Origin of the sequence: Pseudomonas sp. 382 (assembly GCF_002759075.1) — a bacterium.
Taxonomy (GTDB): Bacteria; Pseudomonadota; Gammaproteobacteria; order Pseudomonadales; family Pseudomonadaceae; genus Aquipseudomonas; species Aquipseudomonas vlassakiae.
Genome location: NZ_PEMX01000030.1, coordinates 1 through 57,671, shown reverse-complemented (window position 1 = coordinate 57,671; position 57,671 = coordinate 1). Strand labels below are relative to the sequence as shown.

The 57,671-nt window shown below is 63.1% G+C and carries 47 protein-coding genes and 1 pseudogene (1 of these 48 running past the window's edge); 28 read left to right on the top strand and 20 right to left on the bottom strand.

All coding sequences use genetic code 11. The features are described 5' to 3' along the window. On the top strand, positions 1–754 hold the 3' portion of the coding sequence (locus tag CQW31_RS24555; protein ID WP_099815602.1) for an EamA family transporter. It extends 80 nt beyond the left edge of the window; only the last 754 of its 834 coding nucleotides appear in the window; its start codon lies beyond the left edge, outside the window; its stop codon occupies positions 752–754. Between the two features lie 28 nt (positions 755–782). Further along, a complete protein-coding gene (locus CQW31_RS24550; protein WP_054887935.1) occupies positions 783–1,169 on the top strand; it encodes an MAPEG family protein in 387 nt (128 codons plus the stop codon). A 111-nt stretch (positions 1,170–1,280) separates the two neighbouring features. Here the strand turns inward: CQW31_RS24550 and CQW31_RS24545 are convergent, their stop codons facing one another. Then, positions 1,281–2,432, bottom strand: a complete 1,152-nt coding sequence (locus tag CQW31_RS24545; RefSeq protein ID WP_099815601.1) for a murein transglycosylase A — start codon at positions 2,430–2,432, stop codon at positions 1,281–1,283. 119 nt (positions 2,433–2,551) lie between these two features. On the opposite strand from CQW31_RS24545, the gene CQW31_RS24540 reads away from it, so the two are divergent. After that, the gene (locus CQW31_RS24540; protein WP_054887933.1) at positions 2,552–2,998 is read left to right on the top strand and encodes a cytochrome c; all 447 of its coding nucleotides are present in this window, start codon (positions 2,552–2,554) and stop codon (positions 2,996–2,998) included. Between the two features lie 29 nt (positions 2,999–3,027). Here the strand turns inward: CQW31_RS24540 and CQW31_RS24535 are convergent, their stop codons facing one another. From CQW31_RS24535 to CQW31_RS24520, 4 genes are all read right to left on the bottom strand, one after another. Then, complete coding sequence (locus CQW31_RS24535) at positions 3,028–3,420, bottom strand: DUF1090 domain-containing protein (RefSeq protein ID WP_054887932.1); 393 nt, start codon at positions 3,418–3,420, stop codon at positions 3,028–3,030. Between the two features lie 131 nt (positions 3,421–3,551). Then, positions 3,552–5,243 carry an NAD-dependent DNA ligase LigB gene (gene ligB, locus CQW31_RS24530; protein ID WP_099815600.1) on the bottom strand — a complete coding sequence of 564 codons (1,692 nt, stop codon included), beginning with the start codon at positions 5,241–5,243 and terminating at the stop codon, positions 3,552–3,554. A 144-nt stretch (positions 5,244–5,387) separates the two neighbouring features. Further along, the gene (gene metK, locus CQW31_RS24525; RefSeq protein WP_054887930.1) at positions 5,388–6,578 is read right to left on the bottom strand and encodes a methionine adenosyltransferase; all 1,191 of its coding nucleotides are present in this window, start codon (positions 6,576–6,578) and stop codon (positions 5,388–5,390) included. A 19-nt stretch (positions 6,579–6,597) separates the two neighbouring features. After that, positions 6,598–7,590, bottom strand: coding sequence for a metalloregulator ArsR/SmtB family transcription factor (locus tag CQW31_RS24520; RefSeq protein ID WP_054887929.1), 993 nt, complete (start codon positions 7,588–7,590; stop codon positions 6,598–6,600). Between the two features lie 226 nt (positions 7,591–7,816). Between CQW31_RS24520 and tkt the strand changes: the two genes are divergently transcribed. From tkt to CQW31_RS24475, 9 genes are all read left to right on the top strand, one after another. Continuing rightward, positions 7,817–9,814 carry a transketolase gene (tkt, locus tag CQW31_RS24515; RefSeq protein WP_099815599.1) on the top strand — a complete coding sequence of 666 codons (1,998 nt, stop codon included), beginning with the start codon at positions 7,817–7,819 and terminating at the stop codon, positions 9,812–9,814. A gap of 151 nt (positions 9,815–9,965) precedes the next feature. Further along, positions 9,966–11,027, top strand: a complete 1,062-nt coding sequence (gene epd / locus CQW31_RS24510; protein WP_054887927.1) for an erythrose-4-phosphate dehydrogenase — start codon at positions 9,966–9,968, stop codon at positions 11,025–11,027. 12 nt (positions 11,028–11,039) lie between these two features. Next, complete coding sequence (locus CQW31_RS24505; protein ID WP_054887926.1) at positions 11,040–12,203, top strand: phosphoglycerate kinase; 1,164 nt, start codon at positions 11,040–11,042, stop codon at positions 12,201–12,203. A 32-nt stretch (positions 12,204–12,235) separates the two neighbouring features. Next, positions 12,236–12,415 (top strand): hypothetical protein, encoded by a 180-nt coding sequence (locus CQW31_RS24500; RefSeq protein WP_099815612.1) that lies wholly within the window; start codon positions 12,236–12,238, stop codon positions 12,413–12,415. 103 nt (positions 12,416–12,518) lie between these two features. Next, complete coding sequence (locus CQW31_RS24495; protein ID WP_054887925.1) at positions 12,519–12,848, top strand: MliC family protein; 330 nt, start codon at positions 12,519–12,521, stop codon at positions 12,846–12,848. A gap of 100 nt (positions 12,849–12,948) precedes the next feature. After that, positions 12,949–14,013, top strand: coding sequence for a class II fructose-bisphosphate aldolase (fba, locus tag CQW31_RS24490; RefSeq protein WP_008093958.1), 1,065 nt, complete (start codon positions 12,949–12,951; stop codon positions 14,011–14,013). Between the two features lie 196 nt (positions 14,014–14,209). Further along, on the top strand, positions 14,210–16,330 hold the full coding sequence (locus CQW31_RS24485; RefSeq protein ID WP_099815598.1) for a bifunctional diguanylate cyclase/phosphodiesterase: 2,121 nt from the start codon (positions 14,210–14,212) through the stop codon (positions 16,328–16,330). 39 nt (positions 16,331–16,369) lie between these two features. Next, on the top strand, positions 16,370–16,870 hold the full coding sequence (locus tag CQW31_RS24480; RefSeq protein ID WP_027920691.1) for a M48 family metallopeptidase: 501 nt from the start codon (positions 16,370–16,372) through the stop codon (positions 16,868–16,870). A gap of 12 nt (positions 16,871–16,882) precedes the next feature. Beyond that, on the top strand, positions 16,883–17,179 hold the full coding sequence (locus CQW31_RS24475) for a helix-turn-helix domain-containing protein (RefSeq protein ID WP_054887923.1): 297 nt from the start codon (positions 16,883–16,885) through the stop codon (positions 17,177–17,179). Here CQW31_RS24475 and CQW31_RS24470 read toward each other — a convergent pair. Then, a complete protein-coding gene (locus CQW31_RS24470; protein WP_099815597.1) occupies positions 17,154–17,627 on the bottom strand; it encodes a GNAT family N-acetyltransferase in 474 nt (157 codons plus the stop codon). The two genes, CQW31_RS24475 and CQW31_RS24470, sit on opposite strands and share 26 nt — an antisense overlap. Positions 17,628–17,796: 169 nt before the next feature. Between CQW31_RS24470 and CQW31_RS24465 the strand changes: the two genes are divergently transcribed. Continuing rightward, positions 17,797–18,534, top strand: a complete 738-nt coding sequence (locus CQW31_RS24465; protein ID WP_054887921.1) for an ABC transporter substrate-binding protein — start codon at positions 17,797–17,799, stop codon at positions 18,532–18,534. Between the two features lie 11 nt (positions 18,535–18,545). Here the strand turns inward: CQW31_RS24465 and yccS are convergent, their stop codons facing one another. From yccS to CQW31_RS24430, 7 genes are all read right to left on the bottom strand, one after another. Continuing rightward, positions 18,546–20,729 (bottom strand): YccS family putative transporter, encoded by a 2,184-nt coding sequence (gene yccS / locus CQW31_RS24460; RefSeq protein ID WP_099815596.1) that lies wholly within the window; start codon positions 20,727–20,729, stop codon positions 18,546–18,548. 83 nt (positions 20,730–20,812) lie between these two features. Beyond that, positions 20,813–21,994, bottom strand: coding sequence for an NAD(P)/FAD-dependent oxidoreductase (locus CQW31_RS24455; protein ID WP_099815595.1), 1,182 nt, complete (start codon positions 21,992–21,994; stop codon positions 20,813–20,815). A gap of 136 nt (positions 21,995–22,130) precedes the next feature. Beyond that, positions 22,131–23,468 carry an ATP-dependent RNA helicase DbpA gene (gene dbpA, locus CQW31_RS24450; RefSeq protein ID WP_249342290.1) on the bottom strand — a complete coding sequence of 446 codons (1,338 nt, stop codon included), beginning with the start codon at positions 23,466–23,468 and terminating at the stop codon, positions 22,131–22,133. A 112-nt stretch (positions 23,469–23,580) separates the two neighbouring features. Then, a complete protein-coding gene (gene mdtD / locus CQW31_RS24445) occupies positions 23,581–25,008 on the bottom strand; it encodes a multidrug transporter subunit MdtD (RefSeq protein ID WP_099815611.1) in 1,428 nt (475 codons plus the stop codon). Positions 25,009–25,117: 109 nt separating this feature from the next. Beyond that, complete coding sequence (locus CQW31_RS24440) at positions 25,118–26,437, bottom strand: TldD/PmbA family protein (protein ID WP_099815593.1); 1,320 nt, start codon at positions 26,435–26,437, stop codon at positions 25,118–25,120. Next, positions 26,437–27,879 (bottom strand): TldD/PmbA family protein, encoded by a 1,443-nt coding sequence (locus CQW31_RS24435; RefSeq protein ID WP_099815592.1) that lies wholly within the window; start codon positions 27,877–27,879, stop codon positions 26,437–26,439. The genes CQW31_RS24440 and CQW31_RS24435 overlap by 1 nt, the downstream gene beginning before the upstream one ends. A 31-nt stretch (positions 27,880–27,910) precedes the next feature. Then, complete coding sequence (locus CQW31_RS24430) at positions 27,911–29,713, bottom strand: acyl-CoA dehydrogenase (RefSeq protein WP_099815591.1); 1,803 nt, start codon at positions 29,711–29,713, stop codon at positions 27,911–27,913. Between the two features lie 898 nt (positions 29,714–30,611). Here CQW31_RS24430 and CQW31_RS24425 point away from each other — a divergent pair. After that, positions 30,612–31,070, top strand: a complete 459-nt coding sequence (locus CQW31_RS24425; RefSeq protein WP_249342234.1) for a hypothetical protein — start codon at positions 30,612–30,614, stop codon at positions 31,068–31,070. A 378-nt stretch (positions 31,071–31,448) separates the two neighbouring features. Here the strand turns inward: CQW31_RS24425 and putA are convergent, their stop codons facing one another. Further along, complete coding sequence (gene putA, locus CQW31_RS24415; RefSeq protein WP_099815590.1) at positions 31,449–35,402, bottom strand: trifunctional transcriptional regulator/proline dehydrogenase/L-glutamate gamma-semialdehyde dehydrogenase; 3,954 nt, start codon at positions 35,400–35,402, stop codon at positions 31,449–31,451. Positions 35,403–35,470: 68 nt separating this feature from the next. Between putA and CQW31_RS31010 the strand changes: the two genes are divergently transcribed. The 9 genes from CQW31_RS31010 to CQW31_RS24375 all read left to right on the top strand — a co-directional run bounded on the left by CQW31_RS31010 (position 35,471) and on the right by CQW31_RS24375 (position 45,924). Continuing rightward, entirely contained in the window at positions 35,471–35,653 is a 183-nt protein-coding gene (locus CQW31_RS31010; RefSeq protein WP_143524253.1) for a hypothetical protein, read from the top strand. A 106-nt stretch (positions 35,654–35,759) separates the two neighbouring features. Next, complete coding sequence (putP, locus tag CQW31_RS24410) at positions 35,760–37,238, top strand: sodium/proline symporter PutP (protein ID WP_099815589.1); 1,479 nt, start codon at positions 35,760–35,762, stop codon at positions 37,236–37,238. Positions 37,239–37,344: 106 nt separating this feature from the next. Then, on the top strand, positions 37,345–38,181 hold the full coding sequence (locus tag CQW31_RS24405) for a 23S rRNA (adenine(2030)-N(6))-methyltransferase RlmJ (protein ID WP_099815588.1): 837 nt from the start codon (positions 37,345–37,347) through the stop codon (positions 38,179–38,181). A 226-nt stretch (positions 38,182–38,407) separates the two neighbouring features. Next, positions 38,408–40,165, top strand: a complete 1,758-nt coding sequence (locus tag CQW31_RS24400) for a carbamoyltransferase (RefSeq protein ID WP_054887908.1) — start codon at positions 38,408–38,410, stop codon at positions 40,163–40,165. After that, on the top strand, positions 40,149–41,279 hold the full coding sequence (locus tag CQW31_RS24395; RefSeq protein ID WP_099815587.1) for a glycosyltransferase: 1,131 nt from the start codon (positions 40,149–40,151) through the stop codon (positions 41,277–41,279). The genes CQW31_RS24400 and CQW31_RS24395 overlap by 17 nt, the downstream gene beginning before the upstream one ends. Beyond that, a complete protein-coding gene (locus CQW31_RS24390) occupies positions 41,279–42,175 on the top strand; it encodes an antimicrobial resistance protein Mig-14 (RefSeq protein ID WP_099815586.1) in 897 nt (298 codons plus the stop codon). Before CQW31_RS24395 ends, CQW31_RS24390 begins: the two co-directional genes overlap by 1 nt. Next, positions 42,172–43,575 (top strand): PIG-L deacetylase family protein, encoded by a 1,404-nt coding sequence (locus CQW31_RS24385; protein WP_099815585.1) that lies wholly within the window; start codon positions 42,172–42,174, stop codon positions 43,573–43,575. Before CQW31_RS24390 ends, CQW31_RS24385 begins: the two co-directional genes overlap by 4 nt. A gap of 37 nt (positions 43,576–43,612) precedes the next feature. Continuing rightward, complete coding sequence (locus CQW31_RS24380) at positions 43,613–44,569, top strand: glycosyltransferase (protein ID WP_099815584.1); 957 nt, start codon at positions 43,613–43,615, stop codon at positions 44,567–44,569. Between the two features lie 263 nt (positions 44,570–44,832). Next, positions 44,833–45,924 carry a glycosyltransferase gene (locus CQW31_RS24375; RefSeq protein ID WP_054887903.1) on the top strand — a complete coding sequence of 364 codons (1,092 nt, stop codon included), beginning with the start codon at positions 44,833–44,835 and terminating at the stop codon, positions 45,922–45,924. A gap of 2 nt (positions 45,925–45,926) precedes the next feature. Here CQW31_RS24375 and CQW31_RS24370 read toward each other — a convergent pair whose 3' ends face one another. Further along, on the bottom strand, positions 45,927–46,532 hold the full coding sequence (locus tag CQW31_RS24370) for a toluene tolerance protein (protein ID WP_099815583.1): 606 nt from the start codon (positions 46,530–46,532) through the stop codon (positions 45,927–45,929). A 103-nt stretch (positions 46,533–46,635) separates the two neighbouring features. Between CQW31_RS24370 and CQW31_RS24365 the strand changes: the two genes are divergently transcribed. The 3 genes from CQW31_RS24365 to hldE all read left to right on the top strand — a co-directional run bounded on the left by CQW31_RS24365 (position 46,636) and on the right by hldE (position 51,186). After that, positions 46,636–47,811: an O-antigen ligase gene (locus tag CQW31_RS24365; RefSeq protein WP_099815582.1), complete on the top strand. Its 1,176-nt coding sequence runs from the start codon at positions 46,636–46,638 to the stop codon at positions 47,809–47,811. A 15-nt stretch (positions 47,812–47,826) separates the two neighbouring features. Further along, complete coding sequence (msbA, locus tag CQW31_RS24360) at positions 47,827–49,635, top strand: lipid A export permease/ATP-binding protein MsbA (protein WP_099815609.1); 1,809 nt, start codon at positions 47,827–47,829, stop codon at positions 49,633–49,635. 129 nt (positions 49,636–49,764) lie between these two features. After that, complete coding sequence (hldE, locus tag CQW31_RS24355) at positions 49,765–51,186, top strand: bifunctional D-glycero-beta-D-manno-heptose-7-phosphate kinase/D-glycero-beta-D-manno-heptose 1-phosphate adenylyltransferase HldE (RefSeq protein WP_054887899.1); 1,422 nt, start codon at positions 49,765–49,767, stop codon at positions 51,184–51,186. A gap of 34 nt (positions 51,187–51,220) precedes the next feature. Here hldE and CQW31_RS24350 read toward each other — a convergent pair whose 3' ends face one another. The 4 genes from CQW31_RS24350 to CQW31_RS24335 are packed head-to-tail and all read right to left on the bottom strand — an operon-like array spanning position 51,221 to position 54,608. Then, entirely contained in the window at positions 51,221–52,189 is a 969-nt protein-coding gene (locus CQW31_RS24350; protein ID WP_054887898.1) for a hypothetical protein, read from the bottom strand. Positions 52,190–52,244: 55 nt separating this feature from the next. Next, complete coding sequence (locus CQW31_RS24345; protein ID WP_054887897.1) at positions 52,245–53,057, bottom strand: aldo/keto reductase; 813 nt, start codon at positions 53,055–53,057, stop codon at positions 52,245–52,247. Beyond that, a complete protein-coding gene (locus CQW31_RS24340) occupies positions 53,054–54,229 on the bottom strand; it encodes an FAD-binding oxidoreductase (protein ID WP_054887896.1) in 1,176 nt (391 codons plus the stop codon). Before CQW31_RS24340 ends, CQW31_RS24345 begins: the two co-directional genes overlap by 4 nt. Before the next feature lie 46 nt (positions 54,230–54,275). Further along, entirely contained in the window at positions 54,276–54,608 is a 333-nt protein-coding gene (locus tag CQW31_RS24335) for a multidrug efflux SMR transporter (RefSeq protein WP_054887895.1), read from the bottom strand. Positions 54,609–54,695: 87 nt separating this feature from the next. Here CQW31_RS24335 and CQW31_RS24330 point away from each other — a divergent pair, with 87 nt between their 5' ends. Both CQW31_RS24330 and waaA read left to right on the top strand, forming a co-directional pair. Further along, a complete protein-coding gene (locus CQW31_RS24330; protein ID WP_054887894.1) occupies positions 54,696–55,586 on the top strand; it encodes a LysR family transcriptional regulator in 891 nt (296 codons plus the stop codon). 11 nt (positions 55,587–55,597) lie between these two features. Continuing rightward, entirely contained in the window at positions 55,598–56,869 is a 1,272-nt protein-coding gene (gene waaA / locus CQW31_RS24325; RefSeq protein ID WP_054887893.1) for a lipid IV(A) 3-deoxy-D-manno-octulosonic acid transferase, read from the top strand. 168 nt (positions 56,870–57,037) lie between these two features. Here the strand turns inward: waaA and CQW31_RS24320 are convergent. Then, positions 57,038–57,671, bottom strand: a pseudogene (locus CQW31_RS24320) (IS3 family transposase); the annotation flags it as partial.

The window sequence follows — 57,671 nt, the reverse complement described above, 5'->3', positions numbered from 1 at the left end:
CCTGCTGGTGATCGCCAGCATGGACGTCGTGGCGTTGCTGTTCGCCGTGTGCGCCGTGGCCTTCACCGAGTTTCCGCCCGCCGAGATCTGGCCTTGGCTGCTGGCTTCGGCGCTGGCCGAGCAGTTGTACCGGTTCCTGCTGATCCAGGCCTATCGGGTCGGTGACCTGGGGCTGGTCTATCCTCTGATGCGCGGCCTGTCGCCGCTGGTGGTACTGGGGCTGACCCTGGCGTTTGCCGGTGAGTCGCTCAGCTCGCAGCAGATCATCGGCATCCTGCTGATCCCGTGTGGCATGGCTTGCCTGTTGTGGCAAGGAGGAGGGGGTGATCGGTTGCCCTGGTCGATGTTGCCGGTGGTGGCGCTGATCGGCCTGTGTATCGGTTGCTACACCTGGTTCGATGGCCAGGCGGTGCGTTTGTGGGGCAAGCCTTGGGACTACCTGGTGTGGTTGACGCTGCTCAGCGCCTGGCCATTCCCGTTGCTGGCCGGGGTGGCGCGGCGGGCGCCATTCATGCTGTTCTGGCGCACCCAGTGGCGTTTGGGGTTGGCAGTGGGCTTTTGCGTACTGTTCAGTTACGCACTGGTGTTGTGGGCCATGCACCTGGGGTCGGTGGCCGAAGCGGCGGCCCTGCGCGAACTGAGTGTGATCCTGGTGGTGCTGATGGGCATGCGCTACCTCAAAGAACCTTTTGGCGGGCCGAGACTCCTAGCTTGCGGGCTGGTCCTGGCAGGCATGCTGGTGATGAAGCTCTGACCTCTCGATCGAACAAGGAATCCAGTCCATGACCGTTGCCCTGTGGTGCATTCTCATCGCGTTGTTTCTGGCGCCACTGTGCGCATTGATCGCCAAGGTGTCGAGCGGCCGCTTTGGCCTCAAGGACAATCACGACCCGCGCGCCTTCCTCGACACGCTGTCGGGCTTGCCGCGCCGCGCACATGCTGCCCAGCAAAATAGCTACGAGGCTTTTCCGGCGTTTGCGGCGGCGGTGCTGGTGGCCGATATCGTCGGTAATGCCGAACAGGTGACCCAGGATGTACTGGGTGTGATGTATATCACCAGTCGCCTGCTCTACATCATCTGCTATCTGGCGGACTGGGCGGCGCTGCGTTCGCTGGTTTGGGTTGCCGGGTTGGCGTTGATCGTTTCGTTCTTCGTGGTTTCAGTCTGAGACCGAGTCGCCTGCTTCGCGGGCTTGCTCGCTCCCACAGGTACAGCGCAGCAGTCGAGGGCCGTGGCGTACCTGTGGGAGCGGGCGAGCCCGCGAAGAACCCACCGCCGATCAAAGCACTTTAGGCACCTCAGGCAGTGGCTGGCCTTTGGGCCACAGCATCCAGATCTGCCCCTGCTGCTTCATGTTCCCGGCCAGTTCCCCGGCCTCCGGGCCGGTCCCCCAGAACAGGTCGGCACGCACTTCCCCGGCAATCGCTCCACCCGTGTCCTGGGCCGCCACCGGGCGTACCACCGGCGACCCATCCGGGCGCGTGGTAGACAGCCACAGCAGGCTACCCAGCGGAATCACCTTGCGGTCGATGGCCACGCTATATCCAGCGGTGAGCGGCACGTTCAGCGAGCCGCGAGGCCCTTCGTTGCTGTCCGGGCGAGTACTGAAGAACACATAACTCGGGTTGCTGGCCAACAGTTCCGGCACGCGCTGCGGGTTGGCCATGGCCCAGGCGTGGATGCTGCCCATGGTCACGTCTTCTTTTTTCAACTGGCCTTGCTCCACCAGCCAGCGGCCGATTGGCCGGTAGGGGTGGCCGTTCTGGTCGGCGTAGCCCAGCCGCAGCTGGCGGCCATCCTCCAGCTGGATCCGGCCCGAACCTTGGATCTGCAGGAATTGCAGGTCCATCGGATCGGTCAGCCAGGCCAGCACAGGCGCCTTGACCCCATCGCGGCTGATCACCTCGGCGGTGTCGTAGGGTTTGAGCACGCGACCGTCCAGGCGGCCACGCAGGCGCTTGCCCTTGAGTTCGGGGTATACGCTGGCCAGATCGACCACGATCATGTCTTCGGGTACGCCATAGACTGCCACGTGGGCCGCTTCGGTGCGCTTCAGGCTGCCGGGGTAGACCGGCTCGTAGTAGCCGGTGATCAGGCCGTTGGCGTTGTTGTCGGCGGCACGCAGGCCATACACCTGCAGGTTCTGCTCAAGGAACGTACGTACCTGGGTGGCACTCGCCGTGTCGCTGCCGGCCGCTTCACAGGTGGCGGCCCACACCGTGTCGCGCTTGAGTTTCTCGCAGCCGGCGCGCCAGGCGTAGAAGCCGGCCAGCAGGTCTTCATCGCTGACCGCAGGCAGGTCTTTCCAGGTAGCAGGGGCATAGGTAGCAATGGCGTGAGGCTCGGGCTTGGCGTTTTCGCCGCCGTTGCAGCCGGCCAGCAGGGCGAGTGCCGGGAGTGTCCAGGCCAGATGGCGCAGGGCAGATTTCATCAATGATTACCTGTGGCTGGCGAACATGAAGATTCGCCCTTGTGTTTTATGTGGCTATTGGTCTTTGCCTGGCAGGCAGCGATACTGACCGCCCCTTTGTGTAGGCTCAAGTGACCGTGATGTTCAAGCGATTGACCGTTGTACTGCTCGCTGCCCTTGCCCTGACGGCCTGTGACCGGGTCGACCCTAATTCGCCGCTGGGCAAACGCAAGGCAATATTCAAGGACATGCTCAAGACCAGCGAAGACATGGGCGGCATGTTGCGCGGCCGCTTGCCCTTCGACGGGGTGAAGTTCGCCGCGGGTGCGTTGAAGCTCGATGGCTTGGCCCATGCGCCGTGGCAGCATTTTCCGCAAGCGCGGGACGAGGGTGACAGTAGTGCCCGACCGGAAGTGTGGGAACGTCAGGCGCGCTTCCATGACCTCGCCCGGCAACTGGAGAGCGTGACCGGTGAGTTGGTTGACGTGACCCGGACCCAGCCGTTGGACGCGGCGCAACTGAAGGCGCCGATGGACAAGGTCGAGGCGGCGTGCAAGGCGTGTCATAGCGAATTCCGCAACCATTGATCGCCTGCGTCAACAGGCGATCAGGCAGATCAGCGATCCAGGTCGTCCACCGCTTCCTGCAGTTCTTTACGAGACTCGGCAAGCTTGTCCTTGCGCTTGTTGATCTTTTCCGCGTCGCCTTTTTTCTCGGCCTTCTTCAGGTCCTTCTCGCGCTGCGCCACCTCGTGACGGGCATCGAGCACTTTCTGCTCGCGCTCTTTGCGCAGGCCGGCGTCGGTGCAATGCTCAACGCCGCGCAATGCTTCCTCGAGCCCAGCAACCTGATCGCTGTTACCGTGGTCGCGGGCGATTTTCAGCTGGTTCTCGATGGCACTGCGCTTGGCGGCGCAACCGGTCAGGCCCTCGTCGGGCTGGGCGGCTTGGGCAGCGCCAGCAGCCAGGCCAAGCGTGGTCAGCAGTGCCAGGGTGGAAAACATGTTCATCAAAGCCTCCTTGAGGGGGCGGGGCAGCAAAAGATGGAGCAAATCCTGCCTTGGTTTTGCCTATATAGGAACCCTTGGTGGATATTTCTGAAGTAATCCAGACAATTTCCTACAACGGATTTTGTTAAAACTCATTGCCTCACACCGGTGGCAGCCGCAGGGAACCCCTGGATGCCGCTTTCGCTCAGCTGCTCCGCCAGGGCCTGCACCTGCTCGGCCGCAAAAAATGCGTGCAGGTGGCTGGCGCGGGATGCGCCAATACCGGGCAAGGCTTGCCATTGCGTGGCTGAACGCTGGGTTAGGGTTGCCCAGTCCTCCTCGAGTGGAAGATTGCGCGGTACTGGCACGCCAAGACCGCTGACCCACTGGGCGAAAGGCCTGCTGCGGCCAGCCTCGAAGCTTTGTTGCAGGCGCCTGGCGCGGGTATCGCTGATGCCAGGTAGCTGGGCCAGTCGCTCGGCGTCCAGCGCCAGCCAGTCTGCCAGCGTTGCCACCTGCCCGCCTCGTACCAGTCGTCGCCATGTGCCGGGCCCGGTGCCCCGCATGGCCAGGCCCTGTTTGCCGCTGAGCCAGGTGAGCCGAGCAATGAACTGGTCTTCACAGCCTTCACTAGCCTGCCAGCATGTCAAAGCGTTGTATTGATCTGGCGCAGGTGCCGTAACCGCATCGCGCTCGGTGGCGCGCAGCACTACCTGCTCGAAGCGCGGGATGGTCAGCCCCGCCAGGCTGATGGCTACCTGGTCTCCCGGGCGAATGTCGAGTGCCTGCCAGCGAGCCAGGGAGCCCAGGCTTACCTGGGTAACCAGGCGGTCGTCGAGCCGTACTGGCTGCAGCTTCAGCACCGGTGTGATTCGCCCCGTGCGGCCTATGCGAAAGCGCACGTCACGTACTTCGGCCAACGCCCGGGCAAAGGGGTGCTTCCAGGCGGCAATCCAGTACGGCGCATTGGTTTGCCAGCGTTCGGCGGATGGCCGTGCGTTCTGACGCAGGATCACCCCATCCGTGGCGAAGGGCAGGGCAGAGCGATACCAATGCTCGCGCCAGTGTGCCGCCTCGCCAGCGCTGCGGATGGCCACGCTGTAGCGCTGGCTATCGGGAAAACCCAGCGCAGCCAGCTGAGCCACTCGCTCGCCCTGATCGCTTGGCCCTTGCGGCCAGTCCCAGACAAACAGCGCAATGCCCGCGCCTTGTTCACGAGCGAGCTGCTTGCGCGCCAGCAAGCCCGCGACGGTGCCGCGCGCGTTGACGCTACCTTGCTGCGCTTGCACATGATCAACCAGCCGCAGGTACAGCTCACCTTGCAGAATCAGATCAACGGGGTTGGGCAACTGCTGGTTGATACCTTGCAGAACTTCGATATGTCGGCTCCAGTCATGTCCCTGGTTGCCATCACCACGGCTGAGCAACTGCACCAGCCTGCCTTGGCGATAGACCAGGGTCACGGCGACGCCATCGACCTTCGGCTGCAGCCAGACGCCTGTCTTGCCGACCATCCATTGGCTCACGGCCTGTTCATCCGAGAGCTTGTCGACACCGGTGTGGCGGATCGGGTGGGCAATTGGCCCGCGTGCGCTGGCCAAGGAGTCCAGCTCGCTCTCCAGGGCGAAACACCCTTGCAGGTGCAGCAGGCGTTGCCGGCTCTGGTCATAAACTTCATCGGCCACCAGGGATTCGCCCAGACGATGGTAGTGATCATCCCACTGGCTGACCGCCTCGCGCAGGCGTGTGACTTCGGCGCGTGCCCGCTCGGCAGGCCAGGCCGGGCAGCCAGCGGCGTGCGCGTTGAACGAAAAAGCGAGCAGAAACAGGAACAGCAACGGCATGGCCAGCATCCTTGCTTGGCGGAGGGGAAGCCTCAGCCTAGGCAACGGCAGCGCGTGTTGCGCCGCCCAGTTGTCAGCCGATATGTCACAAAAAAGCCCCTGCCGATCACTCGGCAGGGGCTTTCAGTTACCGCAGCAGGAAAATTACAGGCCGGCAGCGTCACGCAGCGCCTGGGCGCGGTCGGTGCGTTCCCAGGTGAAGGTGGTGAAGGTGTCGTCGCCGACGGTCTTCTGCTGCGGCTCGCGGCCGAAGTGGCCGTAGGCCGCGGTTTCCTGGTACATCGGGTGCAGCAGGTCGAGCATCTTGGTGATGGCGTAAGGGCGCAGGTCGAAGCACTCGCGTACGATCTGGATGATCTTGTCGTCGGACACCTTGCCGGTGCCGAAGGTGTTGATCGAGATGGAGGTCGGCTGGGCCACGCCGATGGCGTAGGACACCTGGATCTCGCAACGTTCGGCCAGGCCGGCGGCAACGATGTTCTTGGCCACGTAGCGGCCGGCGTAGGCGGCGGAGCGGTCGACCTTGGAAGGGTCCTTGCCGGAGAACGCGCCACCACCGTGACGGGCCATGCCGCCGTAGGAGTCGACGATGATCTTGCGGCCGGTCAGGCCGCAGTCGCCCACCGGGCCACCGATGATGAAGTTGCCGGTCGGGTTGATGTGGAACTGGGTGCCCTTGTGCAGCAGTTCGGCCGGCAGGGTGTGCTTGACGATCAGCTCCATCACGGCTTCCTGCAGGTCTTTCTGCGAGACCTCAGGGTTATGCTGGGTCGACAGGACCACGGCGTCGATACCGACCACTTTGCCGTTTTCGTAGCGGCAGGTGACCTGGGACTTGGCGTCCGGGCGCAGCCACGGCAGCAGGCCGGACTTGCGTGCTTCGGCCTGGCGCTCGACCAGGCGGTGCGAGAAGCAGATCGGTGCTGGCATCAGCACGTCGGTTTCGTTGCTGGCATAGCCGAACATCAGGCCCTGGTCGCCTGCGCCCTGGTCTTCCGGCTTGGAGCGGTCGACGCCCTGGGCGATGTCCACCGACTGCTTGCCGATGATGTTCATCACCGCGCAGGTGGCGCCGTCGAAGCCGACGTCGGAGCTGTTGTAGCCGATGTCGATGATGACCTTGCGCACCAGCTCTTCCAGGTCGACCCAGGCGGAAGTGGTGACTTCGCCGGCGATGATGGCGACACCGGTCTTGACCAGGGTTTCGCAGGCAACGCGGGCGTACTTGTCCTGGGCAATGATGGCATCAAGGACCGCGTCCGAAATCTGGTCGGCGATCTTGTCCGGATGCCCTTCGGACACGGACTCGGAGGTGAAAAGGGAGTATTCGCTCATCTCGACGGGTTCCTAAAATTTACCGATGGTGAGTGTCGCCAGCCGTCCGCTGAAAATGGCGGACCTGGATCTGGAAACCGTTACGCAAGCCCACATAGAGGCTGTCCCCGGGGGCAAGCCCGGCTGCTGTGGCCCAACGGGCCAGGTCGTCCTGTTCGAAGCCGAGCCAGAGGTCGCCGCAGGCTTCCCGCGCCCAACCCTGGTCATGGCTGCACAGTTCGGTGACCAGCAGGCTGCCGCCTGCCTTCACCCGTTTGGCCAGCTGGCGCAGGGCCAGGGCCGGGTCGCTGAAATGGTGCAGGACCATGTTCAGCACAACGCAGTCGGCTTCCACATCCGTTGCACCCAGTGCATCGGCCAACTGCAGGTTTACATTACCCAGGCGTTCGCGTTCGCAGACCTGGCGCGCCAGCTCGAGCATGGTCGGGCTGTTGTCCAGGGCCGTGACCTGGGCGAAACGCCGTGCCAGGTCTGGCAGGAAACCGCCATCGCCGGGGCCGACCTCCAGCGCGCTGGCGGTCGGCGCGAAGTTCAGTTTGTCGAGCAGCGCCAGCAGGCTCTCGCGGTATTGCGGCAAGCCGGCGATGAGGTCTTGCTGGGCGCGGAATTTTTCTTCCACGCGCAAGAAGAAGTCCTGGCTGGTGGCGGCGCGGCGCTGCTGTACCTGGGCGATACGGGCCTGGACATCCTCCGGCAAGGTCAGGTCGTCCACCTCATCTAGCAGGGCCATGTGCAGGCGCCCGCCGAAGCGCTGGCCGTCGGGCAGGGCACGACGGTAGAAGATCGCATTGCCTTCGCGCCGCGTGGCCACCAGCTCGGCCTGGGCCAGTACCTTGAGGTGATGGCTCATGCCCGACTGGCCGATGTCGAAGATCTGCGCCAGTTCCAGCACGCCGAACGAATCACTGGCCAGGGCGCGCAATACATTCAGGCGCAGCGCATCGCCACTGGCCTTGCACAGGGCGGCCAGTGTGTCGCTTTGCTGAGGGATCGGTTGCGCACGGAGGTTCATGGGACGGCAGTCTAGACAGGCAGGGCTGCCCCCGCAAGGCCAATATCAAAAAGTTTTGATATTGGCTGATGGGCGGGTGCGTCTGGCGGTTTTTTCGCCGTTATGCAGGCCAATCACAGGAAAATCCCCCAACTGCGACCATCCGTCATTGCCCCCAGCCCCCGCACTGGGCGAAAATGGCCGCCTTTTTCGTGACACCACCTATTCAAGCCCCAGGAGATCAGCGATGCCCAGCCGTCGTGAACGTGCCAACGCCATTCGTGCCCTCAGCATGGATGCCGTGCAAAAGGCCAACAGCGGCCACCCAGGTGCCCCCATGGGCATGGCGGATATCGCCGAAGTGCTTTGGCGCGACTACATGAAGCACAACCCGAGCAACCCGGATTTCGCCGACCGTGACCGCTTCGTGCTGTCCAACGGCCACGGCTCGATGCTCATCTATTCGCTGCTGCACCTGACCGGCTACGATCTGTCGATCGACGACCTCAAGGCCTTCCGCCAGCTGCACAGCCGCACCCCGGGCCACCCGGAATACGGCTACACCCCTGGCGTCGAGACCACCACCGGGCCGCTCGGCCAAGGCATTGCCAACGCCGTGGGCTTCGCCCTGGCCGAGAAAGTGCTGGCCGCCCAGTTCAACCGTGACGGCCACACCATCGTCGACCACCACACCTATGTGTTCCTCGGCGACGGCTGCATGATGGAAGGTATCTCCCACGAAGTCGCCTCGCTGGCCGGCACCCTGGGCCTGAACAAGCTGATCGCCTTCTACGACGACAACGGCATCTCCATCGACGGCGAAGTGCACGGCTGGTTCACCGACAATACCCCGGCGCGTTTCGAAGCCTACAACTGGCAGGTGATCCGTAACGTCAACGGTCATGATGCCGATGAAATCAAGATGGCCATCGAGACCGCGCGCAAGAGCGACCGTCCGACCCTGATCTGCTGCAAGACCATCATCGGTTTCGGTTCGCCGAACAAGCAGGGCAAGGAAGACTGCCACGGCGCGCCGCTGGGCAACGACGAAATCGCCCTGGCCCGCAAGGAACTGAACTGGAACCACGGTCCGTTCGAAATTCCGGCCGACATCTACGCCGAATGGGATGCCAAGGCTGCCGGCGCCAAGGCCGAAGCCGACTGGAACCAGCGTTTCGACGCCTACGCCAAGGCCTACCCGGAGCTGGCTGCCGAGTTCAAGCGCCGTGCCAGCGGCGAGCTGCCGGCCGACTTCAGCGAGAAGGCCCAGGCGTACATCAACGAAGTGGCCGCCAAAGGCGAAACCATTGCCAGCCGCAAGGCCAGCCAGAACGCGCTGAACGCCTTCGGCCCGTTGCTGCCTGAGTTCCTCGGCGGTTCGGCTGACCTGGCCGGCTCCAACCTGACCCTGTGGAAGGGCTGCAAGGGCGTCGAAGCCAATGATGCCAGCGGCAATTACGTGTTCTACGGCGTGCGCGAGTTCGGCATGACCGCCATCATGAACGGCGTCGCCCTGCACGGTGGCCTGGTGCCTTACGGCGCGACCTTCCTGATGTTCATGGAATACGCCCGCAATGCCGTGCGCATGTCGGCCCTGATGAAGCAGCGTGTGATCCACGTCTATACCCACGACTCCATCGGCCTGGGCGAAGACGGCCCGACTCACCAGCCGATCGAGCAGCTGACCAGCCTGCGCAGCACACCGAACCTGGACACCTGGCGCCCAGCCGACGCGGTCGAATCGGCCGTATCGTGGAAAAACGCCCTGGAGCGCAAGGACGGCCCATCGGCACTGATCTTCTCGCGTCAGAACCTGCAGCACCAGGATCGCGACGCCCAGCAGATCGCCAACATCAGCCGCGGCGGCTACGTGCTCAAGGATTGCGCTGGCGAGCCTGAGCTGATCCTGATCGCCACCGGTTCGGAAGTGGGCCTGGCCGTTCAGGCGCACGCCAAACTGACCGAGCAGGGCCGCAAGGTGCGCGTGGTTTCCATGCCTTGCACCAGCGTGTTCGATGCCCAGGACGCCGCCTACAAGCAATCGGTGCTGCCGGTCGAAGTCGCGGCACGTATCGCCATCGAAGCCGCCCACGCGGACTTCTGGTACAAGTACGTCGGCCTGGAAGGCCGCATCATCGGCATGACCACCTACGGTGAGTCGGCGCCGGCCGCTGCACTGTTCGAGGAATTCGGCTTCACCCTGGAGAACATCCTGGGTACCGCCGAAGAGCTGCTGGAAGACTGATACAGGCGTAAGGCGAGGGCTTCGCCCTCGTTTCGCGACACAAGGCCGCTCCTACAGGGTACTGCGTACGCCGTTCCTTGTGGGAGCGGCCTTGCGTCGCGATGGGCCGCGAGGCGGCCCCAACAGCCATCATGCGTTAGCGAGCCACCCAATGCCCCACCCGCGTCCCTACAAAGTTGCACTCAACGGTTACGGCCGCATCGGCCGCTGTGTCCTGCGCGCACTGTTTGAGCGGGGGGCAAAGGCCGGTTTCGAGATCGTAGCGCTGAACGACCTGGCCGATCAGGCCAGCATCGAATACCTGACACGCTTCGACTCCACCCACGGGCGATTCCCCGGCGAGGTGAAGGTCGACGGCGACTGTCTGCATATCAATGGCGACTGCGTGAAGGTCATGCGCAGCGCCACCCCTGAAGGCATCGACTGGGCCGCCCTGGGTATCGACCTGGTGCTGGAGTGCTCCGGTGTCTATCACACCCGCGCCGATGGCCAGCGTTTCCTCGACGCTGGCGCGCCGCGCGTATTGTTCTCGCAGCCGATGGCCAGCGAGGCCGATGTCGATGCCACCGTGGTCTATGGCATCAACCAGGATTGCCTGACGGGCCACGAACGCCTGGTCTCCAACGCCTCTTGCACCACCAATTGCGGCGTCCCGCTGTTGCGCGTGCTGGACCAGGCATTCGGCATCGAGTATGTGCAGATCACCACCATCCACTCGGCGATGAACGATCAGCCGGTGATCGATGCCTATCACCACGAGGACCTGCGCCGCACGCGCTCGGCCTTCCAGTCGGTGATTCCGGTGTCCACGGGGCTGGCGCGCGGTATCGAGCGCTTGCTTCCGGAACTTGCCGGGCGAATCCAGGCCAAAGCGGTACGCGTGCCGACTGTCAACGTCTCCTGCCTGGACATCACCCTGCAGACCGCCCGCGACACCAGTGCGGCCGAGGTCAACCGGGTGTTGCGCGAGGCCGCGCAGAGCGGCCCGCTGAAAGGCTTGCTGGCCTATACCGAGTTGCCTCACGCCAGCTGTGATTTCAACCATGACCCGCATTCGGCGATCGTCGATGCCAGCCAGACCCGCGTTTCAGGCCCACGCCTGGTGAACTTGCTGGCTTGGTTCGACAATGAATGGGGTTTTGCCAACCGTATGCTCGACGTTGCCGAACACTATCTGCACGTCGTCCACCCAACCCGCAGCAAACAGCCCTGAAGGACTGCATTCATGACCGTGTTGAAGATGACCGACCTCGACCTGCAAGGTAAACGCGTACTGATCCGCGAAGACCTCAACGTACCTGTGAAGGACGGTGTGGTAACCAGCGATGCGCGTATCCTGGCAGCGCTGCCGACCATCAAGCTGGCCCTGGAAAAGGGTGCGGCGGTAATGGTCTGCTCGCACCTGGGCCGCCCGACCGAAGGCGAGTTCTCTGCCGAGAACAGCCTCAAGCCGGTCGCCGACTACCTGAGCAAGGCCTTGGGCCGGGAAGTGCCGCTGGTTGCCGATTACCTGAACGGTGTTCAAGTCAGCGCCGGTGACCTGGTGCTGTTCGAGAACGTACGTTTCAACAAGGGCGAGAAGAAGAACGCCGACGAGCTGGCCCAGCAATACGCCGCCCTGTGCGACGTGTTCGTCATGGACGCTTTCGGCACCGCTCACCGTGCCGAAGGCTCCACCCATGGCGTTGCCAAGTTCGCCAAGGTGGCTGCCGCTGGCCCGCTGCTGGCTGCAGAGCTGGACGCGCTGGGCAAGGCCCTGAAAGCCCCGGCCAAGCCAATGGCGGCCATCGTTGCCGGCTCCAAGGTATCGACCAAGCTGGATGTGCTGAACAGTCTGAGCAGCGTTTGCGACCAGCTGATCGTCGGTGGCGGCATCGCCAACACGTTCCTGGCTGCTGCCGGTCACCCGGTGGGCAAGTCGCTGTACGAGCCTGACCTGATCGAAACCGCCAAGGCCATCGCCGCCAAGGTCAGCGTGCCACTGCCGGTCGACGTCGTGGTTGCCAAAGCGTTCGCCGAGGACGCCGAAGCCACCGTCAAGGCCATCGCCGACGTTGCCGCCGACGACATGATCCTGGACATCGGCCCGCAGACCGCTGCCCATTTCGCCGAGCTGCTGAAGTCGTCGAAGACCATCCTGTGGAACGGCCCGGTCGGCGTGTTCGAGTTCGACCAGTTCGGCAACGGCACCAAGGTGCTGGCCAAGGCCATCGCTGAAAGTGCAGCGTTTTCCATTGCCGGTGGTGGCGATACCCTGGCAGCCATCGACAAATATGGCGTCAGCAAGGATATCTCCTACATTTCTACCGGTGGCGGCGCCTTCCTCGAATTCGTCGAGGGCAAGGTGCTGCCAGCCGTGGCGATCCTGGAAGAGCGGGCAAAAGCCTGACAATGGCGGCGCCTGGCAAAGGGAGCGACCTGATGGTCAAGCAATTGCCTGTGATGATTCTGGCCGGCATGCTGGGCGCCTGCTCCAGCAGCCCGTCCTCGGAGGCCGACCCGGCGCAGCCGCCCAAGGGCGGTTGCTACCAGTCCGCGTGGCAGGCCGAGACCGTGCCGGTCATCAGCAAGCGCGTTGGCCCGGACGGGCTGGAAAAGTAAGACGAAGAACACCAGCGCCAGGCGCCGGGTTGCCCCTGATGCCGTGCGTTTCGTCGGAGCAGGCAACCAAGTGACCGCTATGTGGTCCTCTAGAGGATATGTAATGAAAGCGCTACTGGCCTCGATGGCTCTGGCGACACTGGCAGGATGCTCGCTGATTCAGCCTGCACCTCCCGCCCCGGCGGACAACTGGACCCGCTGGGTCTGTGACACTCAGGCCGAAGTGCTGTGGCGCTTCGCTGATGCACAGCGGGATCAGGTTGACGTACGCCTCGGCGGCGGTGACCAGGTCTATCGGCTCAAGGCCGAGCCGGGCGCCTCTGGCGCGCTGTACAGCGATGGCGTGCTGGCCTTCCACACCAAGGGCGACGAAGGCCTGGTGTACTGGGTGGCAACCAACGATCTGATTGGGCGGGGCTGCAAGGCACCGTGACTGGCCGGGCCGCACAGGCGGCCCACACTACTTGAACAGCAACCGCCCCTGCGGCAGGCTTGCACGAAACAAACGACGCTTGTCGGGAGAGAGATACACAATGGCACTCATTAGCATGCGCCAGATGCTGGACCACGCCGCCGAGTTCGGTTACGGCGTTCCAGCTTTCAACGTCAACAACCTCGAGCAGATGCGCGCCATCATGGAAGCGGCCGACAAGACCGACTCCCCGGTGATCGTCCAGGCTTCGGCCGGCGCCCGCAAATACGCCGGTGCCCCATTCCTGCGCCACCTGATCCTGGCTGCCATCGAAGAATTCCCGCACATCCCGGTGTGCATGCACCAGGACCACGGCACCAGCCCAGACGTGTGCCAACGTTCCATCCAGCTGGGTTTCAGCTCGGTAATGATGGACGGCTCGCTGGGTGAAGACGGCAAGACGCCGACCGACTACGAGTACAACGTCCGCGTCACCCAGCAGACCGTCGCCATGGCCCACGCCTGCGGCGTTTCGGTAGAAGGCGAGCTGGGCTGCCTGGGCTCCCTGGAAACCGGCATGGCCGGTGAAGAAGACGGCATCGGCGCCGAGGGTGTACTGGACCACAGCCAGATGCTGACCGATCCGGAAGAAGCCGCTGACTTCGTCAAGAAGACCCAGGTCGACGCCCTGGCCATCGCCATCGGCACCAGCCACGGTGCCTACAAGTTCACCAAGCCACCGACCGGTGACGTGCTGGCAATCGACCGCATCAAGGAAATCCACAAGCGCATCCCTAACACCCACCTGGTGATGCACGGTTCTTCCTCGGTCCCGCAAGAGTGGCTGGCGATCATCAACCAGTACGGCGGCGACATCAAGGAAACCTACGGCGTACCGGTCGAAGAGATCGTCGAAGGTATCAAGCACGGCGTGCGCAAGGTCAACATCGACACCGACCTGCGCCTGGCGTCCACCGGTGCCATGCGCCGCCTGATGGCACAGAACCCGAGCGAGTTCGACCCACGCAAGTTCTTCGGTGAAACCGTGAAAGCCATGCGCGACGTGTGCATCGCCCGTTACGAAGCGTTCGGCACTGCCGGCAACGCCTCGAAGATCAAGCCGATCTCGCTGGAAGGCATGTTCCAGCGCTACCTGAAGGGTGAATTGGCTGCCAAGGTCAACTGATCCACCAGCGTCAAAGAAAAACCCGCAGCGATGCGGGTTTTTCATGTGTCGAAAATGCTGCACGGCGACCGTTAGTCGGCTACCGTGAAACTAATCAATTGATAGCGATCTGATTGCATTGCTTGTCGCAACTGCAGGTCTAGAGTATCAGCTGGATCCAATAGCAAGTCGAAGTCTGTCAAACAAGAGAAGCAGCATGGATGGCGCTTACCCCGAACCACTGGATGGCAAATCGGTTCTCCTGGTGGTAGACGATTACCCGGAAAACCTGATCAGTATGCGCGCCTTGCTGGCGCGCAACGATTGGCAAGTGTTGACTGCAAGCTCGGGGATGGAAGCCCTGGGGACGTTGCTGGAACACGAAGTCGATCTGGTACTGCTCGATGTGCAGATGCCGGAAATGGACGGCTTCGAGGTCGCCCGCCTGATGCGCGGCAGCCAGCGAACCCGGCTGACCCCGATTATCTTCCTCACTGCCAACGAGCAGTCCGATGCCGCCGTGCTCAAGGGCTACGCCAGTGGCGCGGTGGATTACCTGTTCAAACCGTTCGATCCACAGATTCTCAAGCCCAAGGTGCAGGCGCAGCTGGACCAGCAGCGCAGCCGGCGCATGCTGCAGCAGCTGACCCGCGAGCTGGAGACTGCCCGGGCGTTCAACGCCTCGATCCTGGAAAATGCCGCCGAAGGCATCCTGGTGGTCGACGCCGAGGGTGTCATCAGCTTTGCCAACCCGGCGATCTCGCGCTTGATGCACAGCTCGGTGGAGCACTTGCAGGGTGCCCATCTGCTCGATCTGCTGCAATTGGCCAATGCCACCTTGTGGAGCGAGTCGGAGTTCCGCAACGCCTACCTCGCACGGCAAATCGTGCGGGTCCATGATGCCCATCTGCGCACCCCCGGTGGCCAGCTGGTCCCCGTTGCGCTGTCATGCGCGCCGTTACCGGCGGAGCAGCAGGCCATGGTGGTCACGGTGCTGGACATGTCGGTGGAGCGTAACCTGCATCAGCAGCTCGAATACCAAGCGGTGACCGACCCGCTGACCGGGCTGCTCAACCGTCGCGGTTTCTACCAGGCCGCCGAAGGCGCGTTGCTGCGCGGCGAGCGTTCGAACAAGGCCCAGGCCCTGATGTACATGGACCTCGATGGCTTCAAGCGGATCAACGATTCGCTGGGCCACGAAGCGGGTGACCGGGTGCTGCTCTGGGTGGCCGAGCAGATCAAGGAATGCCTGGGCAGCGAGGCGCTGCTGGCACGTTTGGGCGGCGACGAGTTCACCGCATTGTTCGACGGCCTGCCCTACCCGGAGCAGGCCGGGCGCTATGCCGAAAAACTGCTCGAGAGGGTGTCGATCCAGCAGCAGGTGGACGGCATCGACATCTGCCTGGGCGTCAGCATCGGCATCGCCACCTTCCCTGACTGCGGGGGTAATGTCGAAGGCCTGCTGCGCGCGGCCGACACGGCGATGTATGCAGCCAAGCAGGCAGGTCGCCAGCAATACCGCTTCTATGATCAGGAGCTCAATGGTCGCGCCCGCTCGCGGTTGATGCTTGAAGACAGCGTGCGCAATGCCATCGAGGTACAGGATTTCAGCCTGGTGTATCAACCGCAGGTGGCCTTTGCCGATGGCAATCTCCGGGGCTTCGAGGCGCTGCTGCGCTGGCAGCACCCAAGTGTTGGCGATGTGCCGCCCGGGCTGTTCATACCCTTGCTGGAAGAGGCTCGGCTGATCAACCGCCTGGCCAGCTGGATCTACCGCCAGGGGGCTGCTCAGCGCCAGGCCTGGTGCCAGCGTTTCGACCCGGAGCTGGTGTTGGGTATCAGCTTGAGTCGCGCTCAATTCTCCATGCCCAGCCTGGTCGATGAACTGCAGCGGGTGATACAGGATTATCAGCTCGACCCGTCGCAACTGGAGGTCGAGGTCGCCGAGACCTCGCTGATGTACAACATCGACGCGGCGATCAAGCAGATTCACCGCCTGCGGGAACTGGGCGTTCGCGTGGCGCTGGACGATTTCGGCGCGGGCGACTGTTCGTTGCGCATGTTGCGCGACCTGCCCATCGACACCTTGAAGCTGGACCGCCATCTGGTGGCACGTCTGCCAGATTCGGCACCGGATGCCGCATTGGTGCGAAGTGTCATCGTCCTGTGTGCAGACTACGGCATCACCGTGATCGCAGAAGGGGTCGAAACGCAGGCCCAGGCTGCGTGGCTGAAGGCAAACGGTTGCGCCTACGTCCAGGGTTTTCTGGTCGCGCACCCGATGACAGCGGCCGATGCCACTGGCTTCCCGGTGATTTTTCCCTGGCTGCTGCCGTGATTGGCTAGAATCGGCATTCGTTACGCCGAATGCCATGCCATGACCGTATTACGCTATTTGCAAGCCTACCCACCGCACCTGCAGGAGCAGGTGCGGCAGATGATCGACAGCGACCGCCTGGGCGAATACTTGCAGCGCCGCTACCCGGGCCGCCATGACGTACAGAGCGACAAGGCGCTGTACGGCTATGCCCAGGACTTGCGCCAGCAATACCTGCGCAGTGCGCCAAACCTGGACAAGGTGCTGTTCGACAACCGCCTGGACCTGACCCATCGGGCCCTGGGGCTCAATACCGCGGTTTCGCGGGTGCAGGGCGGCAAGCTGAAGGCAAAGAAGGAAATCCGCATTGCCTCGCTGTTCAAGGAGGCAGCGCCCGAGTTCCTGCGCATGATCGTGGTGCACGAACTGGCGCACTTGCGCGAGCGCGATCACAACAAGGCGTTCTACCAGCTCTGCCAGCACATGGAGCCGGCCTACCACCAACTGGAATTCGACCTGCGCGTCTACCTGACCTACCGGGAGTTGCCAGGCAACCTGTAAGGATCACGCAGCATGGATGTAAGCAAGACCAAGAGCAGTTTCTACCGCCGCCTGTACGTGGCCTGGCTGATCGATAGCCAGACCGCCACCAGCGTGCCGGCGTTGATGGAGGCCACCGGTATGCCGCGGCGCACGGCACAGGACACCATCGCCGCACTCGCCGACCTGGACATCGTCTGCGAGTTCGAGCAGCAGGAAGGCGCACGCAACCATGCCGGGCATTACCGCATCCATGACTGGGGGGCGATCGACAAGCAGTGGATCATCCGGCACCTGCGGCAGATCAAGGCAGTACTGGGGTATCCATGACCTTGCGCATGCCGATATGCGGGATGCCATCCTCGAGGTACTGCTCCCCCACCACGGCAAAACCGTGCTGGGCATAGAACCGTTGCAGGTGTGCCTGCGCCGACAGATACACCGGTGTCCCGTGCCAGCAATGCCCGGCCGCTTCCAGCCCTTTCATCAGCAGCGGATGACCGAGTTTCAGCGCGCGTGCCTCGGGCGAGGTCACCACCCTGCCGATGACCACATCGCCGCCCTGCGACTGCGGATCGAGCAGGCGCAGGTAGGCCACCAGCTTGTCATCCTGCCAGCCCATGAGGTGCAGGGTGTCGCCCGTCAGGTCCTGGCCATCGACTTCCTGGTAGGCGCAGCGTTGCTCGACCACGAACACGGCGGTCCGCAGTTGCAGGATGGCATAGAGCTCATGTGTGTCGAGGTCGGAGTGGTGCTTGCAAAGCCAGTGGATGGACATTGTGTTAACTCCTCGAAATGGATGGCCGATCATCGCAAATTTCCCCGGCTCGGCCAAAATAGAGGCTAAATGACATCATTGGCCGCTGCCCGATTGGCAGCCTTTGTGTATTCTCATCTGCGCGTCGCCTTCCTCAGCGTGTGTCTTCCACTGCAAAAAGGACTTCTGCATGCGGCCACTGCTTCGCACGTTGGGCTTGCTGGGCCTGTTCCTGGCAGCACCTGTATCCGGCCAGGACAGATTGCGTCTGGTGGCTGACACCTGGCCCCCGTTCACCGACAGCGCCATGCCAGGCGGCGGCCTGGCGACCAGCCTGGTCACAACCGCGCTGACCCGCGCGGGGTACGCCAGCAGTTATGAGGAAGTGCCTTGGGCGCGAGCGTTGATGGGCGTTGGCGAGGGGCGCTACGACGTGCTGATCAACGCTTGGTACAACGACGCGCGCCAGCAGATCGGGCAGTTTTCCGAGGGCTACCTGAACAACCGCATTCGCCTGCTCAAGCGCAAGGGCGACACGTTCCGTTATAAAAGTCAGGGCGACCTTTATCCCTACAGCATCGCGGTGGTGCGTGACTACGCCTATTCACCCGCTTTCGATGGCGATACCCGCTTGCGCAAGGTGGCGGTGCGCAACTTCTCCACCGCGGTGCGCATGCTGGCAGCCGGCAGGGTGAACCTGGCCGTGGAAGACGAATATGTGGCGCGCTACAACCTGCAACGCGAGCCGCAGGACGTGCGCGATGGCGTGACATTGGTAGAGCCGCCGCTGGCGGAGAATACCCTGCATATTCTGGTGAGCCTGAAACACCCCGACCACCAGCAGATCGTCGAACGCTTCGAGCAGGCCATCGCAGGGATGAAGGCCGATGGCAGCTATGCGCGGCTGCTACGCCAGCATGGCTTCTGACCTTACCCCGCTCAAGCCGCCTGTGCTTCCTTGATGAGATGGGCGGCCAAGGTCCGCAGCGGCGCCAGCTGCCGGCAGATCAACGCCAGCTGTGTCTGCACCAACCGCTGGTGCTCATCCAGTTCTTCCGGCATTTGCTCGAGGGCGGCGGCCAGCGATTCTTCGGCATCACTGTGTATCGCTACCGGCAGCCGCGCAGCCAGGCCATTGGCAATCTCGTCCAGACTGTTGGCCAGGCTCTGCGCGGCACCATCGATCAACTGCTCCTGCACCTCTGCCGGCAAGGCCGTGTCGCGGTGCGCACCCAACCCTGACAGGTAGCTGAGCAAGGTGTGCGACAGCACCAGGAAGCGGAAGCCGACATCGGCCTCCTTACGGAAATGCCCCGGTTCCATGAGCATGTTGGCCAGGGTGGTCGACAGCGCCGCATCGGCGTTGTGGGCGTTGCGTCGGGCCAGGCGGTAGGCGAGATCGTCGCGCTTGCCATGGGCGTACTGCTGCATGATCTGGCGCAGGTACACGCTGGCACAGGCCAGGGTGTTGGCCAGCGCCTTGTTCAGGCGGCGGCCCTGCCAGTCGGGCAGGAACAGGAACACCGCAAGAATGGCAATCAGGCTACCGACCAAGGTATCGAACAGGCGTGGCAGGAACAGGCCGTAGCCGTCGCCGATCTGGTTGAAGCAGAACAGCACCATCAGCGTGATCGCTGCGGTGGCCAAGGTGTAGCGGGTGGTGCGGTTGACGAAGAACACTACGCCGGCAGCCACGGCGAACAGCGACTGGATGACCGGGTTGGGGAACAGGTCGAACAGGGCCCAGCCGACAGTCAGGCCGATCGCGGTGCCGAAGATCCGTTGCACCAGCTTGCGCCGGGTGGCGCCATAGTTGGGCTGACAGACGAACAGCGTGGTGAGGATGATCCAGTAGCCCTGGGTCGGGTGGATCAAGTGCACCATGCCGTAACCGATCGACAGTGCCAGCGGCAGGCGCAGGGCATGACGGAACAGCAGTGAGGTCGGTGTCAGCTGGGTGCGCAAGCGTGTCCATACGTCCTTCAGGTTGCGTGGTGAGCGGTCGAGCAGGCTGCTGTCACTGGCATCGGCCAGGCTGTCGGGGTTGCTGGCAGCGCTGAGCAAGCGGTCGAGGGTCGCCAGGTTGGCAGCCAGGGCGCGCAGCGAACGCAGCAGGCCGCGCCAGGCCGGGTTGCTCTGGATACGCAGGTGTTCAAGCGAGGCGTTGAGGTCTTCCAGGGCCTCGGCGAATCCGCTGGCCAATACGAATGGCTGGCGCAGGCGGATCGAGCGCGCCAGTTCCTGGCAGGAGGCCCCCTGTTTACGCAGCAGGCGCTGACAGCGGAACATCACATCACTGTGGAAGAACGCTTCGGTCAGAGCGTTGTAAGGGTAGTGCGAAGCGCTGACCCGTTCATGGATGTCCTGGGCCAGGAAATACAGCTTGAGGTAGCGGCTGACCTTGGAGTTCGGCTGGCTGTTGCCGACCCTGTGCAGGATGATTTCCTTGGCCGCGTTGAGCGCCGCGACCACTTTGCCATTCTGCCGGGCCAGTTCCAGGCGCTGGGCCTCGACATCAAGGTTACGGATCGGCTCGAACAGGCTGGCCTTGAGCTTCAGGTAGCTGCCTAGCTCGAAGAACAGCTTGGCCAGGCTCTGCTGCACCGGCTGGTTGGAAAACAGCGCCTGCCACAGCACCGAAAGCAGGCCGTACCAGGCGGCGCCTGCTACCAGCAGCATCGGCTCGTGCCAGAAGTCGCTGACCTGGCCGCCACGCTGGTCCACGCCGATCATGGTGTACACCGAGGTGATCAGCGTCGCCGAAGCAATTGCGCCATAGCGTTCGCCCAACGCGCCGAGCATGGTCAGGCCGAACGCTGCCAGCGCCAGCGCGCCGACGAAAATCCACGGGTAGGGGAACAGCAACTCGACTGCCAGCGCGGCGATGGCAAAGCAGGGAAGGGTCACGGCCAGGGCGCTGAGGCGGCCTTGCCAACTGTCGTCGGTCTCGGCCAGGGCGCTGGCGATGATGCCGAGGAACAGTGGAATCAGCAGTGCCATCTCGTTCTGGTACCAGCACAGGGCCAGGCTGCCGGTGAGGGCGATGGTGACCCGGATGCTGTAGCTGAACTTGTCTTGGCCCCACAGGCGACGCAGTGACTGACTGAACGAACTCGATGACATGATGGCCTGCTAGGCAGTGATCGAATGAGTGCATTGCAGCACGGCCAGCAAGAAGCGTTCCGTGCTGCTGAATGGATTCTACTCTACACGAACTGCGCAGCGGCGTTGGCGGATGCCCAGGCCCACTGGAAATTGAAACCACCCAGATGGCCGGTAACGTCGAGCACCTCGCCGATGAAATACAGGCCGGGGCTTTTCAGCGATTCCATGGTCTTGGATGACACTTCGCGGGTGTCCACGCCACCCAGGGTCACTTCTGCGGTGCGGTAGCCTTCGGTACCGGCCGGCACTACCTGCCAGTGCGACAGTTGTTCGGCGATCTGTGCCAGTTCCGCCGGGGTGTACTGTTTCATCGGCTTGGACTCGAACCACTGCTCGGCCAGCAGGTTGGCCAGCTTGCGGGTGAACACCTCGCCCAGCACGGTCTTCAGTTCGGCGTTGGCACGCTCCGCTTGCATCTGTTGCAGCCAGCTCAGCGCGTCGCAGTCGGGCAGCAGGTTGATCTCTACGGTATCGCCGGCTTCCCAGAACGACGAGATCTGCAGGATCGCCGGGCCGCTGAGGCCGCGATGGGTGAATAGCAGGTTTTCGCGGAAGCTGGTGCCGTTGCAACTGGCAGTGCAGTCCAGCGAAGTGCCCGACAATTCGGTGCACAGTGCCTTCAGTTGGGGCTCGGTGATGGTGAACGGCACCAGCCCGGCGCGGGTCGGCAGCAAGGTGTGGCCGAACTGGCGGGCCACCTGGTAACCGAAGCCGGTGGCGCCCAGGGTCGGGATCGACAGGCCGCCAGTGGCGATCACCAGCGACTGGCAGGCGAACTGCCCACCGCTGGTCTTCAGCAGGTAGCCGGTTTCGGTCTTCTCGATGTGTTCGATGCTGGTGTGCATGCGGATTTCGGCGCCCGCGTCGTCGCACTCGGCCAGCAGCATGTCGAGGATGTCGCTGGCCTTGTTGTCGCAGAACAGCTGGCCGAGCTTCTTCTCGTGGTACGGCACGCCATGCTTGCTCACCAGCTCGATGAAGTCCCACTGGGTGTAGCGGGCCAGGGCCGACTTACAGAAGTGCGCGTTCTGCGAGAGGAAGTTGGCCGGCTCGGTGTACAGGTTGGTGAAATTGCAGCGCCCGCCGCCTGACATGAGGATCTTCTTGCCGGGTTTGTTGGCGTGGTCGAGCAGCAACACCCGGCGCCCGCGGCGGGCGCTGAGCTGGGCGCACATCAGGCCGGCGGCGCCGGCGCCGAGGATGATCACGTCGGTGGAGTGCACGGTGTTACCTCTTCAGAATTGCCGGGGCTGCTTTGCAGCCCTTTCGCGACACAAGGCCGCTCCTACAGGAAAATGCGATCCCCTGTAGGAGCGGCCTTGTGTCGCGAAAGGGCCGCAAAGCGGCCCCAAAAATAGGTCAGACGATACGGACTTTCAGGGACCGGCCCTTGATCTTGCCGCTGTTCAGGCGCTGCATGGCCTGCTTGGCCAACGGCCGCTCCACAGCCACAAAGGCCTGGAAGTCGAAGATGGCGATCTTGCCCACCTGCTTGCCCGGGATCCCGGCATCACCGGTCAGCGCACCCAGAATGTCGCCCGGACGCAGCTTGTCCTTGCGCCCGGCTGCGATGCACAGCGTGCTCATCAGCGGCAGCAGCGGCGCGCCGCCCTGGTTCTTGAGGCTGTCCAACTGGTCCCAGCGCAGCGGGCTCTTCTGCAGGTCTTCGATGGCCTGGGCGCGGTGGCCTTCGGCTGGTGCTACCAGGCTGACCGCGACGCCTTTCTCGCCAGCGCGGCCGGTACGGCCGACGCGGTGCACATGGATCTCGGCATCGCGGGCCAGTTCGACGTTGATGACCATGTCCAGGCCGTCGATATCCAGGCCACGGGCCGCCACGTCAGTGGCCACCAGCACCGAGCTGCTGCGGTTGGCGAACATGGTGAGCACCTGGTCGCGGTCACGCTGTTCCAGGTCGCCGTGCAGGGCCTGCGCGACGATACCCTTGGCGGTCAGGTGGGCTACCACGTCCTCGCACTGCTGCTTGGTGAAGCAGAACGCCACGCACGACTGCGGGCGGTAGTGGCCAAGCACGCGAGTGACGGCTTCCAGACGTTGCTGCGGGTCGATCTCGATGAAACGCTGCTCGATCTGGTTGTCGGCGTGCAGGCTTTCGACCTTGACCTGCTGCGGTTTGCGCATGAAGTCGGCGGCCAGTTGCTCGATGCCGGCCGGGTAAGTGGCCGAGAACAGCAGGGTCTGGCGACGCGACGGGGTCTTGCCGATGATGCTGGCGATGGCGTCGAAGAAGCCCATGTCGAGCATGCGGTCGGCTTCGTCCAGCACCAGCGTGTTCAGGCCGTCGAGCACCAGGGTGCCTTTGTCCAGATGCTGCTGGATGCGCCCCGGGGTGCCGACGATGATGTGCGCACCGTGCTCCAGCGAGGCGATCTGCGGGCCCAGCGACACGCCGCCGCAAAGGGTGAGGATCTTGATGTTGTCCTCGGCGCGGGCCAGGCGGCGCAGCTCTTTGGCGACCTGGTCGGCCAGCTCGCGGGTCGGGCACAGCACCAGCGCCTGGCAGCCGAAGTAGCGCGGGTTGATCGGGTTGAGCAGGCCGATGCCGAAGGCGGCGGTCTTGCCACTGCCGGTCTTGGCCTGGGCGATCAGGTCCTGGCCGCGCAGGATGACAGGCAGGCTCTGGGCCTGGATCGGCGTCATCGAGGCATAGCCGAGGGCGTCCAGGTTGGCCAGCATGGCGGTGGACAGCGGCAAGTTGGCAAAGGCGGTGGATTCGGTGGTCACGAGGCGGGCCTGCGGTGCGAAGCGAAAAATGCCGCACAGTTTACCAGCCTCGTGGCCATTCGCCCTACGATTCCATGTGTTGTTCCGGACGACGGGCACGCCTTCCGTCCGTCGGCGACAGTTGCAGGAAGATCGCCGCCGCCAGCATGGCCATCACGCCGATGGTGACGAAGGTCAGCTGGAACGCGCCTAGCGTGGTTTCCACGCCGTCGGCGCTGCCCGCTGCGGTGAAGCCGCCGAGCAGGGCGCCGGCGCAGGCCACGCCGAGGCTCAGCGACAACTGCGCGACTACCGACAGCAGGCTGTTGCCACTGCTGGCGCTGGCGTCGTCGAGGTCGATCAGGGTCACTGTGTTCATGGCCGTGAACTGCATCGAGTTGACGGCGCCGAGCAGGGCCAACTGCACCAGCAGCAGCGCATACGGCGTCTGCTCGTCGACCAGGCCCAGGCTGGCCAGCAGGATGCCCAGCAGCAAGGTATTGCCGGTCAGCACGATGCGATAGCCCAGCCGCTCTATCAGCGAGCGGGCGACCGACTTGGCGAGCATCGCCGAGGCGGCCAGCGGAATCATGCTCATGCCGGCCTGGGCCGGCGAATAGCCCAGCGCCACCTGCAGCAGCAACGGCACCAGAAACGGCAGGGCCCCGCTGCCCAGGCGTGCGAACAGATTGCCCAGGATGCCGATGGCGAACGTGCGCACGCGGAACAGGCTGGGAGAGAACAGCGGTTCCGGGTCGCGCCCGGCGCGCAGCCAATAGGCCGCCAGGCAGGCCATGCCAGCGAACAGCAGCAACATCACCCGCAGGTGTGGCAGGTGCAGCTCGCCCAGGCCTTCCATGGCGATGGTGATCAGCACCATCGCCGCGCCGAACAGGATGAAGCCGGGGCCGTCGAAGCGGGTGCGCTCGGCCCCGCGCAGGTCGGGTATGAACTTCCACACGGCGTAGCAGCCCAGCGCACCGACTGGCAGGTTGAGCAGGAAGATCCAGTGCCAGCTGAGGATTTCCACCAGCCAGCCGCCCAGGGTCGGGCCCAGCAGCGGGCCGAGCAGGCCGGGGATGGTGATGAAGCTCATGATCCGCACCAGCTCGGTTCGCGGGTAGGCGCGCAGCACCACCAGGCGCCCGACGGGGAGCATCAGCGCGCCGCCCAGGCCCTGCACGATGCGGGCGAAGATCAGGAAGCCGAGGCTGTTGGCCGTGGCGCACAATAGCGAGCCGAAGCTGAACAGCATGATGGCGCTGAAGAAGATGCGCTTGGTGCCGAAGCGGTCGGCGATCCAGCCGGAGGCGGGGATCAGCAGGGCCACGGTGAGCATGTAGGCGATGATCACGCCCTGCATGCGCAGGGGGTCTTCAGCCAGCGAGCGGGCCATGGCCGGCAGGGCGGTATTGAGGATGGTGCCGTCCAGGGATTGCATGAAGAAGGCGATGGCCACCACCCAGGGCAGCCAGCGGGCGGTGGTCGGGTCCAGCGGGGTGCGTTCGGGCATGGCTTCCTCTTCCGTCAGTGCCGGCCCTTTCGCGGGCATGCCCGCTCCCACAGGTAGCGCATCACATCTGTGGGAGCGGGCGTGCCCGCGAAGAGGCCGGCAAGGCAAATCACAATGTCAAGGTCAGCCCTTTGACCAGCGCCCCCGGCAAATGACTCGACCCGGTACTGCGCTGCCCATAGGTGCTGGTCGACAGGATCATCTCGCGTTCGCGGGTCAGATCCTCCAGTTGGCTGCCGAGCAGGCTGTACAGGCTGTCATCGAAGCGCATGGTGCTCACCGGCCCCTGAATCTCGCCGTTCTCCACCCAGAAAGTGGCGAAACGGGTCAGCCCGGTCATGCGCGCCGCTGGCAGGTCAGAGTAGTTCAGGTACCACAGGTTGCTGATATACAGTCCGGTGCCGAGCCGCTCAAGGATCTGCTCGTTCGGCAAGTTGCCCGGCGCCAGGCTCAGCGCGCACGGCGACTCGTAGCTGTCGGCGCCATTGGCCCGCAACTCGAATTCCGCTGCGCTGCGGGCACTGACCAGCCGCTGCATTGCGTTACCCTGCTGGATCAACGGCACATCCAGGCGCGGCGAGCCCTCGTCGGAGAATGCCGGGCTCAGCGAGCCGCTGACCTGCTCGCTGAAACTGACCATCGGGTGCAGTTGCGCATCGCCATTGTACAGGCGCTGCAGGGCACTGTTGCCGGTGGCCAGCGCCTGTGCGGAAAAACCACCCCAGCAGAGCATGCCGGCGATTTCGTCCATGGCCGCAGGTGCCAGGTAGGCGCGGTAGCTGCCGGGCTTGAGGGTCACTGCCGGGCGGCCCAGGAAGCTCAGCTGTTCCCGTGCCAGGCGCAAGCGGGCAGCGAAGTCATCGGCGCTCCAGCGTTGGCCGGCATAATTGGCCTTCACCGCCTCACCGTTTTTGTGGAACAGGCTCCAGTCGACGTTGAAACTGTTGGCCTGGTGCCAGCCAATGGCCCCGAACGAGCTGGCAAAACCCCGGCAGATCGGGCCGGCGGCATAGATGCCGACCAGGTCCAGGTCGCCGGCCTCGCGTTCGAGCAGGGCCAGTACTTCGCTCATGGCGGGCAACGGCTGCTCCTGCTGGCTGTGGCTGTGCCATGCGCTTTCGTCCAGGCGCAGGTACGGGTCGATGGCCAGCAATGGTAGGGTCTGGCGCAACTGCTCCAGGGCAGCGATCAGGCGTTGCCGGTCAAGTTGCGCGTCGCCGCTCAGGGTCACCTGCTGCTCCGCCTGACGGCCATCGCGGATCAACCGCAGTTGCGCGCTGGCCTGGCTGACTTCGCCGGCCTGGCGCACCTTGGCGTGGTTGAAACGCACGAATTGCGACTGTTCTGCACTGTAGCCGAGGGTGAATTGCTCGTCGGCTTGCAGGGCGTGGCGCACATCCGCGAGCAGGGCTTCGAAAACCGGTTTCATCAGGCGTCTCCTCCGAATACATCGATCTGGCGGAACACGCAGGCGGGTGAGGCATGCCCGACCCGTACCACCTGGTTGGGTTCGCCCTTGCCACAGTTGGGCGTACCGAGGACCTGAAAGGTGCTGCGGTCGCCGACCGCCGTGAGGTTGCGCCAGAACTGTGCGGAGATGCCGCGGTAGTTAGGGTTCTTGACGATGCCCTTGAGCTCGCCATCCTCGATCAGCTGGCCCCATTCGCAGCCGAACTGGAACTTGTTGCGCGCATCGTCGATGGACCAGGAGCGGTTGGTGCGCATCAGGATGCCGTGCTCGATGCCCTGGATCAGCTGGTCGAGGGACTGGTCGCCCGGTTCGATATTGAGGTTGGCCATGCGGTCGATTGGTGCGCGGTTCCAGCCGCAGGCACGGCTGTTGGCAACCCCATCCAGGCCTGAGCGGAACTGCGACAGGGCGCCCCCCAACGGGCGCAGCAGCAGGCCATCGCGGATCAGGAACTGCTTGCTGGCAGCGGTCCCGTCATCATCGAAGCTGTAGCTGGCCAGCTCTTCGCCGATGGTCGGGTCGAAGGTCACGTTAAGCAGGCAGGAGCCGTATTGCAGGTGGCCGAAATCGCTGGCTTTGACGAAACTGGTGCCGGCGTAATTGCGCTCGTCGCCGAGTATGCGGTCCATCTCCAGCGGGTGGCCGATGGACTCGTGGATCTGCAGCATCATCTGGTCGGGCATCAGCAGCAGGTCGCGCGCGCCGCCAGGGGTGTTGGGTGCCAGCAGCAGTTGCAAGGCGTCATCGGCGACCTGACGGGCCGCGCCGACCAGACCACAGCGCTCGACGATTTCGAAACCCCCTTGCTGGCCGAAGTTGTCGCGGCCCAGGCTGCGGCTCTGGCTGTCCTGGCCGTCGCTGGCGGTAACGCTCAGGCCCGGGAACAGGAAGCGCTGGGCATGGCGCAGTTCGGCGCCAGCCGAGTTCAGGTAGGTCTGCTCGACCAGGCTCAGGCCCAGGCTCGCCTGCCAGTCCACCAGGCGGCTGTCCTTGGGCACGCTGGCCGATTCGGCGGCGAGCAGGCCAAGGCAATCGGCAAGGCTGGGTACCGGCTGGTCGAAGTTGGGTGAAATGTGGTCGTGGCGAGCATTGGTCGCTGGCTGTTCGCGCAGGTCGAGCAGGCTGAACGGGGCGATTTGTCGGGCCAGTGCCTCGGCCTGATCCAGTGCCCGTTGCAGGCCGGCCTGTGACAGGTCGGCGGTGGCTGCATAGGCTTCCACGCCATTGACCCGCACCGTGAGCATGGCGCCCTCGTCGTGGCTGAAGACGGGCGGCTCAGCAACATTGCGGCGAACCGAAAGCGCCTGGTGCGACTGCTTCACATGGCGCAGGGAAAACAACTCGGCCGTACTGCGCAGCGCAGCAAAGCGCTGGCGCAGCAGGGCGCTGGAATCGAACATCTGGAAGCCTCCGTTTTCACGGTGGCTCCCCCTAGAACCACCCGTCTTGCATGGTGAGGCAGGTGTCGTCGCGTGCCTCGAGCAATGCCAGGTCATTATGGCAGGCGGGGATTTCCCAGGTCAGGAAATAACGCGCGGCCTGCAGCTTGCCCTGGTAGAAGTCGCGGTCGGCGGCGTTGCCGTTGAGCACTCCAAGTTCGGCATGGATGGCCTGTTCCAGCCAGCGCCAGCCGATCACGCAGTGGCCGAAGACCTTGAGGTACAGGGCGGAATTGGCCAATGCGCCAGCGACCTTGCCCTGGGCCAGATCGCCAAGCAGCGCCAGGGTTACCGATTGCAGCCGGCTGACCAGTTGCTCCAGCGGCTGGCGTAGCGGGTCGAGGTTGGGGTGATGGCTGGCGCGTTCGGCAGTGGTGGCGATCAGGCGGATCAGCTGCTTGAGGCCGGCACCGTTGTTCTGCGCCAGCTTGCGGCCCAGCAGGTCAAGCGACTGGATGCCCTCGGTGCCTTCGTGGATCGGGTTCAGGCGGTTGTCACGGTAGTACTGCTCCACCGGATACTCGCGGGTGTAGCCGTGGCCGCCGAGAATCTGGATCGCCAGTTCGTTGGCCTTGAGGCAGAAGGCCGAGGGCCAGGACTTGACGATCGGGGTCAGCAGGTCGAGCAACTCCTGGGCCTGCTTGCGGGTGCTTTCGTCGCTGGAGGTGTGGGTATCATCGAAGAGTCGTGCGGCATACAGGCCCAGGTCGAAGGCGCCCTCCACGTAGGCTTTCTGCGCCAACAGCATGCGCTTCACATCGGTGTGCTCGATGATCGGCACCGCCGGGCTCTGCGGATCTTTGTTGTCCACCAGGCGGCCCTGCGGCCGCTGGCGAGCGTACTCCAGGGAGTAGAGGTAGCCGGCGTAGCCGAGCATCACCGCGCCCATGCCGACGCCGATGCGCGCCTCGTTCATCATCTGGAACATGCACGCCAGGCCCTGGTGCGGCTGGCCGACCAGGTAGCCGACGCACTGGCCGTTGTCGCCGAAGTTCAGCGCGGTGGACGTGGTGCCGCGCCAGCCCATCTTGTGGAACAGCCCGGCCAGCAGCACGTCGTTGCGCGGGCCACGGCTACCGTCCTGGTTGACCAGGTACTTGGGCACGATGAACAGAGAAATGCCTTTAACGCCGGGCGGTGCGTCCGGCAGCTTGGCCAGCACCATGTGCACGATGTTTTCCGATAGCTCGTGGTCGCCGCCAGAGATGAAGATCTTGTTGCCCTTGAGCCGGTAAGTGCCATCGCCAGCGGGTTCGGCGCGGGTGCGGATATCGGCCAGCGACGAACCGGCATGGGGCTCGGTCAGCGCCATGGTGCCGAAGTAGCGGCCTTCGATCATCGGCTGCAGGTACAGACGCTTCTGTTCCTCGGTGCCGAAGCTCTCGATCAGGTTGGCTGCGCCCATGGTCAGGAAAGGGTAGGCCGTGGTGCCGGCGTTGGCCGCCTGGAAGTGGGCGAAACAGGCCTGTGAGACCAGGCTGGGCAGTTGCATGCCGCCGACGTCGAAATCGCGGTTGGCGTTGAGGAAGCCGGCTTCGAGAAAGGCGTCGACGGCGGGCTTCACCTCAGGGATCAGTTCGGCGCGGCCGTCCACGTAGCGCGGCTCGTTTTCGTCGGCCTTGCGGTTGTGCGGGGCGAAGTACTTTTCGGCGATGGTGCGCGCGGTAGTGAGCGCCGCATCGAAGGTTTCGCGGCTGTGATCGGCAAAGCGCGGGCGCTGGGTCAGGGCTTCGGCGTCGAGGACTTCGTAGAGTTCGAAGGCCAGGTTGCGGGGGCTGAGCAGGGTCTCGAGCATGGTCGCGTTCCTGAGGCGGGGTGCTGCGAGTCTGGCGGAATAATGAAGTGAAGGGCAGGTTTATAAGCATGGGTGATGATGAGTAAGTCATCTAGGTGGCAGAAGCTCCCACCAGCCCTCCCCAAATAGGGATATGCCTACACGCTTTAAGGAAAGCTCCTGCAACCATAGCACTGAAAAAAGAGGTAGATGTTGTTCTTTGCTAGGAAGGAAGCCCTGTGGATAGAATTTGTCAGTCGCGCGATGTTTGGAAAGAAGAAATTAGCAGGATTGAAGATCCCTTCTTTGCCCAGTTCGTAGTCCGAGACTTACTGCAGAGAAATACTCAGCTGCGGGGGCTGAGCGAATTTCTTGGAGATTGTAGTTTGCCTGTGGGGCGAGCATTGCTCGGCGATGAAATAGAGCGCGCTTCGAAATTGGTGGGTGAGGGGAGATGGTTTCTTGTTCGCGAGGAGGTACGCTATCCCATTGACGTGGCGTGTTATCCCTCGTTGAAGTGGGCGCAATCAAAAACTGACTGTCAACTGCATGAAAGTAGATATACGGAGGCTGCGGGGCCTGGTAAATGGAGCACTTTTAGTATTGATGCAGATCGACTCTGGTCCAGTGTAGCCTTCGCGGCAAATTTCTTATCTTCACGGGGTGACGAAGGGCGTCTTTTTGCAAGCGAGGGTAAAGACTATGCCAATACCAGGCGCGTTGTGAGTCAGAGGTGGGTGCCGTTAAAAGCTAGTGAATGTGATTTCGCCAGGTTGTCGACAGTGCACCGCTATGGGACTGTGCGGAGAACAACGCAGTACTTTGTCGAGGCTAGTGATGATTGGGCGATAAGTGGCCAGTCTTGGCATTGGCGCCCTGTGGTGGCTAACGAGGTATATGAGTTTCGGGAAGGTGCATATTGACTGAGTCAAAGGCTAGGCTGCAGCAAATTTTATACTTGGTTTGGGCTGGCATGGATGCGTTTTACATCTGTTTGTATTCTCTGCGGAGCGCCGCCCGTGGAGGTGTGCCGTTCTGGTCGGATTTTAAAAGTGGCCTTGATGTTATGCGTATCTGGGAGGGGCCGGAAGCGCTGATATGGACCGGTCTGGTTTTGCAGGGCTCGGTAGCTGTCTCGTGCATCGGTTTTTATGCACGGAAAAAGTGGGTTGTCTATTTGGCGATGATGCAGTTGCCATTTAGATATTTCTTTATTGTTCCGTCAATTTCGGCAATCTTGGTTCTGCCGATGATCACGGCTGAAGTCAATAATTGGGTGTGGGGGGGATTGCTGTTATCTTCAGAGGTCATCAAAGGTTGGAGTCTATGGTGGTTGTGTCGTCAGGTTAGTCCGTTGAAGTGTCAACTTAAGCGCTAATGGGGGTATGGGAGGGTGGCGCCGCCCGCGCGGCGCATCGCGGGCAAGCCCGCTCCCACATTTGTTTCGGGCCAGTTACTCCTGTCCCGCCAACAGGACCCGCCTTGGTGCATGGCATTAGATCGATGAAAAGCAGTTGCGCCCACCTCAATATCGAAGGGAACAAACAAGGCGGTCCCTGTTGGCTTCATAGGAGAGATTGGCCCGAAACAGATGTGGGAGCGGGCTTGCCCGCGATGCGCCGCGCGGGCGGCGCTCGATCTCATAGGCGCTGAAAGAACCAAGGCATGCACCTGTCAGCCTTGATACTCCCTCAAGACATGCACCCATGAAAAAAGGAGAGCCGAAGCTCTCCTTATTCATCAACAACTCATGGCGTCAGCCAATGGTCATCAGGCTGGCGTTACCACCCGCCGCCGCCGTGTTCACACTTACCGCCCGCTCGATCACCAGGCGCTCCAGGGCAATCTGGTGGTCGCCGCTGGACAGCCCGTGCACGCCAACGATCGCCCCGGCACGCTTGGCCACCTGCTGGCACACGCCACGCAGCTGGTCGGAGTCGCCATGGTGGATCACGGCGTCGAACGCTACGTCATCCTTGTTCCAGTCCGCCACCAGCTTGACCTTGGCCTGCAGCTCGCGTGGCAGGCGGCCGCGCAGGGTCTTGCCTGGCTCGCTGTCAGCCCACACTGCCGAGCTGCCCACTGCCAGCACGGCAGCGAACTGTGCCAGCAGGTCGGCCTCGTTGTCCGCCAGGCACAGCACGTGCTCGCGCGGCAGGATGGTATAGGTGTTGCGCTCACCGGTCGGGCCTGGCAGCAAGCGGGCGATGCCGCTCTGCGACTGGCCGGCGAACTGGCTGCACAGGGCGGCCAGGTCGGCGTGCTGGTTGCTCTCGGCCCAGGCCTTGAGCGCGTGCAGCGGCTTGATCAGCTGGTCGTGCAGGGTACGGTCCGGCTGGCCTTCGCCATCCTGCTGCTGGAAGTGGCGGCCAATGGCGTCGGCCGGGCGGGTCGACAGCAGGCGGTACAGGTACAGTGGGCCGCCGGCTTTCGGGCCGGTGCCGGACAGGCCTTCACCACCGAACGGCTGCACACCGACCACGGCGCCAACGATGTTGCGGTTGACGTACATGTTGCCGGCGTTGGCAGTCTCCACCACCTTGGCGATGGTCTCGTCGATGCGGGTGTGCACGCCAAGGGTCAGGCCATACCCGGACGCGTTGATCTGCTCGATCAGCTGGTCCAGGTTGCGGCGGTTGTAGCGCACCACGTGCAGCACCGGGCCAAAGATTTCACGTTTCAGTTCGTCGAAACTGTCCAGTTCGATCAGGGTTGGCATGACGAAGGTGCCACGCTTGATCTCGGCCGCGTCGGCGATTGCGACTTGGTAGACCGTGCGGCCTTTCTCGCGCATGCCCTGGATATGCTTCTCGATACCGGCCTTGGCTTCTGCGTCGATCACCGGGCCGATGTCCACGGCCAGGCGGTCCGGGCAGCCCAGGCGGCTTTCGGCCATGGCGCCCTTGAGCATCTCGATCACGCGGTCGGCGGAGTCTTCCTGCAGGCAAAGTACGCGCAGTGCCGAGCAGCGCTGGCCGGCGCTATCGAAGGCCGAGGACACCACGTCGATCACCACCTGCTCGGTCAGTGCCGAGGAGTCGACGATCATGGCGTTCTGGCCGCCGGTTTCGGCGATCAGCGGGATCGGCCTGCCCTGGTTGTCCAGGCGGCCAGCGACATTACGCTGGAGCAGGCGGGCAACTTCGGTGGAGCCGGTGAACATCACGCCCTTGACGCGCTCGTCACCGACCAGGCCGGCACCGACGGTTTCGCCGCGGCCTGGCAGCAGTTGCAGCACCCCTTCCGGAATACCGGCCTCCAGCAGCAGGCGCACGGCCTGAGCGGCGATCAGTGGGGTCTGTTCGGCAGGTTTGGCCAGTACCGGGTTGCCGGCCGCCAGGGCGGCGGCAACCTGGCCGGTGAAGATCGCCAGCGGGAAGTTCCACGGGCTGATGCACACCACCGGGCCCAGCGGGCGGTGGGCGTCGTTGCTGAAGTCGTTGCGTGCCTGCACCGCGTAGTAGCGCAGGAAGTCCACGGCTTCGCGCACTTCGGCGATGGCGTTGGCAAAGGTCTTGCCAGCCTCGCGGATGAGCAGGCCCATCAACGGCTGGATCTCTGCTTCCATCAGGTCTGCGGTGCGCTCAAGGATCGCGGCACGCTCGGCAGGTGGGGTGGCTTGCCAGATAGGGGCAGCGTTCAGCGCGCACTGAATGGCATTGTCGACATCGGCAACGGTGGCTTCCTGCACGTGACCGACCACGTCGCGATGATCGGCCGGGTTCAGAACCGGCACGGCAGCGGCTTCGCTGGCGGTGCAGGCCAGCATCGGCGTGGCTTTCCAATCATTGTTGGCAGTGGCCAGCATGGCGCAGGACAGCGATGCCAGGCGGTGTTCGTTGGCCATGTCGATGCCGGCCGAATTGGCGCGCTCGTTGCCATACAGTTCACGCGGCAGCGGGATGCGTGGGTGTGGCAGGCCGATGCTACCTTCCTGGGTGCCCATGCGTTCGATGCTGGCGACCGGGTCGGCGACCAGTTCCTGGATCGAAATCGAGTGGTCGGCGATGCGGTTGACGAACGAGGTGTTGGCGCCGTTTTCCAGCAGACGGCGGACCAGGTAGGCCAGCAGGGTTTCATGGGTGCCGACTGGCGCGTACACGCGGCACGGACGGTTCAGCTTGCCGTCGGCGACCTTGCCTACGACCTGTTCGTAGAGCGGCTCGCCCATGCCGTGCAGGCACTGGAACTCGTACTGACCCGGGTAATAGTTCTGGCCAGCGATGTGGTAGATGGCCGACAGCGTGTGAGCGTTGTGGGTGGCGAACTGCGGGTAGATGGCTTCCGGCACGGCCAGCAGCTTGCGGGCGCAGGCGACGTAGGACACGTCGGTGTACACCTTGCGGGTGTAGACCGGGTAGCCTTCCAGGCCTTCGACTTGGGCACGCTTGATCTCGCTGTCCCAGTAGGCGCCTTTCACCAGGCGGATCATCAGGCGGTGGCGGCTGCGCTTGGCCAGGTCGATGACATAGTCGATCACGTACGGGCAGCGCTTCTGATAGGCCTGGATGACGAAGCCGATACCGTTCCAGCCCGCCAGGGCCGGCTCGAAGCACAGGCGCTCGAGCAGGTCGAGGGACAATTCCAGGCGGTCGGCCTCTTCGGCGTCGATGTTCAGGCCGATGTCATATTGCTTGGCCAGCAGGGTCAGCGACAGCAGACGCGGGTACAGCTCTTCCATCACGCGCTCGTACTGGGCCCGGCTGTAGCGTGGGTGGAGCGCCGACAGCTTGATCGAGATGCCTGGGCCCTCATAGATGCCGCGGCCATGGGAGGCCTTGCCGATCGAGTGAATCGCCTGCTCGTAGGACGCCAGGTACTTCTGTGCATCATGCTCGGTCAGTGCGGCTTCGCCGAGCATGTCATAGGAATAACGGAAGCCTTTGGCTTCGAAGCGGCTGGCGTTGGCCAGGGCCTCTGCGATGGTTTCGCCAGTGACGAACTGCTCGCCCATCAGGCGCATGGCCATGTCGACACCCTTGCGGATCATCGGCTCGCCGCTCTTGCCGATGATGCGGGTGAGCGAGGAGGTAAGGCCGGCTTCATTATGGGTGGAGACCAGCTTGCCGGTCAGCAGCAGGCCCCAGGTCGCAGCGTTGACGAACAGCGACGGGCTATTGCCGAGGTGCGGCTGCCAGTTGCCGTTGCTGATCTTGTCGCGAATCAGGGCGTCGCGGGTACCTTTGTCAGGGATGCGCAGCAAGGCTTCGGCCAGGCACATCAGGGCGACGCCTTCCTGGGAAGACAGGGAAAACTCTTGGAGCAGGCCCTGAACGATGCCGGCACGGCCGCCAGCACTCTTCTGGTTACGTAGCTTTTCGGCGATACCCGCGGCGAGCTTGTTGGTGGCTTCGGCCAGCGGGGCGCTCAAGCGCGCCTGCTCCAGCAGCATCGGCACGACTTCCTGCTCGGGGCGGCGGTAGGCGGCGGTGATCGCCGAGCGCAGCACCGACTGCGGCAGGATGCTCTCGGCAAATTCGAGGAAGCACTGGTGGCTGTGGTCTGGCTGGACTTCGCCAGCGTCATCGGCCAGGTTGCTGGCGTGACCGTTGAGTTCGGTCAGGGTGGCGCCACCCTCGAGCTTCTCCAGGTAATTGAAGATCGCTTGCTTGATCAACCAGTGCGGCGTGCGGTCGATGGACTGCGCAGCTGCTTTGAGTCGCTCACGGGTCGGGTCATCAAGTTTGACCCCAAGGGTGGTCGTCGCCAATTTCTTATCCTCGTTATTGCCACGGGTGTGGCTTAAGCTGCGCCAAGATTAGCTGTAGGTGATTTCGGGTGCAACCAGGTGCAACCCCATTTTTCCGAGGAAAAGGTGCAACTCGTCTGGCGGAGTTTCCTACAGGCCAAAAAGAAACCATTACGGTGCATTTTCTTATTGTAGAGACCTTTTTTGCTCCCAAAAGAAGCAAAAAATCGGATTTTTCCGAAACTGCCCGAGCGGGTGCAACTGGCAAATGAAAAATGGTTGCACCGCCTTTGCGTTGTTGCATAGCATTCGCCGCCTGGGTGCAACCGTCGTCAAGAAGGTTGCGCATGAGATAAAAACAAACGCCAGGGCACACGCATGGGCAATCCACTAACGATCACCTTCGTGATCTACATCGCGGCAATGGTGCTGATCGGTTTCGCGGCCTATCGCTCCACCAACAACCTTTCCGACTACATCCTCGGCGGTCGCAGCCTGGGGAGTGTGGTCACTGCACTCTCTGCCGGTGCTTCCGACATGAGCGGCTGGCTGCTCATGGGGCTGCCGGGCGCCATCTATTTCTCCGGCCTTTCCGAGGCCTGGATTGCCATCGGCCTGACCGTCGGTGCCTACCTGAACTGGCTGTTCGTCGCTGGCCGTCTGCGTGTGCAGACCGAGCACAATGGCGATGCGTTGACCCTGCCGGACTATTTCTCCAGCCGCTTCGAAGACCAAAGTGGCTTGCTGCGGATCATCTCGGCGATTGTGATCCTGGTGTTCTTCACTATCTATTGCGCCTCCGGCATCGTAGCCGGTGCCCGACTGTTCGAAAGCACCTTCGGCATGTCGTATGAGACCGCCCTGTGGGCCGGTGCCGCGGCGACCATCGCCTACACCTTCGTCGGTGGCTTCCTGGCGGTGAGCTGGACCGACACCGTACAGGCCTCGCTGATGATTTTCGCGCTGATCCTCACGCCGGTGATCGTGTTGATCTCCACGGGGGGCTTCGATACCACCTTCCTGGCCATCGAAGCGCAGAACCCGGCCAACTTCGACATGCTCAAGGGCGCCACCTTCGTTGGCATCATCTCGCTGATGGGCTGGGGCCTGGGCTACTTCGGCCAGCCGCACATCCTGGCGCGCTTCATGGCCGCCGACTCGGTGAAGTCGATCGCCAACGCCCGTCGCATCTCCATGACCTGGATGATCCTGTGCCTGGCGGGTACCTGCGCCGTGGGCTTCTTCGGCATCGCCTACTTCTCGGCGCACCCTGACCTGGCGGGCCCGGTCACCGAGAACCATGAGCGCGTATTCATCGAGCTGGCCAAGATCCTGTTCAACCCGTGGGTCGCCGGTGTGCTACTGTCGGCCATCCTGGCGGCGGTGATGAGCACCCTGAGCTGCCAGCTGCTGGTCTGCTCCAGTGCCCTGACCGAAGACTTCTACAAGGCCTTCCTGCGCAAGAATGCTTCGCAGGGTGAGCTGGTGTGGGTCGGCCGCCTGATGGTGCTGGCCGTGGCCCTGATTGCCATTGCCATGGCGGCCAACCCGGAAAACCGCGTGCTGGGCCTGGTGGCTTACGCCTGGGCCGGCTTCGGTGCCGCTTTTGGCCCGGTAGTACTGATTTCTGTGCTGTGGAAAGGCATGACCCGTAACGGTGCGCTGGCGGGTATCGTGGTGGGTGCGTTGACGGTGATCCTGTGGAAGAACTTCGACACGCTCGGCCTGTACGAAATCATTCCAGGCTTCTTGTTCGCCAGCATTGCCATCGTTCTGGTGAGCAAGCTGGGCCGCCCGTCGCAGGCGATGGTGCAGCGCTTCGAAGCCGCTGATGCGGCGTATCACGCCGACAAGTAATTCCCGTTGATTCGGTGGCACCTGCTTTGTGGGTGCCGCCGATCAGCAGTCAGGCCTGACTCCGCCTGCAAGGCAAGGTAAACTTGCCAGCCCCGCAGGAGTTGCCATGAACTATCGTCACGCCTTCCATGCCGGCAACCATGCCGACGTCCTCAAACATATCGTGCTGACCCGCCTGATCGCCCTGATGTCGCGCAAGGAGCAGCCGTTCGCCTACATCGACACCCATGCCGGCCTCGGTCTGTACGACTTGCAAGGCGATCAGGCCACCCGTACCGGCGAGTACCTGGAAGGCGTCGCCCGCCTGTGGAACCGGGATGACCTGCCGGCCATGGCCGCCGACTACCTGCGCATCATCAAGCGTCTGAATACCGACGGTGAGCTGCGCTACTACCCGGGTTCACCCGAGCTGGCCCGTCGCCTGATGCGCCAGCAGGATCGTGCTCTGCTCAATGAGAAGCATCCGGAAGACGGGCCGCTGCTCAAAGAGAACATGAAGAAAGACCCGCGAGTGGCCGTGCACCTGGGTGAAGGCTGGCATGTCCCGCGTGCCCTGCTGCCCGTGCAGGAGAAGCGCGCCATCATGCTGATCGACCCGCCGTTCGAGCAGGCAGACGAACTCAAGCGCTGCACCACCTCGATGAAGGAAGCGATCGGTCGCATGCGCCAGACCGTCGTGGCCATCTGGTATCCGATCAAGGACCAGCGCTCGCTGACCCGCTTCTACCAGGACCTGACCAGCACCGGCGCGCCAAAGCTGCTGCGGGTCGAGCTGTATGTGCATCATCAGGACAGTCCGCAGGGCCTCAACGGCTCGGGCCTGGCCATCGCCAACCCGCCTTGGGGGCTGGAAGAAGAACTGCGCGAATTGCTGCCGTGGCTGGCCAAGGAGCTGGCGCAGACGGCAGGCAGCTTCCGCATGGACTGGCTGATCGCCGAGTAACCAGGCGCTACAAGTCCCTTGTGGGAGCGGGCTCGTCGAGGCGTCGAACCGCCGCGAACACCGGCAAGGCCGGTGCCATGCACCGCGGCGCCTGCTTCGTTGGCAAGCCCGCTGCCACAGGTTAATGCAGTGTCTCCCTCATTGTTTGCGTTATAATCTCGCCCTTTAGCCGCCAGCCGCCCATGAGGCCGCTGGCGCATCTCTACCGAATGAAGAGGCTAATCCCTTGGCATTGACGATTCTTGGCCTGTCCGGCGCCCTTAGCCATGACCCTTCCGCGGCCCTGTACATTGACGGCAAGCTGGTTGCCGCCGCCGAAGAAGAGCGCTTCGTGCGTGACAAGCATGCGAAGAACCGCATGCCCTACGAGTCGGCGAAATTCTGCCTGGAACAAGCCGGCATCAAGCCGTCCGACGTTGACGTGGTGGCCATTCCGTTCGCCCCGATCAGCCTGTTCGGCAAGGCCCGCTGGCACTACGCCAAGCGCTACTGGTACGCCCCGGACCGTGCCCTCGACGCCATCCTGATGGGCAACCGCCGCTACAAGCGCTACCGCAAGAAGATCGTCTGGTGCCTGGAGCAGCTTGGCTTCGACCCGAAAAAGGTCAAGATCGAACCGGTCGAGCACCACCTGGCTCACGCCTCCAGTGCCTACCATTGCTCGGGCTTCAAGGAAAAGACCGCGATCCTCGGCATCGACGGCAAGGGTGAGTACGCCACCACCTTCTTCGGCTACGGCGAAAACGGCAAGATCCACAAGATCAAGGAGTTCTTCGATCCGGACTCGCTGGGTGGCCTGTATGGCGCGATCACCGAATTCCTCGGTTTCGAAATGCTCGACGGTGAATTCAAGGTCATGGGCATGGCGCCGTACGGCGACGCCAGCAAGTACGATTTCTCCCGCCTGGCCAGCTTCGAGAACGGCGAACTGGTGATCAATACCGAGTACGCCAACGTCATCGGCCTGCGCCGCTATAAAGAGAAGGGCAAGGGCTTCTACTTCTCGCCGAAGCTGATCGAATGGCTGGGGCCCAAGCGTGAAGGCGATATCGCCGACGAACCGTACATCCACTACGCGGCCAGCATGCAGGCGTTGTTCGAAAAGATCGCCCTGCAGATGATCGACCACTACCTGGGCGACACCCTGCGTGAAACCGGCAAGCTGGCCTTCGCCGGCGGCTGCGCGCTGAACGTCAAGCTCAACCAGAAGATCATTGCCCGTTCCGACGTCAAGGAACTGTTCGTCCAGCCGGCTTCCGGTGACGCGGGTACTGCTGTCGGTGCTGCTGCCTACGTTTCTCACGCCCGTGGCGTGCCGGTCGAGAAGATGGAGCACGTCTACCTCGGCCCTTCCTACTCCAACGAAGACGTGATCGCCGCCTGCGCCCGTCACCCGAACGCGCCGAAATGGCGCAAACTCGACGACATGCCGCAGCGTATCGCCAAGATCATGGTCGAGGGCAATCCGGTGGCCTGGTTCCAGGGCCGCATGGAGTTCGGCCCGCGTGCCCTGGGTGGTCGTTCGATCATCGGTTGCCCGAGCGTGCCGGGCGTGGCCGACCGCATCAACGAGCAGATCAAGTTCCGCGAACGCTGGAGACCTTTCTGCCCGTCGATGCTCGACACCGTCGCCCCGCAAATGATCAAGGTCGACCACCCGGCGCCGTTCATGACCTTCACCTTCGAAGTGGCTGAAGAGTGGAAGACCCGTGTGCCGGAAGTGGTCCACGAGGACGGCACCTCGCGTGCCCAGGTGCTCAAGCGTGAATACAATCCGCGCTACTACGACATGATGAAGGCGCTGGAAGACCTGACCGGCAACGGTGTGTCGCTGAACACCTCGCTGAACCGCCGTGGCGAGCCGATGATCTGCTCGCCGACCGACGCGCTGAACATGTTCTTCGGTTCGGACCTGCAGTACCTGATCATGGAAGACATCCTGGTCGTGAAGGACGGCGCTGCCGCCTATGACCAGCCGCTCTGAAGCGCGGGTCCTGCAGTTCTGCCATGGCTATGACGGGCCGTTCCTCGATTGTGCCCGTCAGTACGCCAGCCTGTTCCAGGGCAGCGGCTACAAGGTCACCACCGTGTTCCTCACCGGCGCCGCCGACCCGCAGGTTGCGGCTGGCTGCGCGTCGGACGAGGTGCTGTTTCTCGAATTCAGCTCCAAGGCCGTGCGTGGCCTGAAGCTCAGTGCAATACGCGCCCTGCGGCGTATCGCGGCCGAACGCAATTTCAGCTTCTGCATCGCTCACCGTTTCAAGCCGATCTATGTCGCGCTGCTGGCGACCGGCTTGCCGGTGATCGGTGTGCACCACGCGTTCGGCGATTATGAGCGCAAGGGCCGGCGTCTGTTCGCCAACCTGTTCAGCAAGCGCCTGAGCTTGCTGGGCGTGTCGGATGCGGTGCGTGACGACATGCGCCGTTGCTTGCCGCAGTGGCCGGCCGAACGTATCCAGACCTTATACAACCGTATCGATATCGACGCCCTGCAGGCCGCCCTGGTATGTCGTGCCGAGGCGCGCCAGGCATTGGGCCTGCATGCCCAGGCATGGGTGGTCGGCAATGTCGGTCGTCTGCACCCGGACAAGGATCAGGCGACTTTGCTGCGTGGCTTTGCCGAGGCGCTGCCGGGCCTGCCGGCCGGTGCTCGCCTGGCTATTCTTGGCAAGGGCCGCCTGGAGGCCAAGCTCAAGGCACAGGCTGCCGAACTGGGGATTGCCGCGCAGGTTGACTTCCTTGGTCAGGTGCCGGATGCCCGTCGCTATTTCCAGGCCTTCGACGTGTTTGCGCTGAGCTCCGACCATGAGCCGTTCGGCATGGTCCTGCTCGAAGCCATGGTCGCTGGCGTACCAGTATTGGCAACGGCCTGCGGCGGTGCGCGCGAAGTCGTGGAAGGTGTTGGTGTACTGTTCCCACTGGCCGACGCCGGGCAACTGGCGCAGGGCCTCAAGCACATGGCCGCGCTGGATGAACAGCAGCGTGAAACCTGCGCTGCGCACATGATGCGGCGGCTGGATGAGCGGTTTTCCGATCAGGCCGTGCGCGAGGCGTTCTGGCAGTTGCCACAGGTTCGTGCGCTGGCGGGGAAGGCGTGATGCTCAATCATATCCGGGCCTTCCGCGAGCGCGGTTGGCAGGCCATCGATGCACCTGCCTACGCCGAGGCGTGGGCGCGATTCGGTGGCAGCGTCGCGACGCACCCATTGGTGGTCGAGCAGTTGGCGGATCTGGCTCAGATCCCGGTGCGTTACCTTGGCTGGTACCAGGCAGATGAATTGAAAGCTGCCATCCCGACCTGGGGGCGGCACCTGGCGTTGTCCAAGGACGTGCTCAAGCGTGCCGGCAAGAAGGCCCTGTTCGATCTTGGCAATGCCGAGATCATCCTGCCGGCGGCGGCTGATGCCGGCGCGCCGTTGCGCCATGGCGCACGCTACCTGTCCGAACTGAACCAGGGCCGTTTCAGCGGCCTCAAGGTGCAGAAAGAGCAGCTGGCCATGGCCCGCCCCCATGAAGACCTGTCGAAGAAGTTCCGCTACAACCAGCGCCGCGAATTGCGCCTGCTGGAAGAAGCGGGCGGGGTGGTGCGACCGATCAGCGACTTCAGCGCGCAGCAGATCGCAGCCATGTACTGCGAGCTGTTCCTGCGCCGCTGGGGCTTCCCGGCCACCGGTGCCGAGCGCATGGCCGAAGTGCTGGAGCGCCTGCGCGAGCTGCTGATCGGCTCGGTGCTGATGCTCGACGACAAACCCATTGCCATCCAGCTGGTGTATCGCGTTGAAGCGCCTGAGTGGATCAGCGTCGAATACATCAACGGTGGTGTCGATCCCGAAACCAAGGCTTTCAGCCCCGGTAGCGTGCTGAGCTTCCTCAACACCCAGGCGGCCTGGGAAGATGCCAATGCGCGCAACAAGCCCCTGCGCTTCTCGTTCGGCCGAGCCGACCGGGAGTACAAGGATCGGTGGTGCAACCCTGTGCCGGTATTCCAGTCGTGAGCCGCAAGCAGCAGTTGCTCAAGCGCCATCGGCGCAACAAACGCCTGGGTTTGCTGGCCAGTCTGGTTGTGCTGCTGGCGCTGGGTATCGTCACGTGGTGGTGGCTGCCGCTGTTGCTGCTGCCTTTGCTCTGGGTCGCGCACGAAGCCTGGTTCGCCGACCACCTGTTCTATGCGCCTGGCGAAGATTACGCCTACCGCTTCGGCGAGCTCAGCCAGGAAGCGCCGGTCGTGCTGCGCGACGGGCTGCTCAAGGTGGACGCGACGTTGCAGGGTGACGAAACCCTGATGCTTGAAGTGCGGGTGAAGAGTGGTTGGCTGGGGCGCTTCCTCGATCCACGGGTCGAGTTGTACGGCAGCGAATGCATGGATCGGCAAACCTTCGAGCGTGGTGTCGATGGGTTGCGTTTCCTCAACCTCACCGGGCTGGCGGCCCCGCTGCAGGCGGGCACGCTGCGTCTGCGTGGGCGCTTTTGCCAGTTGCAGGGGGAACCACGCCTGTGGATAACCCCCGGCGTCGAGTTGCAGCGCCGCCGCGTGATGGTCATCGCGCCGCATGCCGATGATGCCGAGCTGGCGGCTTATGGCTTGTACAGCCAGGCGGACGAAACCTGGGTGGTGACCCTGACTGCAGGTGAAATCGAAGCCGAGCACTATCAGCAGATGGGCCTGGGCAAGTCGGAGGCTGCGCGCTTGAAGGGGCGCCTGCGCGCCTGGGACAGCATCGCCGTACCGCGCTGGGCCGGTGTACCCGAGTCCCGTTGCGTGCAGTTGGGGTATTTCTGCCTGCAGCTGCCCGCCATGCAAGCTGCGCCTGATCAGCCTGCTGCGTCCCGTGAAGCGGACATGGCCGATATCCGCCCGTTCCGCCAGTTCAACCCGTTCCCGCTACCGGCCGACCGCGATGGTGCGCCAACCTGGCAGAACCTGCTGGCCGACCTGCGGGCCCTGCTGGAGATGGCCAGGCCTGAAGTACTGGTCATGCCCCATCCGCAACTTGACCCCCACCCCGACCATATCTGCGCCCAGGCGGCCGTCATGGAGGCCCTGCAGGGCCTCGACTGGCAGCCGCAGACGCTGCTGTGTTACGCCAACCATCTGCATGACAACGACCGCTGGCCAATGGGCGACAGTGGCGATGGCGTGGCCTTGCCGCCGCAACTGAGTGCCGAGCAGGCCTGGGCGCCATGTGCCTTGCTGCTGGATATCGCTACCCAGCGCGACAAGGCCATGGCCTTGGGCATGATGCACGACCTGCAGCCGCCTGCACCGTTCAAGCGTCGTTTGCGCCGCTTGCTGCAGCGCTGGCTGGCCGGGCGCCGGCCGTCGCCTTACGGGGAGAACGAGTTCTTCCGCAAGGCCGTGCGCCGGCATGAATTGTTCTGGCGGCGTGAGCTGTAAACCTGACCGCGAAGGCGCAGAGCGCCCAAGGAAAGCAATGAAAGTCCTATTTCTGGTACAGAAGGAACAGCGCGCGATCCTCGATCGCCTGTACGATGGCGTCGCGGCCAACTGTGAATGCGATCTGCGCTGGCTGACCAGCGAAGACCAGCGCAACCTGCGCCGTTACTTCAAGCGTGAGGTGCAGGCCGAGCGCTATGACCGTATCGTCTTCTTCCTGCGCTTCAAGCAAGAGATCCGCCAGGCGGCCTTCATCCGCACGGTGCCAAACCTGGTCATTCTCGAACACGACGCCTACCAGAACTACATCCCTTGCAAGTACACCGGCAAGTTCAGCGCGCATTACCGCAAGATGCCGTGGGCGCGCGTGATCAGCTCGGGCTACACGGTCAGCGAGCGTCTGCGTCAGGAGGGCTTCGACGCGGTGTTCGTGCCCAAGGGCTACGATGAACAACTGCTGGCCGACCAGGGCCGTGAGCGCGATATCGAACTGGCATTCGTCGGCAGCACCAACAGTGTCGCTTACAGCGGGCGCAAGGCGCTGCTGGATGAGCTGGGGCAGGTAGAAAACCTGGTAGTGACCCGTACCAAGTCGGGCGAGGATTACTGCAACACGCTCAACCGTATCCAGTACTTCGTCAGCGCCGACGTGGGCATGGGCGAGTACATGATCAAGAACTTCGAAGCCATGGCTTGCGGCTGTGTGCTGCTGGCCTACGACCAGGGCGAAGCAGAGAATCGCGCGTTAGGGTTGCAGGACATGGTCAATGTCGTGTTCTACGACAACATACCGACCTTGCAGGCAAAGTTGCGCACATTGCGCGAAAACCCTGCGCTGGCACAGCAGATTGCCGAAAATGGTCGCGAGTTGGCAGTGTCGCGTTTCAGTTTCGCGGCAGTGGGGCGCAGTATCGTCGAGCATATGCGCCCGGCGCTCAGGCCTCAGCCGCCGCTGACTGCATGGCAGCGCTTGCGCCTGAAACTCGGCTTCTGACCATCTGCCTCTGCGATGACAGCGTTGGCTATAGGTTTCATGTTGATTCCGGGCACTAACCTGTGTTGCCAGGGTCATCCAAGGGGCAGCACTGCTGTCCAGCATTTCCAGCCTATGCTGGTAAAGGGCGCTTATCCGACGTCATGTCGGGTAGGACCGGCATTGACGCTGGTCATGGGTGCCCTTGTCTGCATGGGAAATCCGATTCCTGTAATTGAGGTTGCAGTCCCACCTGGCCTGGACGGGAGAGGGGCGCTATCCCCATGAATATCGTCAATATGATGTGGGCAGGCGGTTCGCCGTACATGTCCATCCACAAGGTCCACCAGCAGGTGCTGTCGCACGCAGGGGCCGATGCTTCCATCAGTAACTGGTTGTTACTCGGAGGCGAGCTGTGTCACGGCCGCGGCCCCACCCGCGTGTGGCACATACCGCAACGTGTGCTGAAGGGAAAAAGCCTTTGGCGTCTATTGCTGCCCTGGCAGCGCCTGCGTCTGCGCAGGGCGCTGCAACAAGCCCGTGCTGACGTCATCCTGCTCGATGGCGTAGGGGTCGCACGCTTGGTGCTACCGGTGTTGCAGCAGGTCCCTGGAATACGGGTCAAAGTGCTGTTCCATGGCAGTACCCGGCTGACTGCCAGCGATGTGCGTTTGTTGAACCAGTTGCCGCCAGAGCGTCTTAGCATCGCAGCAGTCTCGCAGACTTTGGCGCGCTCGCTTGAGCAGGACATTGGTCGTCCTGTGCAGGCGCTACGCATGGCATTCGACCCGCAAGCCTTCGCCAGGCCGCTACTCAGTCGTGAACAGGCTCGCCAGGCGCTGGCATTACCCAAAGCCACCGGTCAGGTGCTCGGAGCCGTGGGACGGCTGGTCGAAAGTAAAGGCTTCGCGATGCTCATCGAGGCATTCGCCAAGGGGGCCGCCAACCGCCCAGACATGCGCTTGGCGATTGTCGGTGATGGTCCTCTGCGCGCCAGTCTGGCGGCGCAAATTGATGCGCTGGGGCTGACCGGGCGGGTGATGTTGTGCGGCCACCATGATGATTTGCAGCAACTCTACCGGGCGTTTGACTGGCTGTTGGTGCCGTCGCGTGCCGAGGGCTTGGGCCTTGTGGTGCAAGAAGCCGTAATGGCGGATCTACCGGTGATTTGCAGCGACCTGCCAGTGTTTCGTGAGCAGTTGCGCGAAGCGGGCTTGTATCTGCCGGTTGGCGACGTTGAAGCTTGGTCCCAGGCAATCGAACGCTGCGATGCCCCCAGCGCTCAGGCCATGGCCGCTCGTCAGCGCGAGGCACTGGCGCCCGAGGCGGCATGGCAGGCGTTCTGTGACGGGGCGCAGAAGCTGCTGCGTGGTTGAAGTCAGCGCGCTAGCAGAGCCGCCTCGAAGTCGGCGAGCGGGAATTGGTCACCCAGGTTTTCCCTCTCGATGTAACGCACCATGTGTTGCACATTGCGCCTGATCATTCGTGCAGAGAGTGGCGGGCGCAGGAAGCGCATGTCTGCCACATCGATCAGGCCGAGATGTTGATCAGGCGTTACGACTACATTACCCAGGTGCAGCGAGCGGAAGTACACGCCATTGCGGTGCAGTTGGCGGATCAGTTCGATCAGCCGGGGCAGGTAGGTGGCCCAGCTGAACTCGGCGTCACGCGATAGTTGCAGCAATGTGCGCCCTGGCAGAGGGCGATACAGCACTGCTGTTCTGCCTGGGACATCGAGCTTGTGCTGGCTGATCACTTCGAGCGTGGGGATCCCGAGTTGTCGCAGGCGAGCGGCATTGTCGACAAAGCGCTGCGAGTACGGTCGAAGCAACGCAGATGAAATTAGACGCTTCCTACGAAAAACCTTAAGGAAGTTTCCATCCCTGAGCAGGTAAACTTTGGCGCCATGGCTATCTGCCTCTAGCACCTGGGCTCCAAGTGTCAGCTGATCGAAGTCGACCTGGGAGAGGCGGGAGCACTGCATGTATAAGGCCTTGTCGTCTGGCAAGCGAAAATGACTGGCAATAATGCCGAAAATAAAGCTGTTGCACCATGTCTGGTGTCATTTGCGTTACCGGGGAGTATGGATGTTGTATCAGAAGAGCTGGGCCAGGGCCTGGTTGGCATTCGGGTTGATCTGGTTCCTGGCGGCCATTGCCTTGGCTCCCAGCAACAAGCTGTATCAGCAAGGCATGATCTTGTTCATGTGGCTGCCCACGTTGGTAGTGGCATGGTCGGCGAGACGTATTCTGGTTGATGCCTGGCGGCATCAGCCCGCGCTGTGGGGGGCGTTGGCGCTGTTGTTGATCTGGGGCGCGCTGAGCATGGCCTGGTCAAATAATGAACAATTCTGGCGCGAAGGCAAGCGGCTGCTTTACATTCTGGTGTTCTTGCTGGCGTTCCCGATCATAGGGCAGTTGGGGACGGACCGTATTCGCCAGTTGTTACGGATAGGGGCTGCATTGCTGGCGATTGCCGCGCTGATCTCGATTGTTAGGTTCTATGGTGTCCAGGCCATGCCGCTGGTTGCTCGCCTGGAAGGTATCGGCGAGATTTCGCACCCGATCCTTGGCGCCTATGTTGTCGGCATCGCGGCTTTGCTGCTGCTGTACGATTTCCCACGACAGCCTGCCTTGCGCCTGGGATGGATATTGGCGCTGGCCTGCCTGGCCGCATTTGTCGCCTTGAGCCAGAGCCGTGGCGCGGTACTGGCACTGATCATCCCTGTGATCCTGGCACCCCTGTGGTTCCGTGACAGGCACAGCCAGCTCATGGCACTGCTCGCGGTGGTCAGCACCGGACTGGCTTTCTACGTCGTCTACGACCTCATCGCCTTGCGTGGCTCGTCCTTCCGTCCCGAAATTTTCCGCTCTGCGTTGCACATGATCAGTGAGCACCCATGGGGTGGGTTGGGGCTGGGTGCTTATTACAAGGTAGAAGCCGCGGGTTTGCAGTTCGATCACACCCATAACATGTTCACCCATGTTGCGGTTGAGCTCGGGTTGCCCGGGATGCTGCTGTGGATTGCCGTGTGGCTGTTCACCCTCGGCGAGATCGTTCGAGCGCGCGGCACGATCTTTGGCAAGATTCTGCTCAGCCTCTGGATCTACTCGACCATGGCCATGCAGTTCGACGCCGCCAGCCTCACCACGACGCCCCGTGCGGAATGGTTCGTCAGCTGGCTGCCAGTTGGCCTGGTCATGCTACTGCCATGGGTACGTGCCGAAAATGACGCCTGTGGTAAAATTTCCGGTTCAACCTGAACAGCGAGCTCGATGATGGCCGAAACACCGCTACCGGCGGAGCACAGCTCCAGTCTGAAGATCTACTTCCGGCTGCTGAGCTACGTGAAACCCTATGTCGGCATTTTCCTGCTGAGCATTGTCGGTTTTGTGATCTTTGCTTCGACCCAGCCCATGCTGGCCGGGATTCTCAAGTATTTCGTCGACGGGCTGAGCAATCCGGAAGCGGTACTGTTCCCCAATGTCCCCTACCTGCGCGACCTGCAGCTGCTGCAGGCGGTTCCGCTGCTGATCATCCTGATCGCTGCGTGGCAAGGCCTGGGTTCGTTCCTGGGTAATTACTTTCTGGCCAAGGTTTCCCTGTGCCTGGTGCACGACCTGCGCGTAGAACTGTTCAACAAGCTGCTGGTGCTGCCCAATCGCTACTTCGACAACCACAACTCGGGCCACCTGATTTCGCGGATCACCTTCAACGTGACCATGGTCACCGGTGCTGCTACCGATGCGATCAAGGTGGTCATTCGTGAAGGCCTGACGGTGGTATTCCTGTTTGGCTACCTGCTGTGGATGAACTGGCACCTGACCCTGGTGATGGTCGCCATCCTGCCGGTGATCGCGGTGATGGTCAGCGTCGCCAGCAAGAAATTCCGCAAGCAGAGCAAGAAGATCCAGACTGCCATGGGCGACGTGACGCATGTCGCGTCCGAAACCATCCAGGGTTACCGCGTGGTGCGCAGCTTCGGCGGTGAAGCCTACGAGCGGCAGCGCTTCGGCAATGCCAGCCAGAGCAACACCGACAAGCAGCTGCACATGACCAAGACCGGCTCGTTGTACACGCCGCTGCTGCAGTTGGTGATCTACAGCGCCATGGCAGCATTGATGTTTCTGGTGCTGTTCCTGCGCGGTGAGTCCACCGCCGGTGACCTGGTGGCCTACATCACGGCGGCGGGACTGTTGCCCAAGCCCATTCGCCAGCTGTCGGAAGTCAGCTCGACCATCCAGAAGGGCCTGGCTGGAGCAGAGAGCATCTTCGAGCAGCTGGACGAGCAGCCGGAGATCGACACTGGCACCATCGAGAAGGAGCGTGTGGACGGCCGGCTTGAAGTGCGTAACCTGAGCTTCACCTATCCTGGCACCGAGCGCGAGGTGTTGAGCGACATCAGCTTCGTCGCCGAGCCTGGGCAGATGATCGCGCTGGTCGGGCGTTCGGGTAGCGGCAAGTCGACGCTGGCGGCGCTGATACCGCGTTTCTATCATCATGACCAAGGGCAGATCTTGCTCGATGGCGTGGAGATCGAGAACTATCGCCTGCGCAACCTGCGTCGCCATGTGTCCCAGGTGACCCAGCACGTCACCCTGTTCAACGACACCGTGGCCAACAACATCGCCTATGGCGACCTGGCTGGCGCCCCGCGTGCCGATATCGAAGCGGCTGCCGCAGATGCCTATGCCAAGGAATTCGTCGACCGACTGCCAAAAGGCTTCGATACCGAAGTCGGTGAAAACGGCGTGCTGCTCTCCGGTGGCCAGCGTCAGCGCCTGGCGATTGCCCGGGCTCTGTTGAAGAACGCCCCGCTGCTGATCCTCGACGAAGCCACGTCGGCGCTGGATACCGAGTCCGAGCGGCATATCCAGGCCGCCCTGGACCACGTCATGGAAGGCAGGACCACGCTGGTGATCGCCCACCGCCTATCGACCATCGAGAAGGCCGATCAGATCCTGGTGATGGACCAGGGGCGCCTAGTCGAGCGCGGTACCCATTCCGAATTGCTCGCGGCCAATGGCCATTATGCCCGCCTGCATGCCATGGGCCTGGATGAGCCGGCCAAGGCCGATATCACCTGACCCGCCTTGATCGGGGCCGTATCGGCCCCGATTGTCACGGGAATTTTCCAGGGTGCATCTGGCCGTAAAGCCGTCGACTACCCTGTGCTAATATCCTGCCCCTGTTCATTATTTCCATATGGGTTGCCCATGAAGTTGTCCATGCCGCGTTTCGATCAAGCCCCGGTACTGGTGGTCGGCGATGTCATGCTCGACCGCTACTGGCATGGCGGTACTTCGCGTATCTCGCCTGAAGCGCCAGTGCCGGTGGTCAAGGTCGATCAGATCGAGGATCGCCCCGGCGGCGCGGCCAACGTTGCCTTGAACATCGCCGCCCTCGGCGCACCTGCCTCACTGATCGGTGTCACCGGCCAGGATGAGGCCGCCGACAGCCTGGCCAACAGCCTGCAGGCCGCTGGCGTGCGTTCGGTGTTCCAGCGCATCGCGCATCAGCCGACCATCGTCAAGCTGCGGGTCATGAGCCGTCACCAGCAACTGCTACGCATCGATTTCGAAGAGCCGTTCGCCACCGACCCACTGTCGCTTGGCGCGGAAGTCGACACGTTGCTCGAAGGCGTCAAGGTCCTGGTCCTGTCCGACTACGGCAAGGGTGCGCTGAAGAACCACCAGAGCCTGATCCAGGCCGCTCGAGCCAAGGGCATTCCCGTGCTGGCCGACCCCAAGGGCAAGGATTTTTCCATCTACCGAGGCGCCAGCCTGATCACTCCGAACCTCAGCGAATTCGAGACCATTGTCGGCCGCTGCGCCGATGAGGCCGAACTGGTCGCCAAAGGCCTGCAGTTGCTTCAGGACCTGGACCTTGGTGCGCTATTGGTGACCCGTGGCGAGCATGGCATGACCCTGCTGCGCAGCGGCCAGCCAGCGCTGCACCTGCCTGCCCGCGCTCGTGAAGTGTTCGATGTGACCGGTGCCGGCGATACCGTCATCTCGACCCTGGCGGCTGCCATTGCCGCGGGTGAAGACCTGCCCCACGCGGTGGCCCTGGCCAACCTGGCTGCTGGCATCGTGGTCGGCAAGCTGGGTACCGCCGCAATCAGTGCCCCGGAACTGCGCCGGGCGATCCAGCGTGAGGAGGGCTCCGAGCGAGGCGTGTTGGGCCTGGAGCAACTGCTGCTGGCCATCGACGATGCGCGGGCGCACAAAGAGAAGATCGTCTTCACCAACGGCTGCTTCGACATTCTGCACGCCGGGCATGTCACCTACCTGGAGCAGGCGCGTGCACAGGGTGATCGCCTGATCGTCGCCGTCAACGACGATGCGTCGGTCAGCCGCCTGAAGGGGCCGGGCCGTCCGATCAACAGCGTCGACCGGCGCATGGCCGTGCTGGCCGGCCTGGGGGCGGTGGACTGGGTGATCAGCTTCCCTGAAGGCACGCCGGAAAACCTGCTGAGTCAGGTCAAGCCGGATGTGCTGGTCAAGGGCGGTGACTACGGCATCGACCAGGTGGTGGGTGCCGATATCGTCAAAGGTTATGGCGGCACCGTGAAGGTGCTGGGGCTGGTCGAAAACAGCTCGACCACGGCCATCGTCGAGAAGATCCGCAAGAACTGATTGACCATCTGGGGCTGCAAAGCGGCCCCAGATGTTACTTGTGAAGTGAAGTGCGGGCCCGCTCCAGCAGTGCTCGTGCCTTGTCGCCAAAGCGCTGCAGAGGCGAAGCCGGCGCCACCTTGCGCTCGACCAGCCCCTGCTGCTTCACCCAGTCCCTCCAGCGAATCCGCTCGTCGGCCACCACCCAGCCGTCCTGCCGGGCAAAGCTCTCGGCCAGGTACAGCCCGCGGGTACTCGCCGGCACAAGCTCATCCTTCTTAAGTGTGTAAAGCTCTGCCAACGGTTGACCATCCTGTACCGGCATCAGGTACAGATCCGGTCGCTTGCGGTTGAGCCGTGCCACCAGTTGGTCGCCTTCCAGGCGCTCATCGACATGGAACAGGCTGAGTGTCTTGGCCTCCCTTGGCACCTGCAGGCGCATATCGTAGATCAGCTGCAGGGAGGCCGTTGGCAGGTGCACATAGGCCCGCGGCCGTTCCAGCAACATCAGGTTGCCGCAGTGCACCGGGCGGGCAGCCCCTGATTCCGGCATCAGTACGAACGGCAAGGCTTCACGGTAATGCAGTGCGGCGGCGTAGGGGGCGGGCAGCCAGGTGTCGTTGAAACGCCCGCTCAGCCAGCCTTCCGGGGTTTCCAGCAGGCATTCTTCAGCGACCTCCTGAACTGCGGTGTGCAGCGGCAGGTTGAGTTCCTGAGCGGGGACATAGCCGGAAATCAGTTTAAGGACCACATCCCCGCGGTCCTGGCGGCGCTGCCTCACCAGTACCCAGTAGTCACGGTTCTGCCAGTGCAGGGTCAGGCGTACCGAAACGCCCAGGTTGGCCAGTTCGACGACGAAGCGCTGCTTGTCGGCAAGCTGGATGGCGCGCCGCCGTTGCTGGGTCTGGGCGAAGTTCAGCGGCATACCGATGCTCTGGTAGACCAGGCCTTCGGGGGTGGCTTCGACATGCAGTGGCAGTGTCTTGAAGTTGCTCGGGTTCTTGCGGATCAGCGTACGCGCCACGAGGCTCCTCCTTGCGTCGGGTCATTCTCCAGGCCCAGCTTGGCAGAGTGAAAACTCAATGCTGGCCCAGGATGCGGGCGACGGTGGCCACGTTGTGGGCCAGGTGCAACGGATTGATGGTGCCGACGATAGCACTGCTCACGCCCGGGTGGGCGAACAGTAGCTCGAAGCTGGCTTGCACCGGATCGACCCCCGGTGCAAGGCAGATGTGCCCGCTGGCCAGTGCCTTCTTTACCAGAATGGCTTTGCCGTGTTCGGCAGCGTAGTCCAGCACCGGGCGCTCTGCCTGCTCGTTGAGGTTGTAGGTGACCATGGCGCAATCGCCTTGCTCCAGTGCCTTCAAGCCACCGGCGACCGTCTTGCCGGAGAGGCCATAGCCGAGAATCTTGCCTTCCTGCTTGAGCGCGGCCAGGGTCTGGTAGACCTCTTGCTGCTCGAGGATTTCCAGATCATTGCCATCGGAGTGCACCAGCACCAGTTCGATGCGGTCAGTTTCCAGCCGGCGCAAGCTGCGCTCCACCGAGCGGCGGGTGTGGGCGGCGCTGAAGTCGAAGCTGGACTGACCCTCCTCGAACTCCTCTCCCACCTTGCTGACAATCACCCATTCATCGCGCTGGCCGCGTAGCAACGGCCCCAGGCGCTCTTCACTGCGGCCATAGGCCGGCGCAGTGTCGATCAGGTTGATACCCAGCTCGCGAGCCTGGGCCAGCAGCATTCGCGCTTCGTCATCGCCGGGGATGGTGAAGCCAGTGGGGTATTTGACGCCCTGGTCTCGGCCCAGCTTGACCGTGCCCAGGCCCAATGGCGAAACCGTGAGGCCGCTGCTGCCCAGTGGGCGGTGCAAGCCATGCAAGGTAGGCAAGGTCATGGCAGCAGTTGCTCCCAGGCTGGCAGGCCCAGCGCCGGGCGCGGCAGGCCGGAAAGGTCGGCCTGCGCTGCCGGGCGCACGCCATCGCGGTCGAGGCTGGCCAGTACGCGGTCACTGAAGTCTGGTGCCAGTGCCAGTTTGGTCGGCCAGCCCACCAGCAGGCGTTGCTGTTCGGCAAGGAAGGCGTTGTCGGGGCGGACCAGGCCGGACTGCGCCGGCTCGGCGCGATCAACGCGCAGGGTCGCCCAGCGCACCTGGCTCTGATCGACCCATGGCAGCAGGCTGGCGATTTCCTTCTGCGCTGCGGCAATCTGCGCGGCAGGCTCGCGGGCCACACCGTCGGCTTCGGCGAGATCGCCGCCGAGGTACCAGACCCACTGGCCGTCGGCGGCCGGGTGGGTGGTGACGGTTACACGCGGTTTTGGCCCACCGCCCAGGCAGTGTGCATACAGCGGCTTGAGGTTTGGCCCTTTGGCCAGGACCATGTGCAACGGCCGGGTCTGCATGGCGGGTTGCTCCAGGCCCAGCGCATGCAGCAGCTGTTCGGTGCCGGCGCCGGCGCTGAGGACGATGCGCTGGGCGCGGATTTCGCGGCCGTCGATGCGCAGGCCAGTTAGCTGTTCGCCCTCGCGCAGCGGTTCGATCCGTTCGCCAGCGAGCAGGCTGTCGCCGGCCAGTTCGGCCAGGTTTGCCAGCAGGCTCGGCACGTCGATCACCAGCTCTGCCAGGCGGTAGACCTTGCCCTTGAAGCCACGATCCTGCAGGGCCGGCGGCAATTGCTCGCCTTTTACCTGATCGACCCGGCCACGCACCGCCTTGCTGGCAAAGAAGCTGGTCAGGTTGCCGGCCAGGGTGCCAGGCGACCACAGGTAATGCGCGTCGGAAAGCAGGCGGGTGCCGGTCAGGTCCAGTTCGCCGCTGCCGTTGATCGCTTCGCGCCAGCGCCGCGGCATGTCGGCGATGGCTTCCGAGGCACCGGTCAGGGCGCCATGCAGGGCGTACTTGGTACCACCGTGGATGATGCCCTGGGACTTGATGGTCTGCTCGCCACCGAGGCTGGCGCGCTCCACCAGCACTGTCGAGTAACCCAGGCGACGCAGGCGGGCATTGAGCCAGAGGCCTGCGACCCCGGCGCCGACGATCAGTACGTCAGTGGAAATGGCGGATGGCATGGCGGTACCTCGAAGACTGGGACAGCTGGCAAGTATACAGGCTGCCTCAGTGCCCGGCAGTTTTGGAAAACAGCTGAATCACAACCACGCCGCCCACGATCATGGCCATGCCCAGCATCGCCGGTACATCCAGCTTCTGCCCATAGACCACCAGCGCCGCAACGCTGATCAGCACGATGCCAAGGCCCGACCAGATCGCGTAGGCGATACCTACCGGGATGCTGCGCACCACCAGGGTCAGCATCCAGAACGCGATCCCGTAGCCCACCACCATCAGCAGCAACGGCAACGGCGTGCTCAGCCCCTTGACCGCCTTCATGGAGGCAGTGGCGATGACTTCGGCGCAGATGGCGATGGCGAGATAGGTATAGGCATTCATGACGGGCTCCTCCGGTAACTGGCTCGGCATTCTAGCGATTGCCCGGATGCGGTAAAGTCATTACCTATCCGAATTGGAGATAGGCTGATGGCCGAACAATGGAACCTTGAACAACTGCGCATTTTCCTGCGGGTCGCAGAGTTGCGCTCGTTTTCCGCCGTGGCCCGTGAGCAGCGCAAGGCACAGTCGGCCATCAGCAATGCGATTGCCCTGCTTGAAACCGACCTCGGTGTCACGCTGTTCGAACGCAGCAGCGGACGCCAACCCAGACTGACCGAAAACGGTACGGCGTTGCTCGAAGATGCCCGTGAGCTCTTGCGCCAGTGCGAACGCCTGGATGGTCGCGCCCTGGCCTTGATGCGCGGCCAGGAGGCCTTGTTGCGGGTGGCTCAGGACGAAGCGATGCCTTACCAGCCAGTGATCGACAGCCTTGACGAACTGGCTAGCCGTTATCCTTATCTGGAGGTGCAACTGGCCAGTGGTGCCCAGGGGGATGTAGCGCGAAAGCTGGCCGAGCGACGCGCCGACCTGGGGTTGTTCTTCCACCATGAAAGCATCCCGGCAGCTTTGGAGCGCCGAGCTTTGGGCAGTGTGGAAATGGTGACGGTCTGTGCAGTTGATCATCCGCTTGCACATGAAGGGCGGGTCACTCGCCAGCAGCTGGCCCGCCACCGGCAATTGCTGATCACCCCACAGCAGAGTGGCTATCCTGGCGGCGAGGCAATCAGCCCGCAGGTCTGGCGCGCCGACAGCTTCTACGCCATGGCTGAGCTGCTGATGCGTGGCCTGGGCTGGGCGTGGCTGCCGCGGCATGTGGTGCAATACCCGACCTACCAGGCGCACATGGTCGAGCTCGACAGCGAATGGCGCCCGCCTGCACTGGTAGCGGAGCTGGCCTGGCGCCGCGATGAACCGCTGGGGCCGGCCGCGCAATGGTTGGCCGAGCGCTTTGCAGTGCACTTGCGTGCGATCGGGTAAACTCCGCGGCCATGAACAGAACACTCTATACCTTGCTGTTTCATCTGGGCCTGCCGCTGGTGGCGCTGCGCCTGTACCTGCGTGCTCGCAAGGCCCCGGCCTACGGGCAGCGCATCGGCGAGCGCTTTGCCTGTAGCCTGCCGGCCATGCGTCAGGGAGGGATCTGGGTGCATGCGGTGTCGGTCGGCGAAAGCATTGCCGCCGCACCGATGGTGCGTGCGCTGCTCAAGGCCTACCCGGACCTGCCGATCACGCTCACCTGCATGACCCCGACCGGCTCCGAGCGCATTCGCGCGATGTTCGCCGACGAGCCGCGCATCCAGCATTGCTACCTCCCTTACGACCTGCCATGGGCGGCCGGGCGATTTCTTGATCATGTGCGCCCGCGGCTGGGCATCATCATGGAAACCGAACTGTGGCCCAACCATATCCACCAATGCGCCAGGCGCGGCATTCCGGTGGCCCTGGCCAATGCCCGGCTGTCCGAGCGCTCGGCCCGTGGCTACGGGCGCTTTGCCAAGCTGACCCGGCCAATGCTGGGTGAAATGAGCCTGATCGCCGTGCAGACCGAAACCGAGGCCCAACGCTTCCGTGAGCTGGGCGCGCGGCCCGACTGCGTGCAGGTGACCGGCTCGATCAAGTTCGACCTGAAGCTCGATGAGCACTTGCAGCCCCGTGCCAAGGCACTTCGCGAACAGTGGGGCGCCGACCAGCGCCCGGTGTGGATCGCTGCAAGCACCCATGAGGGTGAGGATGCCTTGATCCTGCAGGCGCACCGGCAGCTGCTGCAGGTGCATGGTGATGCGCTGCTGATCCTGGTGCCGCGTCATCCTGAGCGGTTCGATGCCGTGCATGCCCTGTGCGCCGAGCACTTCGCCACGGTGCGCCGCGCTGCCGGCACGCCGGTGGATGCGCGAACGCAGGTGCTGCTGGGCGACACCATGGGTGAGTTGCTGTTTCTCTATGCCCTGGCCGACATCGCCTTTGTCGGCGGCAGCCTGGTGGCCACGGGCGGCCATAACCCGCTGGAGCCTGCGGCATTGGCATTGCCGGTGCTCATGGGGCCACATGTGTTCAACTTCCTTGAAATCAGCGCGATGTTGCGCGAGGCGGGGGCGTTGCAGCAGGTTGATGATGCCGACGGGCTGGCCGAGGCGGTGCGTCGCTTGATCGAGTTGCCCCAGGATGCGCAGCGCATGGGCGAGGCGGGCAGGGCGGTGATGCGGGCCAACCAGGGCGCCTTGCAGCGCTTGCTGGATGGGCTGGGCAAGCTCATCCGCTGAAAGCCAGCTTGCTCGGATCCTGTGGGAGCGGCCTTGTGTCGCGAAAGGGCCGCAAAGCGGCCCCAGGATGTCAGCGTAAAAGCACAAATTGCCGGGGCTGCTTTGCAGCCCTTTCGCGACACAAGGCCGCTCCCACAGGGTGGACTGCCCCCTAAAAGTTGGACAGTTCTATGCTGCAGCCTGAGCCCTGTACTCAACAGGGCTCAGGCCATTGAGCTTCAGTTTGATGCGGTCATGGTTGTAGTAGCGGTGTACTCGTCCAGGCCCGCTTTCAACTCATCGACACTCTCAAAGCGCTTCAGGTAGAAAAATTCAGATTTGAGCGTACCGAAGAAGCTTTCCATGGCCGCGTTGTCCAGGCAATTGCCCTTGCGCGACATGCTCTGTTTCACGCCTCGCCCACGGAGCTTGTGACGATACTGAGCCTGCTGGTAATGCCATCCCTGATCTGAATGCAGCACAAGCTTCGGCTTCTCTCCCAAGCAGTCGAGGGCCTTGTCGAGCATGTTCCCAACCAGGCTGTAGCAAGGACGTTTGGCCGTTTCGTACGCCACGATTTCACCGTTGTACAAATCCATCACCGGCGAGAGATAGAGCTTCTGTTGCGCCACCTTGAATTCAGTCACGTCGGTCACCCACTTCTGATTAGGCCGTTGGGCAACAAAATTTCGCTCCAGCAAATTCGCCGCCACCTTGCCGACAACACCACGATAGGAACGGTATTTCTTAGGCCGTACCACTGACTTCAACCCTTGCTCAGCCATCAGTCGTTCAACGACCTTCTTGTTCACCAGCTTGTCCT

Excerpts from the sequence above, each read along its gene's own strand:
- CQW31_RS24550 (WP_054887935.1), top strand. The coding sequence starts at position 783 with ATGACCGTTGCCCTGTGGTGCATTCTCATCGCGTTGTTTCTGGCGCCA.
- CQW31_RS24545 (WP_099815601.1), bottom strand. The coding sequence starts at position 2,432 with ATGAAATCTGCCCTGCGCCATCTGGCCTGGACACTCCCGGCACTCGCC.
- CQW31_RS24540 (WP_054887933.1), top strand. The coding sequence starts at position 2,552 with ATGTTCAAGCGATTGACCGTTGTACTGCTCGCTGCCCTTGCCCTGACG.
- CQW31_RS24535 (WP_054887932.1), bottom strand. The coding sequence starts at position 3,420 with ATGAACATGTTTTCCACCCTGGCACTGCTGACCACGCTTGGCCTGGCT.
- ligB (WP_099815600.1), bottom strand. The coding sequence starts at position 5,243 with ATGCCGTTGCTGTTCCTGTTTCTGCTCGCTTTTTCGTTCAACGCGCAC.
- metK (WP_054887930.1), bottom strand. The coding sequence starts at position 6,578 with ATGAGCGAATACTCCCTTTTCACCTCCGAGTCCGTGTCCGAAGGGCAT.
- CQW31_RS24520 (WP_054887929.1), bottom strand. The coding sequence starts at position 7,590 with ATGAACCTCCGTGCGCAACCGATCCCTCAGCAAAGCGACACACTGGCC.
- tkt (WP_099815599.1), top strand. The coding sequence starts at position 7,817 with ATGCCCAGCCGTCGTGAACGTGCCAACGCCATTCGTGCCCTCAGCATG.
- epd (WP_054887927.1), top strand. The coding sequence starts at position 9,966 with ATGCCCCACCCGCGTCCCTACAAAGTTGCACTCAACGGTTACGGCCGC.
- CQW31_RS24505 (WP_054887926.1), top strand. The coding sequence starts at position 11,040 with ATGACCGTGTTGAAGATGACCGACCTCGACCTGCAAGGTAAACGCGTA.
- CQW31_RS24500 (WP_099815612.1), top strand. The coding sequence starts at position 12,236 with ATGGTCAAGCAATTGCCTGTGATGATTCTGGCCGGCATGCTGGGCGCC.
- CQW31_RS24495 (WP_054887925.1), top strand. The coding sequence starts at position 12,519 with ATGAAAGCGCTACTGGCCTCGATGGCTCTGGCGACACTGGCAGGATGC.
- fba (WP_008093958.1), top strand. The coding sequence starts at position 12,949 with ATGGCACTCATTAGCATGCGCCAGATGCTGGACCACGCCGCCGAGTTC.
- CQW31_RS24485 (WP_099815598.1), top strand. The coding sequence starts at position 14,210 with ATGGATGGCGCTTACCCCGAACCACTGGATGGCAAATCGGTTCTCCTG.
- CQW31_RS24480 (WP_027920691.1), top strand. The coding sequence starts at position 16,370 with ATGACCGTATTACGCTATTTGCAAGCCTACCCACCGCACCTGCAGGAG.
- CQW31_RS24475 (WP_054887923.1), top strand. The coding sequence starts at position 16,883 with ATGGATGTAAGCAAGACCAAGAGCAGTTTCTACCGCCGCCTGTACGTG.
- CQW31_RS24470 (WP_099815597.1), bottom strand. The coding sequence starts at position 17,627 with ATGTCCATCCACTGGCTTTGCAAGCACCACTCCGACCTCGACACACAT.
- CQW31_RS24465 (WP_054887921.1), top strand. The coding sequence starts at position 17,797 with ATGCGGCCACTGCTTCGCACGTTGGGCTTGCTGGGCCTGTTCCTGGCA.
- yccS (WP_099815596.1), bottom strand. The coding sequence starts at position 20,729 with ATGTCATCGAGTTCGTTCAGTCAGTCACTGCGTCGCCTGTGGGGCCAA.
- dbpA (WP_249342290.1), bottom strand. The coding sequence starts at position 23,468 with ATGCTGGCCAACCTGGACGCCCTCGGCTATGCCTCGATGACGCCGATC.
- mdtD (WP_099815611.1), bottom strand. The coding sequence starts at position 25,008 with ATGCCCGAACGCACCCCGCTGGACCCGACCACCGCCCGCTGGCTGCCC.
- CQW31_RS24440 (WP_099815593.1), bottom strand. The coding sequence starts at position 26,437 with ATGAAACCGGTTTTCGAAGCCCTGCTCGCGGATGTGCGCCACGCCCTG.
- CQW31_RS24435 (WP_099815592.1), bottom strand. The coding sequence starts at position 27,879 with ATGTTCGATTCCAGCGCCCTGCTGCGCCAGCGCTTTGCTGCGCTGCGC.
- CQW31_RS24430 (WP_099815591.1), bottom strand. The coding sequence starts at position 29,713 with ATGCTCGAGACCCTGCTCAGCCCCCGCAACCTGGCCTTCGAACTCTAC.
- putP (WP_099815589.1), top strand. The coding sequence starts at position 35,760 with ATGGGCAATCCACTAACGATCACCTTCGTGATCTACATCGCGGCAATG.
- CQW31_RS24405 (WP_099815588.1), top strand. The coding sequence starts at position 37,345 with ATGAACTATCGTCACGCCTTCCATGCCGGCAACCATGCCGACGTCCTC.
- CQW31_RS24395 (WP_099815587.1), top strand. The coding sequence starts at position 40,149 with ATGACCAGCCGCTCTGAAGCGCGGGTCCTGCAGTTCTGCCATGGCTAT.
- CQW31_RS24390 (WP_099815586.1), top strand. The coding sequence starts at position 41,279 with ATGCTCAATCATATCCGGGCCTTCCGCGAGCGCGGTTGGCAGGCCATC.
- CQW31_RS24380 (WP_099815584.1), top strand. The coding sequence starts at position 43,613 with ATGAAAGTCCTATTTCTGGTACAGAAGGAACAGCGCGCGATCCTCGAT.
- CQW31_RS24375 (WP_054887903.1), top strand. The coding sequence starts at position 44,833 with ATGAATATCGTCAATATGATGTGGGCAGGCGGTTCGCCGTACATGTCC.
- CQW31_RS24370 (WP_099815583.1), bottom strand. The coding sequence starts at position 46,532 with ATGCAGTGCTCCCGCCTCTCCCAGGTCGACTTCGATCAGCTGACACTT.
- CQW31_RS24365 (WP_099815582.1), top strand. The coding sequence starts at position 46,636 with ATGTTGTATCAGAAGAGCTGGGCCAGGGCCTGGTTGGCATTCGGGTTG.
- msbA (WP_099815609.1), top strand. The coding sequence starts at position 47,827 with ATGGCCGAAACACCGCTACCGGCGGAGCACAGCTCCAGTCTGAAGATC.
- hldE (WP_054887899.1), top strand. The coding sequence starts at position 49,765 with ATGAAGTTGTCCATGCCGCGTTTCGATCAAGCCCCGGTACTGGTGGTC.
- CQW31_RS24345 (WP_054887897.1), bottom strand. The coding sequence starts at position 53,057 with ATGACCTTGCCTACCTTGCATGGCTTGCACCGCCCACTGGGCAGCAGC.
- CQW31_RS24340 (WP_054887896.1), bottom strand. The coding sequence starts at position 54,229 with ATGCCATCCGCCATTTCCACTGACGTACTGATCGTCGGCGCCGGGGTC.
- CQW31_RS24335 (WP_054887895.1), bottom strand. The coding sequence starts at position 54,608 with ATGAATGCCTATACCTATCTCGCCATCGCCATCTGCGCCGAAGTCATC.
- CQW31_RS24330 (WP_054887894.1), top strand. The coding sequence starts at position 54,696 with ATGGCCGAACAATGGAACCTTGAACAACTGCGCATTTTCCTGCGGGTC.
- waaA (WP_054887893.1), top strand. The coding sequence starts at position 55,598 with ATGAACAGAACACTCTATACCTTGCTGTTTCATCTGGGCCTGCCGCTG.